This window comes from Aeribacillus sp. FSL M8-0235, from assembly GCF_038000355.1.
GTDB classification, from domain to species: domain Bacteria; phylum Bacillota; class Bacilli; order Bacillales; family Aeribacillaceae; genus Aeribacillus; species Aeribacillus composti.
Genome location: NZ_JBBOBW010000001.1, coordinates 558015 through 615685, shown reverse-complemented (window position 1 = coordinate 615685; position 57671 = coordinate 558015). Strand labels below are relative to the sequence as shown.

Below are 57671 nucleotides of genomic sequence, written 5' to 3'. Positions count from 1 at the left end.
GGAACAGAGCCTAGTAGCTGAACATGATCTTCTAATTGTAATTGTTGCACTTTTGCTGAAATATTTTCCATTTGCTCCCCTGTACCAGCATAAACTAATAACGTTTCTGGAAATATTTCTAATACATTAGGGAGTGCGAGTGTTGGATAAATGACCCCGTTTTTCTCCGTCAATCTTCGTGGTACAAATAAGATCTTCCTGTTTTCTGGAAGGCCCAAACGTTTTCGAACTTCTTGTTTATGATATAATTGCGGCTTAAATTCATTTGTATTGATAAAATTTTTTATAACGGTCGCTTTTTTATTTGTTTTATCAAAAATATATTGTTGAATTCTTGTGTCAACTGCTATTAAATGGTCCGCTTTTTCATATGCCTCCTTTTCAATCAGCTGAATATATTGATCTTCTTTACTATCCTTCAAAATTGCTCCCCTGCTGATCGCTTCATATGAAAAATATCCATGTACGGTTGCAACTGTCGGCATGTTGCTTTCAACAGCTGCAAGAGCAGCGTACACATCATGGCAATGGATGACGTCATAACGCTTTTTTGTTTTTTTCAATATCGATTTCAACATTTTTTTCCGTTGGCCATCATTGATCACCTGTCCTTTTCCTTTTTGAATCTTATTGAGCAAATATCCTGGTGCTTGGGCATAAATTTTTTTCAAAATGGGATTCATACTAGAAAATGACAATATATCGACGTTATGCCCAAGCTCTTCTAAACCATTTTTTAAAGTGAGAACATGTGTAGATAAGCCGCCCTCATGCGGAATTTCAAAAATGGTTGTCATTAAAATATTCATAACTCATCCCCTACATTTTTTGATTGAATGGAATATTTCCGGTGCTTGTTTAACAAGAAACCCAAAACAATATAAAAATAAAGCGTAAATGTTTTATCTTCCAAAATATTATAGAATGCCGCCGCTGCCGCTCCAGCTATTAAAAACGCCAGCACTATCCATTTTTCAATTTTTTCGCAATGACTGCGAATAATCGTAATGATTAACACAACAAAAAAAAGAAAGAAAAACAAAGCGCCTATTACACCTGTCTGAACTAATATTTGAATATATTGATTATCCGAATAGATGGGATTATGAATTCCATATTCCTTTAAAATAGGTGAACCAAACGCCCATGAGGCTGAATCGCCGTAAGTTCCAAAGCCGGTTCCAATCAGCGGATGTTCTTTAAAAATTTCTATTCCCTTTTTAATAATAAAAATTCTGCCACCTTCTGTGCTTTTTGAAATGGTATCATCTGAAAACATGTCGAAATAACGATTCTCTTTATGTATCTTTTTCTGAGATTGCTCTGCCAGCTGCTTGTCATTAAAATAATTTTCTATATATTCAGCAGTATAAGCAGTCGGCAAAAATATGATAAACAATGCAGCCGCAATCACAATGGTTTGTGATTTCACTAATTTCCACTGACGTGTTGCAGCAATAAAAACAAGATAAGCAATTGCGAATGAAAGAATCGTACCTCTTGAATAGGTCAATAATACAACGCCAAAAATTAGCGTTGCGATCACATATAAAAGTGGTTTAAAACGATCAAACTTTTTGATTAAATAAAAAACCGAAAAAAATGAAATCATTAAATACGTCGCTAAAATGTTCGGATTTCCGGCAAGTCCATAAATGCGAATTCGGTTTGTTTCTGCCAAATCCATTTGAACCCACGCTTCTGGAAGAAGCAATGTGCGTAATGATAGCTTTTCAATTAAGCCATGAACAGATAAAACAGTTGCTAAACAGACAGTCACAAGAAGAAATTGTGCAATGTCTTTTTCAGTAATTTTCAATTCACTAACAATGATCATACATAAAAAAGTAAGTACGAATGCCCTGATTTGAAAAATAATGGAAGTTATCTCCACTCCTGTTATGAATGCTGAAACAACACCAATTAAACAAAAGAGAAGAAAAAAGACTGAAAATAAAAAAGTGCGTCCAAACCATTCTTTATGTATGATAACTTTTTGTATGACAATAAGGAAAAATAACACACAAATGATTCCGTCCCCTAAATATTTCAATCCCGGGTTCATTTCAATTAAAAATGGGCGAATAGGAAAATAGATGATCAAAACAAAAATGGCAGATTTCCAATTTACCGAAATTAATGCAATAATGAGCAAGGAAATGAAATAGCCAATATATTGATTAGAGGTAAATAAAGCGGCTACCAATAATATTAGCGAAATCATGAACGACGAGTTCCTTAACCGTTCCATCATTATCACCCAATCATCATCTTTTCTAATTTATTATGTTTTAATACCAGTAATCATAACAAACCATTTTTAAGAAATTATTGATTTTTGCAAACAGAGTATTAAAATATCGTAAAGATTTCACCATTATTATTTCATTAGCAGCTTTTTAAAACGGTTATATCCGTCTCGATAGAAAAAATATATGCCAATTGCATAGACAATAGCTGCAACTATAGAAATGACCAGCAGCTGAAATAATGAATAAACATTTTGTAAAAATGCCGCTCTTCTTATCAAAATAATAACGGCAGCCATCATTACACATGGAACTACAATCCTTACTAAAAGCTGCAAAAGTTTTTTTTGCTCGCTAACGTGAAATTGGCGATAAACGTAAATGACTGTCAAAACAAGATAGTATAATGAAACAATGGAGCTCGATAAAGCTAAACCAATATATCCAAGTTTTATTGCAAAAAAATAATTTAAAATAACATTGAGCACTATTGTACTTACACTAACTATAAACAGAAATACTGTCTTTTCTTTTACATAGATCGCTTTAGAAACTACCGATTGTGTACCCTGTAACAAAATTAATGGTGCATAATAAATTAAGGCGGCAAACGTTTTTTTCGTATCCGCACTGGTAAATTCTCCTCTTTCATATACAAATGAAATGGCTAAATCCCCCAACAACATTACACCGATTGTTACAGGCAATAATAATAGCACGGATGATTCAACGCCAAGAAATACGGTTCTCTCAAAGCTTCGATCGTCCTCTACCTTTTCAGACAAAATCGTAAATATAATGGCCGCAATCGTTGTGCTGAAAATAGTGAAGGGAATGCTTACAATTAATGAAGCATTGTTTAAATATGTGACAGCTCCGCTAATTGTACTTGTAGCAAACATTTTGTCAACGAACATATTAATTTGACCGACTACCGAATTGGCGACTGAAGGGAGAAATAATACAATGATGCTTTTTCGAAATTGCCTCTCTATATTAAAAGTAAATGCCCAATGATAGCCATTTTTTTTTAAATAAAAAAATTGAATGAACACACCCAAAAGGGTACCGATAATAAACCCGTAAATTAAGCTGTAAATTTCTAATACTTCCGATAATGTCAATGCAAATATTGCAGCAAACAACGTTGGCAGCAATTTTGATACATGAGCAGGAATAAAACTTCTTTTGCTTTGCAAATACGTATCCAAAATTCCGCTTAATACAATTAAACTTATAAAAGGCAGGAAAATCGCGGTTATTTTTACAGCTACATGTTCTGTTACTGCATTCATAGCTGGAAATAAAGTTTTCAAAATGATTGGATAGAAAGGAAATACAACAATCGATAAGCATAAAAAAAGGAAAACTGTATAATTTAATACAGCATTTGCATTTTGATCTGCTAATTGGCTATTTTTGTTCTTCTCTTTTATATATATTGGTAAAAAGGCATGATTAAATCCGCTAGAAATCATTGCTACGACTAATGTTATGAAAGAAAAAGCAATTAAATAGCCATCCGTATATTCATTTGCTCCAAACTCCTTGGCCATGATACTTTCTCTTAAAAAACCGGAGAGCTTCAAAACAATAGCCAAGATCGTTGACCAAATCGCCGCTTTTTTGAGTGTTGACATCATGACACCTTCTTTACCATAAACATTTACAAAAAGTTTTCTTTCATGAGATAAATATTCCTTTTTGCTTCCTGCTGCAAATCTTGAATACTTTTTGTTAATTTCATTTTAACGTTTTGTTTCTCCATCAATATTGCCCGGAAGTTTTCCAGTAAGCGCTGCTTTTCAAGATTTTCCATTGAAAAAGAATAACACCACAATCCGGTTCTTTCCAGAAAGTTTTTTACCTTCGGATCATAACTTATTCCAATATGCGGTGTCCCCATTTTGGCGGCAAAGATAAGGAAATGAAGCCGCATACCAATCGCAATTTTGGCATGCCTAAAAAAATATAAATATTGATGCGGTTTAAAGTCAGTGTTCAAAATATAGCACTTATCACGGTTCTTCATTAAACCCATCACTTTTTCAGACTGTATCCTGTCATGTTCTCCCTCCATTGGAACAAAGACGGGCGTGAATTGATCCTTTTCAATTAATTCATCAAGCGCGTCCGCTAAAACTTGAAATGCCTGATGATGACGAAACCATGGACGAACTGAGACAGCAATAATTTTTTCTTTACCTGTTAACGGTAAACTTTTATAACAGGCATCATCCTGCTTTATTTTAAAAGCAAACACAATATCCGCCGTTACGACTGTTTTCGGCTTATTTATCCCCAATTTTATAAGCAAATCCTTTGAAAACTCATCCCTTACTGTTATAAAGTCTGCCATATTTGCAAATATTTTCATTAAAATTTTTGCCCATCGGGTTTCAATCGGCCCGATACCTTGGGAAAAAAACATTACCTTCGTTCCACACAGCTTCGCTAAAAACACAATTAATAAATAATATGGCAATGGTCCAAATAAAAATTTTGTCGAATATGTATCCTGCAAAAGCCCTCCGCCTCCACTTAACAATAGATCAGCCTCGCGAAGTGCCTGAATCTTTTTTAGAAAATCACGACGCCAGCCTCTATATATACTTTTTACTTGATGCTTCCGTGAGGTCTCTTCAGGGGACAGTGAAAAAACAGTTATATTAATCGGATCAATTTCCGCCCTTAAATTATCGATCATTGATTCCAATATAGCTTCATCTCCCGTATTCCCCGCACCGAAAAACCCTGATATCACGACTTTCACTTCATAAACCTCCCCCAAGAATGAATAGAGATGCCGATATGATATTATTATTTTACAATGAAGAACGCTCAAAATATGGGGTTTTAACATTTTTTACATGAACTTAATGTAAACGCAAATTTATTATGATTCATTATTGCCTTTCAAAAGAAATGGTAATCCTTTTTATAAATAAATGTTTAAATGTTCAATTGTTGTATTTTAAGCGTTATTTGTGATTTTCTTAAATGACTTGATTAAATCCAATAGTTTTTTTCGCAAGTTTTATAAGAACCTTTTCATTTCCTCAAACGATGAGACTACCTTCTAAATCCAGTTAAAAAAAGGTGATTTTTCACTTCATTTGCGGTGCACCACTCTGTCACGCTGCTTTTTATGTTTCTTCCAACTTTATCTTCCATTCATTATAATGTAGGTTAAAAGATGTTTAGATTTGGCGCTTACTATCATCGATCCCGAAAAATAGAAATTATATAATAAAAAATCCCCTTATTAGGAGAATTACTACCTAATAAGGGAATGATTTAATAAAGAATTAAATTGTTCTATAGATTGTTTTGTATATTTTTCAAAATTGAACGAATTGAAATTATAAGGGTTCAATAAAAACTTACGCATTCCTTGATAAAGCCCTTCCGTACTATTTTCTACAATAATAGCCTCATTATTTTGTAAATATTTTACTGTTCCTTCTAAATCTACTGTAATGACAGCCGTTCCAACGGCGAGAGATTCAAATACTACCAGACCTAATGCTTCATAATAAGAAGATAATACAAAGGCATCACATAATTTTAGTAAGGCGTACGGATTGCTCATTCTTCCAAGAATATAAATAGACGATTTTGCTGAACTGTTTCTTACTTGCCGAACGGTTTTATTCTTTAATGGACCATGAGGAGCAATAATAATTAATCTTGTATTTGGATTTTCTTTATTAACTTTTTCAAAAGCTTCAATTAGCCGTTCATGCCCTTTTTCATACGCAAAACGCCCAATGTTAATGAAGAATTTAATATTTTCGTCAAATAATTCATTTAGCAATCGAGATTTACTTTTGCCAATAGTTTTTTCTATTATGATTTCATTTGCTAAATTTATTTTTTCCTCGATTCTTTTTGCAATATTAACATGGTTTTCTTTCATTAGTTGATCCAAATCATCCCGTATGTTTAGATTATTATATTCTTGAAATCTTTCATGGCTCTGTAAAAAAAGATTAATATTTTTATTCAAATGTTGGAAATTCATTTTTTCTGTCGGAACATAAGCATACGTAATAGAAGTTGGAAAGATCGTTGCAAAAATATTTTCTTTTGCAAGTTCACGCACGCGTTTTTCACCAAAAAAGTTATTTACTGTGAAAATCTTTCCTTTTGTAAAGGGCAAATTATTTTCCAAATCATCCTTTAATGATCCATTTACAATAGCGATCTTATCCGCTTTCTTGTACGCTCCGAAAATAATTTTTTTACTATAACTTTTCTTTGCTTCATACTCCTTAAACATATCGGTGTGGACAAAAATAATTTTGTTGATATTTTCATCTAAGTGCGAAAGTAATTCCGCAAATTTCCGATCAAAGCCAGTATAATGAATGTAATCATCTATTTTTAAATCACCAAAAAAACGCCTCTGCTCAGGCAAAAACATGTTTTTGACAAAATGTTGTACAACTGGCCCTTTAAACCACTCATATTTAAAATAAAATTTATAAAATATACGCTCAATAAAAGTACCATTTAGTCCGCCTGGGATTGGATAGTACAAAACTCCCTCTGGTAGATCCCGCACTTTATAAAAATGTTCTTTTTTTAGTCGTTTACGTTCAAAAAATAAGATGTAGTTTCTTTGAGAAGTATCAATATTATTTAACATGTTTAACAAGGCAGACGTTATTCCATTATCCCATAAACCACCACAAAAAATAGCTGTTGTTTTTTTGCCGTTATAGATATCCGTTTCTGTAATACAATCGTAAGTTGTATCATTAAACAAATAATCACATAAAATTTTAGTACCTTCAATATTGTCAAATGGGCAAAATTTTTCTTGCATTTCTTTGTATGAAAAAGTTTTATTATCTCTTAAAGCAATTAATAATTCGTCAACTGTTTTTGCTTGAACAAATGGATAATCGTCAATATCTTCATATACACCACGTGTACTAAAATAATCTTCTTTATCATATGTGTAAAGCACAATTTTTCGCCCTGTAACAAGAAAATCATACATTACTGATGAATAATCAGTAATCAAAACATCAACTGCAGTTAAAAATTGGTAGACTTCATATTTTTCAGGCATTGAATATATATTTTCAAATTCAGAAAGATCAATATTCGCTTGAAAAGGATGTAATTTCACAAAAAATATTTCATTTTTTTGGAGTTTTCCGGAAATTTCTTCTAAATCAGAGAGGATTTTGCTGTGGTCATGATTAACACGCCCGACACTTCCTCTCCAAGTGGGCATATAGAAATATATTTTTTCGTTCGTTACTCCTAGTTCAGAACGAATTTTTTGGCGTATTTTTTCATCAAACATTACAGAGTTTCTAGGAGAGGGACCAACAACCATTTTCCCCTGATACACACCAGAAATATTGAAAGCATGTTCAATAATATTTCTTGTATATTCATTATTCACTATAATTTTATCTGTCATATAAAAGTTTTTTTGCACATTGCCAACTTCAGTAACATTTTCTAAATCCTTCCCAAGTTTTTTTAATGGGGTGCCATGCCATATATTAATATAAATTTGTCCTTCTTTCTTATTGAAAAAAGGATAAAAAGTAGTATCATTGAACAGATATTTGGCACTTGCAAGCAACCTGCAATATTCCTTAGAAAGGTGCTTAACAACCTTTGCACGTTTTATATTTTGATCGTTCAAAAATTTTTGTATTGACTCAATATTTTTTGCCGCAACAAATAAATTTAAATGATTATAATTTTTTTCCAGTTCTTGCAAAATGTAAAACATATGACCAGAAATATTTGCCCCATGAGTAGACTCAATTAGAACACAGTTTTGTTGAATTTTTAACTTTTTATAATATTTTTGGTAATAATATAAATATTTGTTTCTATTAAAATTTTTAATTTTCTTTTTTAATTTTTCAGTAATCATTTTTTACTACCTTTCTGCCTAGTTGTTAGCAAGGAAAGTTTCAGATAGACTTACCTAGATTATTATAATTGTTAACTATTTAAAAGTAAATGGTTCATGTCTGTTCATTAAAAGATATATTTATAACGGGTTAATTGAGAATAAAAAAGGGAAAACCTACAGAATCAACATAAATTCTGTAGGTTGAGCCATTTACCTTTTTATGAAAGATTCATGTACCCAAACTATTTTTCCATTTAACCTTCCACGGTACCATGTGTTTTTCCCAACGGTTTCGGTCAAATGTACTTCGAAAACCTTCCCCTTATATTGGGAAAGATTTTCATAAACTACATCTTTCTTTCCTCCCCAAGCCTTGCTATAGGCGCTACCGGTTCCTTTGATCGTAAACAATTTTGCTTGTTTGTCTACTGCTTTGTGGGTATTTACGGACATATTTTTTGCATGTACCCATCCGACTACACCATTTATACTGCTTGGTTCTAAACTAATTAAATAATACAAATCACCATTAAAGGTCGCTTGTTTTTTAATATAGTATACTCGGTTGGTATACTCTACGCCTGATGTAATGGCTGTCAATGGATCACCTAATGTTTTGTAAATTTTCACTTGCCGTGTCCGAATATGCCCCAACTTGCTTGTGGTTCTTGTATCAGCTAGGTTGACCGAGTGAATCCATACTTTTTTATTATCTAAAAGACCTCTGTACCAAGTATTGTTACCAACTTTTTCTGTAAGGTCAACTTTGAATTCTTTTCCCTTATAATCTGATAAGTCTGTATAAACAATATTTTTCTTTCCTCCCCAAGCTTTATTATAAGCACTACCATTCCCTATGATTGTAAACAATTTTGCTTGTTTGTCTACCGTTTTGTGGGTATTTATGGAAACATCTTCTGCTTTTGCCCATCCGACTACACCATTGGTGCTGCTCGGTTTTAGACTAAGCAAATAGTACACTTGGCCATTCACCGCTGCTTGTTTTTTTATATAGTACACCTGATTGGTATACTCTGCACCAGATGTAAAAGCTGTCGATGGGTCTCCTAATGTTTTGTAAATTTTCACTTGTCGTGTCCGTATATGTCCTAGCTTGCTGGTAGCTGTTTCTTGAGCTTTTGCCACATAGCTTGAATGGATAAATACTGTTTTTCCATTTAATGTCCCGCGGTACCAAACATTTTTTCCTACATTTTCCGTCAAGTGAACGCGGAAGACCTGATTTTTATATTGGGATAGATTTTCATAAACTAAATCTTTCTTTCCACCCCATGCTTTCCGATAAGCACTGCCAGTTCCTTTTAGATAATAGGTTTTTGCCTGTTTATCCACTGTTTTGTGGCTGTTCACTGCCATGTCTTTGGCTTTTACCCAGCCAACTACTCCTGATGTGCTGCTTGGGTTTAAACTTAGCAAATAAAATAAATCTCCATTATAGGTCGCTTGCTTTTTAATATAGTATACTCGGTTGGTATACTCTGCTCCTGATGTAATGGCTGTCGACGGATCCCCTAATGTTTTGTAAATTTTCACTTGTCGTGTCCGTATATGCCCTAGCTTGCTTGTTGCATATTGTTTAGATAAATAGTTTGATTGAATCCATACTTGTCTACCGTTTAAACTTCCTCTGTGCCAAATCGTGTTGCCAACTTTTTCTGTTAAATTGACTGCAAATATTTTCCCAGCATATCCAGATAAATTATTATATACAGCATTTTTTCTGCCGCCCCAAGCTTTATTATAAGCTTTACCTAAACCTGTAACTACAAACTCTTGTTTTTTCTTATTGATGCCTATATGTTCTTGAACACTTAGATCTTGTGCCTTGACCCATCCCACTAATCCTTCTCGATTACTTGGTTTTAAACTCAATAAGTAATATTTTATTCCATTTAAGCTACTTTCTTGTTTAATATAGTAAACTTGATTTGTATATTTTTCTCCAGCAACCTTATAATATGCTGAATTTAGAGGATTGGGATAGATACGGACATTTCGTGAGCGAATATGTCCTAGTTTGCTAGTATATTGTTTTTTCTTTGCAGTTAAAGCATTATACTTTTGTTTAACAAGTGTTACAAATTGATTCCAACTGTATCCCCACTTTTGAAAGTATCCATGGGGATCAACATGCGTCGTACCGCCTAAATGGATGCTAACGGCTCTGTGCGACCATAATGTTCCTCGACCGGCCGTTTCAGCGCTCGTAACACCTAAATTGTATCTATATAAGACATTTGCAATATAGCTAGCATAGTTATTAATAGATCTGGCGAACTGATCAAAGGTCTTAACTCTTACCAGTTCAACATGGACAAAGCGAGGATTCGCATATTTGCCTGCACCCCAAGCTTTTAAATCAGTTGGGTGAATTTCAATAATTCTTGAATGGTCAACAAATGCATGAACAAAAGCATTATTATAGTGTTTTACCATATAATTAATTTCATTTGTTATCGATGAATTATCATTTGCTGTTTCATGAGCCACTACGCCTTCTACTCGACCATAGCCATAACGATAATTCATTTTAGGAAATATCATGATATGATTATATTCTGTTCTAGCTACAGGTAATTTTTTCGAATTAATGTAACGATTGACGTCTGGATAGCTTTTAGCTTCTGCATAAGATGGAGTTATAAAACTAAAAATAATTACAATAAAAATTGAAAAGAATGCTATAACAAAATTCTTCATATTACCTCCTACTTCCCAAACTTTTACTCTATATTATTTTATCGGCCAATTTTCCCAAAAATAAAGAATCGAGTAGGAGGGGGTGACTAACCCCCGACCTCTCACACCACCGTACGTACCGTTCGGTATACGGCGGTTCAATTAAGTATGACGTAGTGCTTGATATCTTTCGAATAGACTTCTTAACCCTCGACGCTTCCAATAGGAGTTGTCGAGGGTTTTGTGTAGAATGGGACTGCAGGCAATCCGCCAATATTTCTTGCGTGTATTGCCCCATTCGAATGCTTTATGGCTTGGAACCCCTAATCCTCTGAGTTTCCGAATTCTTGTTTTCGGGGTTTTCCATTCTTTCCACAAACACATTCGAAGCCTTCGTCTAATCCATTCATCAAATTCTTTGAACTTACTTGGTGTTTCTGCCAAGGCAAAATATCCGCACCATCCCATTAAATACTTGTTCAGTTTCTCAATCCTTTTCTCCATTGGATACGGTTTCGACCTTGATGTAATTTCACGGATCTTGTTCTTCAAACGTTTCACACTTTCGTTCGCAATTCGTACCTTTGGAGTCTTATTGAGTGTGAAGCTGAAACCGAGAAACTTCCGTTTCCAAGGACGGTCTACCGCCGATTTCTCTTTATTTACCTTGAGCTTTAACTCCTTCTCGATAAAGTTCGTAATGGAATTCATGACACGAATTCCTGCTTTCTTTGTTTTCACATAGATGTTACAGTCATCCGCATACCGAACAAACTTATGTCCACGTTTCTCAAGCTCCTTATCCAATTCATGAAGCATGACGTTTGATAAAAGTGGACTAAGCGGGCCGCCTTGAGGCGTTCCCATGTCCGTTTCCATTACCACTCCATTGATCATCACGCCTGATTGAAGATACCGGCGAATTACCTTCAGTAGAATTTGATCTTTGATCGTTTTCGCCAAGATCCCCATCAGTTTGTCGTGATTCACCTTGTCAAAGAATTTCTCTAGGTCTATATCGACTACCCAACGATATCCTTCTTTGATATAACCCTTTGCTTCCCTAACCGCATCATGTCCCCTTCTGCCTGGGCGAAAACCATAGCTATGGTTCGAGAAGGTCGGATCAAAAATTTTCGTCAACACTTGGGCAATCGCTTGTTGGATGAAACGATCCGTCACGGTAGGGATCCCTAGAAGCCTTACTCCACCGTTCGGTTTCGGGATTTCGACTCGACGGACGGGTAAGGGCTTGTAGGTTCCTTCTCTCAACGACTGTCGAATGGAGTCCCAATTTTCGTAGAGGTGTTTTCGTAGGTCTTTTACGGACATGCCATCTACTCCGTGACTTCCTTTATTCTGTTCGACTCGTTTCAGTGCCGCCAGGAGATTTTCCCGTGACAAAATCATTTCCATCAACATTGATATCCTCTCCACGTGAACGAATTCTTCTATTTGTGCCATCTTCTGCTCCACCCTCTTGAAGTCCCCCGTGGGATTCACCACTTCCTCCTTCAAGTAAGTCCTATCGGATTGTCTGCTTCCACACAGAAGATGAACGCCTAGCGATTCGTTCTCCTTAATTGTTCAGTCCTTCCTCTTCCATCTCGAGCTTGAAAGAGTACTATGACTTCTGCTGACTTCTGACTGTTCAGCTATCTATCACTAGATAGGTTACCAAGGTTACTTGGCGTGCCAGCCAGACCTCCCCGGGTAAGAGTGTAATCTTTCCTTCCATCCATCTGCTTCATTTACTCTGTATCACCTTCGGCAGAAAGGGCTTTGTTTTGTTGTGCAAACTCACCCAGTGATACCTAGCCTCATATGAAGTTCGTGTTCCGAGAGACCCAAAGTTTGCCGCTCGCTTCCTTCAGATTCCGCGTCGCCACGGACACCCTTGCGTTAAGCTAACTGCTACTTCTGCCTTCGCAGCTCGGGACTTTCACCCTATAGATTACACCCATGCCGGGCGCACACTAAAAAAGCTATTCAAAAGGAAATACTTTTGAATAGCTTTTTTTATCACTTATTTTTTATACTCCGGTATTTCAAGAACCAATGTATATGAATCAAGTAATTTATACATATTATACATATTAGCTGTTTGTTTATATGCCCAACCGATATCTGTTGCATACTGTTTTCCGTATCTTTTGTTTGCGGCAGCATAATCAGGATCCCAGCGCATTTTATATAAAGTGTCTCTTCCATCGTAAATATAATCCTCAGCTATAAACTTAGCACCTTCAACAATAGCTTTTTCAGGTGTAAACCATCCTTCATCATATGCTCTTTTAACACCGCATTCTACTGCGCAATTATCATAAGCACCTATTCCATACATATTATACACAGTTTTTCCGTTGTATTTTATACCATTTGCAAGAGCAGATGTCCCATTTCCTGTCTCCAGCAGTGCATGGGAGATTAAATAAATTTCATTTATTCCGTATTTTTGGCCAGCTTCTATAAAAGAACTTGCTTTGCCTTTTAAAATCCCTTTATTATATAAAATTTTATTATTAATCTCTGCCGCATTAAGATTAGCACTAGCAGACAGTTTCAAAAACTGCAACAATCCCCGAAGATCGTTTGTGAAATTGTTTGGATCCAAATAATATTTTACATCAGCTTTGCTGGCAAGTCCCCATCTAGTGTTTTTCACATGGTACCAAATCTTACCGTCATTATCCTCACTTTTAGCGCTACCATAAATAGGAAGATCTACATTTCTTACTTTCTCGTATTCAGGATAACTCGTACTTGGACCTCTTCTAATTCTCCAATTTGCATCTGCTTTAACATGTCCATACTTTTGGCCGTTTTTTGTATAAATTTTTTCAAAGGCATCTTCTCTAATCCACAGTTTATAAGTTTTACCGTACTTATCTGTTACTGGATTGGCCTTCATTTGAATATTAACCATCTCATCGAGGGTAATATTGTAATTTTTATACAACGTTGTATTTAAAAAAGAACTATGGATCCAAACGGTTTTTCCATCTAGCGTTCCTCTATACCAAGTATTATTGCCTACCTTTTCAGTCAAATGAACTCTAAAAAGATTTGTTTCATACTGAGATAAATCTTCATAGACTAAATTTTTCTTTCCGCCCCAGGCTTTATTATAGGCACTGCCGGTTCCTTTAATGTAAAACACTTTTGATTTTTTATCGACTGTTTTGTGCGTACGCACTGACATATCCTCTTCTTTAACCCATCCAACTAACCCTGATGTACTGCTTGGTTGAAGGCTGAGCAAATAATAGAGTTGGCCATTCACCGCTGCTTGTTTTTTTATATAGTACACTTGATTGGTATACTCCGCACCAGATGTAAAAGCTGTCGATGGGTCTCCTAATGTTTTGTAAATTTTCACTTGTCGTGTCCGAATATGTCCTAGCTTGCTGGTAGCTGTTACTTGGGCTTTTGCCACATAGCTTGAATGGATAAATACTGTTTTTCCATTTAATGTCCCGCGGTACCAAACATTTTTTCCTACATTTTCCGTCAAGTGAACGCGGAAGACCTGATTTTTATATTGGGATAGATTTTCATAAACTAAATCTTTCTTTCCACCCCATGCTTTCCGATAAGCACTGCCGGTTCCTTTTAGATAATAGGTTTTTGCTTGTTTATCCACTGTTTTGTGGCTGTTCACTGCCATGTCTTTGGCTTTTACCCAGCCAACTACTCCTGATGTGCTGCTTGGGTTTAAACTTAACAAATAAAATAAATCTCCATTATAGGTCGCTTGCTTTTTAATATAGTATACTCGGTTGGTATATTCCGCACCTGATGTAAAAGCTGTCGATGGGTCTCCTAATGTTTTGTAAATTTTTACTTCTCGTGTCCGTATATGCCCTAGCTTGCTTGTTGCACTCTCTTTTACCGATTCCAAACTCACATAGCTTGAATGTATAAATACCTTTTCCCCATTTAGCCATCCTCTATACCATACATTGTTGCCAACTGTTTCAGTTAGGTCTACTTGAAACTTCTGATTTTTAAATTGTGAAAGATCCTCATAAACTAAATCTTTCTTTCCACCCCAAGCCTTGCTATAAGCACTGCCTGTTCCTTTGATATAAAGCAATTTGCTTCTGCTGTCTATTGTCTTATGATCATGGGATGATATATCACTTGCTTTTGCCCAACCAACAACACCAATGGTACTACTAGCTCTTAAACTTAGCAAATAAAATTGTTCTCCATTAACAGAGGCTTGTTTTTTTATGTAGTAAACCCGATTTGTATACTCTTCCCCAGCTTCAAATGATTGAGTAAAATCATTTAAATTCTTATAAATTTTTACTGATCTTGTTTTTATGTGTCCTAGTTTGCTAGTTGCAGTTTCATTTACAACATTTGAATCTGCAGTTTGACTAATAGAAAAGGAACCCATTTTAATAGATGATTTGTTTTCTACTGTCTCTTTCACTGTCTCATCTTTTTCTTGCTGCTCTTCATTTTCCTCATTTTTCACAGCATGACTATCAATGTTATTAGATTTTTCAACAATATTTTCGTCAATATTATTTGTTTGTTCTGATCTTATGTTTTGTTGACTTTCATCTAGAATACTTTCATTATTTGAAGCTGATTCGTTTTCAGAATTTATATCCTGATCTGGAGATTTTAAATCCTGTTCCCCTTCATTAATCGCTTCCTGTTCCATGGAATTTACATCTTGCTCACTTTCATTATTAATGGAAGCATTATTTTGATTTGCTAAGCTTTGATCCGCAAAAACTGCCGAAGAAAAGCTAGACAAAATCAATAAAACAATACATGAAATTGATAACTTTCTCATTGTTTCCTCCCTTCCATCAAAATAACAACATTGCGCTAAAAGTCTTTATTATTATAACATAATATCTTATGATTTAAATTGAATTTTTACTAAATATAATAATTAAAGTAAAACATAACCATACATGTTATTTCTTTTACAGAAAAATATGTGTGTCGTTGAGAATTATGCCTTCTTCTAAAATAAAACAAAACATATTGACAAGGCATATATATGCCGTTGCAACTCTCTATAAATTTACTAAAATCGGAATGTATTCAATTGTTCACTTTATTCTCTTAAATATACAATTGCAATTTTTCAGAAACGAAATTAGTGTGAATGCTAGAGAATAAAGGTGTTAAACTGTAATGTAATATTTTGAACTGATAAAAAAACGGGAAGTGTTTATAAATCATCACTCCCCGTTTTTAAATTAATTTGCACATTTTTGATGTTTTTTATATGCTTCATTTTTGTAATGTTCTCTTTCTTCGTTAGACATTTTCTTCCATTTATTTATGAAATCTTCGTATTTAGGGATAACCTCGTTCACCTCGCCAAAGTCTTTTACCATTCCGAATTCAAGCCACAAAATCTTATCACAGAACTGTTTCATTTGTCCGATCGAATGGCTGACAAAAATCATCGTTTTCCCTTGTTTTTTAAATTCTTTCATTTTTTCAAAACTTTTTTCAGCAAACGCCTTGTCTCCGACAGATAACGCTTCATCTATAATTAATATGTCCGGATTTATATTTACAGAGATAGCAAAACCCAAACGTGACTTCATTCCACTTGAATAAGATTTTACCGGTTGATCAATAAATTTCCCTAGCTCAGAAAATTCGATTATATCCGGTTCCATTCGCTTGATCTCTTCTTTGCTAAATCCAAGCATTAAACACTTTAGTTCAATATTATCTCTTCCTGTTAACTCACCTTTTAAACCAGCTGACACAGCAATCAAAGCAGCATCGCCATTGACTTGAACAATACCGGATGTTTCAGGAACAATGCCTGCAATGATATTTGATAAAGTCGATTTTCCCGAACCATTTATTCCTAGAAACCCAACAACATCCCCTTTTTCAACTTCAAAACTTACATTTCTCAAAGCATAAAAGTCCTCACCATAGGATTTAGGCGTAATTAGGTCTAAAATTCTTTCTTTCATTCCGTTATATAATTTATATTTTTTTGTTACGTTTTTAACTATTATTGCCTTCTCCATCATACCACAAGCCTTTATAAGTAATCGATAAAATGTCTTCTAAATTTCATGTGTAGCATTGAACCAAATAAGAACAATACTATGACCAGTCCCCAAAAATAAAGTGTATATTGCCAATTCGTTATGAAATACCACTCAGTTCCAAAGAAAGCAGAACGATATCCTTCAATTAAATAGTATAAAGGATTTAATTTCAAAATTGTTATGATTGTAGCATTATCTAAAACAGCTGAAATTGGCCATAAAACTGGCGACAAATAGAGAAACATTCGTAATGTCGCATTTAAGAACATATGAACGTCCCGAATGATAGTTGACAATGTAGACATAATTAAAGATACAGCAAATAATAAACAAATAGTAGCAAACATAAAATAAATGAGCTGTAAATAATAAACATTTATAAAGTATCCCATGAATTGGAGCAATATTAAAACTATTATTAACATGAATAAATGGACATAGAATTGAGAAAATATAACAAAACTAGGGATTGCACTCATCGGAAAGTTCATTTTAGATAACATGGCTAATCGAGTGTAAATCGATTTTGAACCTTGTATTGTCGATTGATAAAAGAAGGTCCAAAGAATAAATCCACCCATTAACCATGCAATAAAAGGAACATCCATCCCAGGTATTACTTGAATATCAGCTCTTTTTTGGATGCTACCAAATACAAACCAATAAATTAATATTTGAATTAATGGATTAATGACTTCCCATGCCATTCCTAAGTAATTATTTTTGTTTTTGCTTTTTAATTCATATAACGAAAGTCTTCTAATTAAATAAAAATGATTTATTTGCTCTTTTATAACGGTTATAGCAGATTTCATGAAGAAATTCCTTTCAATAGCTATAAGTATTCAACTTTTTTGACTACTGTTAGAATTATACTCAATATAAAGCTGAAAAACAATCAAGGCTAATAACCCTCACCTTGATACTATTTTAATTTTACTACTTTCTATTCATTATCAAAAAATGATCGGCCTTTTTATTTTATAGTAGTTAATCCCTTCACAAGGTTTTAAATCATTAAAAAAACACACTTTCCACAACCCTTTTGGAAGCTTCACCGTCTTCCAAATAACAAAATTTATTATAGAACATTTCAAATGAATGCGAAACTTCAAAATTATTGCGTTCAAAATAAGAAATTTGTTGCAGTACCTCATCTGTAGTATATGCCAACGGTCCAGGTGCTTCTTTTTCAATATCAAAATAGAAACCGCGAAGTTTATCCCGATAACTATCGATATCATATACAAAAAAGATGATCGGCCGTTTTAAATTAGCATAATCGAAAAATACGGATGAATAATCAGTGATGAGGAGATCTGAAATTAAATACAAATCACGAATATCTTCATAATCGGATACATCATATGCAAATCCCTCAAAATTACTTAAATCAAGGTTTTCTGCAATTAAATAATGCATTCTTAACAGAATGACATAATCATCCTTTAATTGCTCCTTCAGTTTTCCTAAATCAAGAGCTAAATCAAATTTATATTTTCCAACTTGGTAAAACTGATCGTCGCGCCATGTAGGAGCGTAGAGAATCACTTTTTTCTTTACTGGAATATCCAGTTTTTTCTTTAATTGATCAATTATTTGCTTTGTGTTATGTGTATACAAAAAATCATTCCTTGGATATCCTGTTTCTAAAATTGTTTTTTCAAATTTAAAAGCCCGTGCAAATATTTCGGTTGAATATTGATTAGGTGAAATTAAGTAATCCCATCGTTTTGCTGCATTGGTGAAATTTCGCTTATATTTTTCAGTATTCGTTCCTGGCATATGGACTTCCTCCATATCATTTGCCAGCTTTTTCAACGGTGTGCCATGCCAAGTTTGTAAGTATATCGTATGCTTGGGCTTCGGAATCCAAAGCGGAAGCCGGGTGTTGAAAACCCAATATTCCGCCCTAGCCATTGCAATCAACCATTTTAGAGAAAAACGTTTAAGATAAGGCACTTTTTTTTCTACAAAAACATCTGTATACCCTTTCTGTACACTCCAAACCATTTTGAATTCCGGATGATGCTTCTGCAAATACTCATAGATCGCCCTGGGATTGCAGCTATATTGTTTTCCTAAGTAGCTTTCAAAAACAATGAGATTTTTTTTTACGGGAAGTTGGGAAAGGATCATAAAGATCAATTTGTACAGCTTTACCACCAATGACTTAACCTTGAATTTCTTTACCAATCCCATGAATTTTTGATTCATAACTTACACCCTTATACATAAAATAATCCGATTGAAACAGTTCCCTAACTAACCTTTCACTAGATTTTCCGTCCGAATATTGATTCCATTTTTTCGAAAATTCAACAATGCTTTCAATATTATAGTCACCTTTCTTAATATGCTGAATAATTTCATCCGTGTTATAGACTATCGGCCCCGGAACTTCTTTTTGATAATTTTCTATAATCCCCCTTGTATGGCTATATTGATCAAAATCATAAACAAAGAACAGCATAGGCCGTTGAAGTAATGAAAACTCAAAAGGCACCGAAGAATAATCAGTAATTAATATATCTGTAATAATTAGCAATTCATTGATATTGTCATATTCAGACAAATCATAGACAAAACCGTTATAGGTTGATTCTAAATTTTTTGCCTGCTTGCGAACTGCAGGATGCAATTTTATGATGATAATATATTCATCGCATAAAGCATCGTACATTTTTTTGAAATCTAACTGAATCCGAAAATTTTCTATTAAGTTATCTCGATATGTCGGAGCATATAAGATTACTTTTTTATTTTTCATTATCGGAAAACGAGAAAACCAATGGTCTCGAATCTTTTTTTTGCTTTTTAAGTCAAAAAAAAGGTCGGTACGCGGAACCCCTGTTTTTAAAATCCGATCAGAGGTGAGATTAAACGACTCCATAAATATTTTGGCCATCTCATTCGAACCGACAACAACTTTATGAAATTTTTCATACACTTTTAAAAATCTTTTTTGAGCCCTTTTTGATCGCTTTTTAATAGATAAATCTTTTAAACCGAACTGTTTTAAGGCTCCTACAGCATGCCATAGTTGGATGCATTGAACTTCTTTTTTAAACGAAACAGCCGATAGGAAACCGTAGTAGTTGTCAATAAATATATATTTTGAAGTAGCGAGATGGTAAATCGATTGAATCATGTCTATGACATTCGCCGTTTCAAAAGATAAAACAGGTTCATCGACTTCTTTTAAAAAATCAGTTTTTTGTTTTGCTAAAAAGATTACTTCTATATTCACATTTTGTTTCCGTAAAGCCCTATAAACATATAAAGAATTATCGCCAAACGAAACAACAAATGCCGCTTTATCTTTCAGTGGGAAAAGGCTAAAAATTTGAAAAAATGTTTTAAAAATAATCAAGTAAAGCCATATAGCTAATTCCCTAACCATTTTTTATCATTAAGTCCTTTTTAATTTTTGTTGTCGAAATGCCAATTGTTCTTGGTAAATATATTACTTGGCAGTAATCTTTCAAAAAATCAAAATGTCCTTCCCAGTCATCGCCCATTACAAAAATATCCACATCATGTTCTTGGATGTCACGAACTTTTTGATCCCAAGATTCTTCAGGAATAACTTCATCGACATATCGAATTGACTCAAGGATTAATTTTCTATTTTCATATGAATGATAAGATTTTTTCATTTTTTGCTCATTAAACTCATCTGTTGAAAGACCGACAATTAAATAATCCCCAAGTTCTTTCGCTCTTTTTAATAGATTGATATGACCCCAATGCAGCAAATCAAATGTTCCATAAGTAATAACTTTCTTCACCCTTATCCCTCCTAATTTTAAGGAAAGTATCCAAAGAACCATTCATATTTATATAATTCTGTTATATTATCATAATAAACAAAAAAATCCACAAAGGATTTACATTTAATTTACATTATTATAACTTTTTAATACAACATTTATCAAATTTAATTTTTACATTACAAATGAACTGTCAAATCAAAATAAAAGGCCTTTCATTTTTTGCACATCATCCATTATAAGCCTTAACAAATTTAATTTCAAACTAATATTTTAACATAGACGAGATGCTATCCATTGAAAAAAGTCTTCCTGCAGGAATTTACCCTTTTTGAAAAATTTGTTGTTATATAATTTCAAATGAATTCGGCTTTATATCTTCAAAACCAAAATAATACAGAATCCCCTTTACAATTCGTTCTGATGCCTTGCCGTCTCCGTAAGGATTGGATGCTTGCGACATTTTCTGGTATACCTTTTCGTCTGTAAGCAGTTGTTTAGCTAATTGATATATTTGTTCTTCATCAGTACCGGCAAGCTTCAAGGTTCCTGCTTCAATTCCTTCTGGTCGTTCAGTTGTATCGCGGAGAACTAAAACAGGTACGCCTAAAGACGGAGCCTCTTCCTGCACGCCGCCGGAGTCTGTCAGGATAATATGGGAACGGGCGGCAAAATTGTGAAAGTCCAAAACTCCCAGTGGTTCAATTAAATGAATCCTGCTGTCATTTCCGAGAATTTCAACTGCTACCTCGCGAACAGCCGGATTAAGGTGAACAGGGTAAACAACCTGGATATCAGCAAATTCTTTTACTAATCTTTTAATGGCCCGGAACATACTTCTCATCGGATGCCCTAAATTTTCGCGTCGGTGTGCAGTAAGCAGTATCATTCGGTCATTTCCAATTTTATCAAAAATTTCGTGGTGATAATCATCTGTTACTGTTGTTTTTAAAGCATCTATTGCCGTATTGCCTGTTATAAAAATCGAATCTTTCGGCTTATTCTCTTTTATTAAATTTTCAAATGCTTTCTTAGTGGGAGCGAAATGCAAATCCGCCAAAATTCCTGTTAATTGGCGGTTCATTTCCTCTGGAAATGGAGAAAATTTATTATTAGTGCGAAGCCCCGCCTCCACATGGCCAACGGCAATCTGGTTATAAAACGCAGCTAAACTAGCAATAAATGTTGTCGTGGTATCTCCATGAACAAGAACAATGTCAGGCTTTACTTTTTTCATTATGCCATCTAAGCCTTCTAATCCTCTTGTCGTAATATCAACTAACGTTTGCCGATCCCTCATAATATTCAAATCATAATCCGGAACGATACCGAAAACATCCAATACTTGATCAAGCATTTGGCGATGTTGTGCCGTAACGGTTACAAATGACTCGATTTTGTCTGTATGTTTTTTGAGTTCCAGCACTAACGGAGACATTTTTATTGCTTCAGGTCTAGTTCCAAAAATCGTCATTACTTTAATTTTTTTCAAGAACATCACCTTCACAAATTTTTTTCGAACATAATATATCTTAACATTTTTAATAAAACTGATTTGTAAATTTCTTGAGATTCCCCTTATTTTTTACCTAATATTTCCGTTTTCTAATCGAATATTCCAAAAAGTCCTCCTTTAGTTCATCTCGGCTTAGAATAAAGGATACAATTGCCTCAGGGTAACCAAGTTAGTCGGTGATGCTCTAGCAGAATAGCGAACATCTCGCTGCCGATAAATGTTTTGATTCATAAATTTGATTCATAAAGTCGACCCTTTCGACTCATTGGCGAAGCTTAGGATCTGTCGCACAATTTGGAGCAAATCCTATATTTTTCTATACAAATTTAAAAACGTTCTCCAACCTCTCGTTTTTCTCTGCATATGCCGATAAGAATTCAAAGGCAGCCAGCTTCCTATGGAATGCTTGTCAACAATCGCAATTCGCAGTATTTCTTTTGACTATGTCTTAGTTGCCGCAAAAAAAAATGTGCCTAAATCGACAGTAGACAGGGATGAAGCTTTTTTTATTTAGCACAATCCTCACTATTGTTTCATATATTATGAACCGACAGCTAGCAACACTATGGAAACAACAATTAAAAAATGACAGCGTTTTGCCTTGACGTTGATCTTTGTCTAAGCTACCATTCTCAACAAAAAAATCGACAAAATCACTATTTCCCGGAAAATGTTATATTATATACTTCCTTCCGAAAAAATTTATCATTAATCCGCAGCGACAAAATATTTAATTAAATAATCCGCCCATACTTGATTCCCTTTTTCGCTCGGTTTGGATCGGTCTTCTGTAACGTATTGCTTCAATTGTTCGTCTTCCTTATCCGGCCAATTTTCCCAATGGTTTAAATATGTAAAATGGTTTTCTTCGGCATATTGTTTGAGCGCATCTACTTCCTTAGGATAAAATTTTGCACCAAAGAGCGGGTGTGCAGGCTGCAGCATAATCGATACGCCAGGATTTGCTTCTTGAATTTTCCGCAAGATGTCCGTAATGTTGCTTAGAGTATTGTCAATGCCGACAACGCCGTTATCATTCAAAATAAACGGTTCGAAAAGCAGAATGTCAGGCTTTTTGTCTGCAATTTTTTTATATAATTTTTTATTCAATACACTATGGGTTGTCTCCTCAGCATCGGAAACAATCGAGATGTTAAAGAGCTCATCTCCATATGCAGAAAGAAGCTCCTTTTTCAGTTTTTCCGGCCACCCATTTTGATCGGAAGGAACTGATTCAGATCCCCAAATTACAAAGTTCAATTGTTTCTCTTCTTTTAATGCTGTTTTGATTTTTTTCTGAACATCCTCCGGTAAATTTTTGGCGTAGTCCTCTCGCGTATCATTTTGTTTACTATTGTCTTCCTTTATATTTTCTGCAGACGATTCCACAGAAGCAGTTGTCGGTTTTGAAATTTTTTGTTTCCAGTAAAAATGACCGACAATAATTGATGCTATACATAAAATGACAACATTACTAACAATAATCCTTTTTTTCACAGATAATCCTCCAAACGACAAATTTCTCACTTTATTATAGCGGAAAATGACCTGTCGTTCCATGCTGTCAATTCATTTTTTCAAGCGGTGTTGACAAGTGTATACGAAAATATTTTCCTCACAAATATATTGTCTTAATAGAATTGGAAACTTATAATCAGATTAGATAAATTTAGTAATGAGGGATGAAATTATGAGATCAGATAGACAGAGAAAAAAGAGAAAGAAATGGCTCTGGATTTTGTTATCAGTCATTGGAGTTTTCATTATTGCCACGGGATCCTATGCCTTTTACATTTGGAACAAAGCACAATCGACCATTGCCAACATTCAAGAAAACATCGGGCGGGATAAATCAGACAAACGCGATCAGCAAGTCAACTTTAAAAATCGCGATCCTATTTCCATATTGCTGATGGGTGTTGATGAAAGAAAAGGAGACCGAGGACGGTCTGATTCGCTCATTTTGATGACAGTCAATCCAAAAGAACAGTCAATGGAAATGGTCAGCATTCCCCGCGATACAAGAACAGAAATTGTCGGAAAAGGCATTCAAGACAAAATTAACCACGCCTACGCTTTCGGCGGAACAGAAATGGCTATTAAAACGGTTGAAAATTTCTTAGATGTGCCGGTTGATTATTTTGTCAAAGTGAATATGGAAAGCTTTCGCGATATTGTCGATGCAGTCGGCGGTGTGACGGTTGAAAATGATTTAGATTTCACTTACGAGGGCTACCATTTTGAAAAAGGAACCATTCACTTGGATGGCAAAAAAGCTCTTGCGTATTCAAGAATGCGATATGATGATCCAAGGGGCGATTTCGGCCGCCAGGAAAGACAGCGGCAAATTATTGAGGCGGTTATTGAAAAGGGAGCAAGCATTACATCCATTACAAAATTTGGAGAAATGTTTAAAGTCATTGAAAACAATGTAAAAACAAATCTTACATTTGATGAAATGTGGGCAATTCAAGAAAATTACAAAGATGCCCGAAAAAATGTCATTCAGCATCAAATAAAAGGGAGCGGAAAAAAAATTAACGGCATTTACTACTATATTGTGCCTGAAGATGAACGTCTTTCCCTTTCCAACGAGCTGAAAAAACATTTGGAATTAAAGAAGGAAACCGCTGAAAAATAAAAAATAGTGCGGCAGTTCACCATTCGACCGCATTTTTATAAGAACTGCCGCCATTCCCTATAATAAAAAATCCCCGCAAGCCTAGAATCATTCAGCAGCATTATGATTTTCGTTTACAATCATAACAAGATGGCTTCTCATATAAAATAAAGGAATGGTATTCCTTCCCCTCATTGATCCTTCTCTTATATGTATCATTGATATGAGACGCACTTTTCATTTTGTTGTAAATGATACTCATATGCTTCTCCACTACTACTTTCTCATGATTGATTAAAACGATTGTTGAATGCTTTCCTTTTGAAACGACATGTCGAATAGCCGAATGCGCAATCCATTGGCAGTCTAAATGCTCCATTGATTTAGTAGGGAAAAAACAAAGATCGAGGACAGGAATGCATACAGGAAGCATACGCTGGTGCGGCAGAATTTTCTTAGCTGCGTCTATGATGCCTTTAAGAGACACACCGTAATAGCTGCAGCTCTCTGCCAAAATGTCTTTCGGCCTCTCTTTCACAAGATACTTTTCATACTTCTCAATAACAATTGTCCAACATTCTCCATACTTATTAAAATAAGGAAGCAATGCTAGCGTGTCACAAGTTAAAATATAATTTTTGACCTGCTCCACTCTTTCACCCCTTTTTCTTCACTATTTGACAACCCTTGCATGACATTAGACTTTTTTACTAGTTCTTTCGATGTATATTATACACGAATTTCAAGAAAATTTGGTAAATTTCTAAACTTTTTTTGTAAAAAAAGAAAAAAATTCCATGATAAAACCAAAAAATTAGTATAATATTATCATTACGAGGTGAACTTATCGTGAGAAAAAAATCGATGATGGGGCGAATGGCATCAATTTTTTTATTTACATTTTTTCTTTTAAGCGTTTTTTTTATTACGTGGCGCTCGAAGCATGTCGATTCAAACGACTCTTTTGCAAGCATTGAACCTCAAATTCCGACCATCTTTGTCCATGGCTATAAAGGAACAATGCGCTCGTTCCAACATATGCTACATCGTTTTGAATATGATTACCGCTGGGGAACAAAATCAATGGTCATTCGAGTTGATCGCATGGGCATTGTCCATATTTCCGGAACAATCCCACAAAACTTAAAAAATCCTTTTATACAAATTGTTTTTGAGGAAAACCGCACAAGTATTGAGGAAACGGCAAATTCTCTGAAAAAGGCAATGCGCTTATTAAAAGAAAACTATTCGGTAGACGAGCTATACATTGTGGCTCATTCGATGGGAGGACTCGTTTCGACAAAATATGTCGAGGACACGAACAACTTGAAGGATTACCCGATTGTCCGCAAAATGGTGGTCATAGGCAGCCCGTTTCAAGGAATAGAACAGGAATCTTACCATAAGCTAAATACAGGTAAAGCAATCATTGATTTAAAACCAGATTCTCATGCTTTACTAGAAATATTGAACAACCGGGATCAATTTTCTAAAAAAACGAAAGTTCTCAATATCGCAGGGATCAATCCCGAGTATAAAGACAGTGATGGAGTTGTCTCCATCCAGAGCGCTCTCAGCGCTAGAAATATTGTTCCGTTAGAAAATTATCATGAAATCATTGTTAAAGATAAACTTGCCACACACAGCGGTCTTCATGAGCATCCGAAAGTGGACAAGTATATCGGCGAATTTCTATGGGGGTACAATTGAGTTGGGGAAAGTATTTCTTCAACCGAATGACCTTTTTTCAATAAAAACCCCGATTCTTCTCCCTCCTTTAAAAGGAGAAAGAAGAGTCGGGATAAATGTTTTATACATGAGATACAATGAGAACACATTTTCCTTTTATTGCGAAATCGCCTGTTTGGTTCGGCAAAATAAAATGAGCCCCTTTTTTTAGTGTGTATGAACGGCCATCATGAGTAAGCTCCCCGTCTCCCTCAATCACGCTTGCAAGAAGGAACGGATGATTTTGAACAAACTTCCCTTCGCCGTCAATCTCCCATTTGTAAACTGAAAAAAATTCGTTTTTGATAAATGTGGTAATCGTTGCTCCTTCCTTTACTTCCACAGAACGTTCAATCGTGTAATCTTTATGAGGAACAGTCGCCACCTCTATCGCTTGTTTCAAATGCAATTCTCTTTTATTTCCGTTTGCATCTACACGGTCGTAATCATACACTCTGTAAGTCGTATCAGAACTTTGCTGCGTTTCAAGGATGAGCGTTCCTTTGCAGATGGCGTGGATGGTGCCGCTCGGAACATAAAAGAAGTCGCCCGGTTTTATTTTTACTCTTCTCAGCAATTGATCCCATTTTCCGCTTTGAATCATGGATACGAGCTCTTCTTTCGTTTTGGCATGATGACCGTAAATGATTTCCGCATTTTCTGAGCAGTCAATGATATACCAGCACTCCGTTTTTCCTAATTCACCATTTTCGTGCTTTTTTGCATATTCATCATCTGGATGCACTTGCACGGACAAATCGTTGTTTGCATCAAGAATTTTCGTTAAGAGAGGAAATCGATCCCCTTTTATTCCGCCGAACAATTCTCGATGGTTGTCCCATAATTCACCCAATGTTTTTCCTTTAAACTTTCCTTCTGCTACAATGCTTTGACCATGCGGATGGGCAGAAATCGCCCAGCATTCTCCTGTTGTCTCCGTTGGAATTTTGTAATGAAAATGAGTGCGAAGGTTTGTTCCACCCCAAATTCGATCTTTAAAAACAGGCTTTAAAAAAATTGGAGACTGCACCACCTTGTTCCACTCCCTTTCTGCAATAATTTCCCCATTATTTATATTAAGCAGTTCTTGAAATTTTTTCACCTTTTTTCATTTTTTATACAGAGCTCGCTGAAGAGAAACCTTCAATATCAAAACAGAAAAGGATGCCGAATTCTATCAACATCCTTTTCTTTTTGATTTGTTATCAAATTTTCGAATCACTGTTCGTTAGCATATACAGTGCCAGTCGCCTGACTGGAAATCTGCTCTTCTTGAGAAGCTTTTTCCGGATGAAACTCTCCTTCCATTTTTGACACAACAACTGTTGCGACACCGTTTCCAATTAAATTCGTAATCGCACGGGCTTCTGACATAAATCGGTCAACACCGATGAGAAGTGCAATTCCTTCAACCGGAACCATTGGAAATGCAGCCAAAGTAGCGGCTAATGTAATAAATCCGGATCCAGTCACACCAGCAGCGCCCTTTGAAGTCAGCATTAAAATTCCAAGTAGAGTCAGTTCTTGCCAAATGGTTAAATCGATCCCATATGCCTGTGCAATAAAGATAGCCGCCATTGACAAATAAATCGACGTTCCATCAAGATTAAAAGAATACCCAGTCGGAACAACAAGACCAACAACAGACTTAGAACATCCGTACTTCTCAAGCTTTTCCATCAATTTTGGCAATGCGGATTCAGAGGAGGAAGTTCCTAACACAAGCAATATTTCTTCCTTTATATATGCGATAAATTTTAAAATGCTGAACCCGTAAAATTTTGTGATCAGTCCCAACACGATCACGATAAATAAGAACATCGTCATGTAGACAGAGGCCATTAATTTTCCTAAAGACACAAGCGATCCCAGACCGAAATTTCCGATTGTATAGGCCATTGCACCAAAAGCTGCAATCGGTGAAATTTTCATAACCATATTTACGATGCCAAAAAAGATATTTGTCAATTGTTCAAACAAATTCATAACAGGTTTTGCTTTTTCCCCTAGTCTTGCCGCTGCTAATCCGAAAAGGACTGCGAAGAATAAAATCGGCAAGAGTTCTCCGTTTGCGAGCGCTCCCACTGCATTTTCTGGCACAATGCTCATGATAAAGTCTAAAGCACCGTGACTTGTTTCCTCTGCTTGTTTCGTATATTGAGAAATATCGCTTCCTTGCACACTATCGGTGTTAAAACCCTCACCTGGCTTCATAATGTTTACAACAAAGATCCCGATAGCAAGAGCAATCGTCGTAACAATTTCAAAATAGATCAGAGCTTTCCCGCCGATCCTGCCTACTTTTTTCAGATCACCCATCGATCCGATGCCGATGACAACGGTGAAAAATACAATTGGTGCAATCACCATTTTCACTAGTTTAATAAAAATATCTGCCAAAATCTTTAATTTCGCCCCGAACTCAGGGAATAAAAATCCAACTGTAATCCCTAAAATGATACCGATAATAACTTGTACAGTCAGGTTTTTAAAGTTTATTCGCATCTATCTCTCTCCTTTCCCCTTTGATAACGTTTTCAAACGTCCGTACATTTATGTTAATAGAATGTTCAAAAAGTTTTAATATTATGGTTTTATTAATCTTTTTGTTCTTTTTGGTCTCAAAATTAATTTGAATGGCCAAAAATGAGAAAGGATCAGCACCTCCCTAGTCATTCTGGGAAACAGAAACAGAAACTCTTAATAGATTCATTTTTGCTTTTCAACTACTCCCGCTTAAAGTCTAACGAGCTTGTCACTCCAAAGAAACGTAAACGGCTTGTTCTCCTTCCTTAACAGAGCTGGTTAACTACTGCCCAACGACTCTCATGCTTCAATCGTAACTCCAACGATGACCATTTTCATAACCGATTATCCATTTGTAACCCCAAAAAAATCAAAACACAACGGGCGATAAACCATGAGATCGAGTTTCTTAGAATCATTCATTCGTTTCAAATAGTTACTGCCGATAAGCTGAAAGGTTTTATTTCAGCCATTCCTGTAAAGAAAGTTCAGCCGCTGTGATGTCCATGTACTTTATCTTACATCTTTCCACCGAATGCTCGTTGGACTATTTCTTGTGGTGTATCATGCGTAAAAATGGATGAGAGCGGCGAATATAACACCTCTTTTTTTTCTCTCAAATTCCATAACTCAAGTTTGACACCATTTCACTACATGTGGATAACTAAAGGTGATTATACCAATAGTTATCCACTTTTTTTATCGAAAATATAATCATTATGTAGTGTTATGTGGATAACTTTTGTATATCCAATAATATGTAATATATGTTATACTATTAGTGCTATGTATATTCGAATTAATAAGCAAAAAAATAAAAATGGTTCTGTTCGTCAATATCTACAAATATGTCGTACATTTCGTGTAGACAATAAAGTTCGGCAACAAACGCTTTGTAATCTAGGGAGGTTAGAACATTTATTAGAGAATGGCTCTGTCGATAACATAATCGAGGGATTAGCCAAATTTTCAGAGCGTTACTTTGACCGAATTCACGGGCAAGGCTCTTCCTCTTCTGTCTCCGTGCTTTGGACAAAAGAGTTTGGGCCGGTTTATCTGTTCCGAAAGGTATGGGAAAAGTTAGGGCTTGGTCGGCTATTACGTAAAATCATGGATGATTCCGAGGCTGCTTCTCAGTATGACGAAGCCATTTTTGCCATGGTGTTAGGTAAAACTTATAAAAATCAGGTTGCTTAACCATGCCCTTCATCAGCTTTCCGCATTGTAGTGGCTAGAATGGAAGCCGTCAAGGAAAGCGCTTGACCTCTTCCATTCTACCCACTTAGTGGTCTGCAAGCTGACGAAGGAGCTACTCTAGATTGAGTATCAATCTCGCTAACTTATTGCCGGAATTGTGTGAACATCACAGAATATGGTGATGAGACATTTTATTTAGGTGGATGGCCTAAAAATTTACAAGAAATTTTTGGGATGAAACCGATTGAAACAGACAGCCTCTATCCAAAGGACCGGAATTACGTTTTATACCATGATAAAAAGTATGAGTTGAGGGATTATGCCACAGTCCTGGAATTATATACTGCAAAGAGTGAAGGAATTTATTTGCAAGATTTTTATGCCAATACACCCGCAATAACCAGCCATCAATATCAAGCTGGTAAAGCTTATTTCATAGGTGCGAGATTAGAACGACAATTTCAGACTGATTTTTATAATAATTTAATGGAGGAATTGTCGCTAAAACCCGCCTGTCCTGTTCAGCATGGCAAAGGTGTATCTGTCCAAGTAAGGCATGACAATGAAAATGACTATATCTTTGTAATGAATTTTACGGAGGAAGCACAATCCGTTACGTTTCATTCAACGGTCAAGGATATGATAACCGGCAAGGAATTAATAGGTGAAGTGACCTTAGAAAAATATGAGGTAAAAATTGTAGAAAAAACGAGAACGAATTAGCTGTTTTGCACACAATCTCATGAGCGGGAGAAAAACCTCCTGCTTATGAGAGTTTTATAATCTGTTGGCAACAATCAATGTCTTTTTTATATAATAATGAAAGTTTTAAAGTTCAGTTTATTGAAAGCGGTTTCACAAGCTATCGTATTCGGTTAATGACAATCCTTTAGAAACTTGAATAGAGTAATTGGTTTTTTCAGGAGAATAACGGGTTGACCTATAGATATGCCCTATATTTCCAAATCTATAAAACGAACAATCAACCTCATTAACTATAAAATTTTTACGAAAATACGAACTATTTCCTTTACTCTCAACAATTTTGTATTACTATCTTTTTCAATTGGTGATATAATGTTCAAAAAATATTTCCTTTTCAAATTTTTTTTCGAGGCGATGAAGGGATGAAAGTAAAAGATGCATTAAAAATTGGCGAATTAGCTTCAGGAAAGATCGTTGCTGGTGAAAAGGGGATTTTCCGGAAAATAGAAACCGTTGAAGTCATGGAAGTACCGGAAGTATTGAATTGGGCAACTCCCGGTATGTTAGTATTAACAACCTTTTATTCAATAAAAGACGATCCGGATAAACAAATTCAAGTTGTAAAGGATTTGATATCGATTGGGGCGGCTGGTTTAGTTATAAAAGTCGGAAGATTTATTGATACGCTTCCGGAAGAAATGATTGCCATTACCAATCAACATGACTTTCCCATCATCTCTTTGCCTAAAAACATTTCCTATATAAACGTGTTAACACCACTTTATGAATGTTTATATAAAGAGAAGTATTTTGGACAGGGTCGTTCGGAAAATCCTTTGTCAAAATTTGGAGCAATGGAAATCGATTCGGTTCAAGAAGCGCTTGATGTGCTATCAAAGATGTTAAATGGATCCGTTTATATAGAAGATAACGAAGGAAGACTTCTATATTCTGCAAAAAACTTTACATCCGATGGATGGAGAAAGTCAACGGCACTTTTTTCACTGCCAACCTATCAGCGGTATGATGAAATGTTGGAGGAGTGGACAACTAAATTTTCACACACGAAAAATATTTTATTTAGTATAGAAGGATATCGAAAGCAAATGATTATCCCGCTTACTTATAAAAACCGCGTATTTGCCGTTGTCCACATTCACTGTATCAATTCTTTAATCACGGATCCTGTCTTTCAAAATCATTTAGAAGAAGTGGGGAACAAGCTAAAAGATGTATTATTGAAAGAACAGTTGTATAATCAGAGAAAACGTCTAAACGATTATGAACAAATGAATGGGTTTCTGAAGGGTTTTGACCATTTGGATCAGGCAAACGAAAAGAATAATGTCATTATTCACTTTTATTCGGACAGTTTAAACATCCCGTATTCCAATCCGTCTTTGATTGACTATGAAGGTTTAATTCGAAATAAGTTAATGGATTTCATTGAGCAATTGCAAATTCATAAAAGTCAAGTGTTTATCTTTATGAAAAACAGAAAATTTTATGCGCTCCTAACAGGTATTGAAGAGAATTATAGTGAAATGGTCCAACGGTGGAAAAACCAAATAGAGGCGTACAATAAATTGGATCCTTTAAGGGGATTATATGTCTCGATTAGTCCTTATTTTGGAAAAGGAGCCAACCTCGATACGGTCGTGCAATCTGTTACAAAAATCATCGAAGTCGGTTCGAATGTAAAAAAGGGAGAATATGTTTACACATATAATGAAATGGGAATTTATCAGTTTTTACTAAATTTAATTGATGACCCGTTTGCGAAACAATACGCACTGAACTTTTTGGCGCCATTGCTGGAAGATAAAAAGAATGATTTATTAAAAACATTGGAAGTTTATTTACAGGAAAATGGCAATGTTTCAAAGTCGGCAGAAATTCTGTTTATTCATCGGCGTACGATGACCTATCGATTGAAAAAAATTGAACAATTACTAAATATAGATTTAAACAATTCGGAAAATCGTTTTATTTTAATATTTTGCTTAAAAATCATGAAAATAGCTTAAGAGAGGCGAAATAAATGGTTCGTCTCTCTTTTTTGATTCATCACCACATTTTGTGATTTAACCCAAAAAATAAGGAAAACACTCACGAATTCCTGGCAATAATGTTAGCGTCACTTAACATAACAGGAGGTTCTAAAGTGTTTTCCGTATCACTAGATTTGCCAGAATTTGAAGTTGTTAAACAAGTGTTTCTTGAAGATTGCAGTTTGTTACATGTTGAGAAAAATACTACAGAAGAACGCTGTTCTTACTGCGGTTTTTTTTCTAGTCATGCCCATGACTGGCGGACAAGAAAGGTTCGTGACTTGTCCGTATTAGGTAAGCCCCTTTTCTTGTTTGTCAGAGTGTATAGATACCGTTGTCACAACTGTAATGAGGGATTTTCACAAACATTTGAATGTATCCGTCCTAATAAGCATCAGACCAATCGGTACAGAGAATATCTGTACGAAATGTGCATTGGCTCTACTATCCAAGAAGTGAGTCGAAAGGAAAAAATACCTTATACAACCGTTGAAAGAATATTTTATTCCGTTGCTAAAGAAAAAGAGAAGGAGCATTTAGAAACTCTTGAAAGTGTTTTAGAAAACAATGAATTAATCCTTAGCCTTGATGAGATCGCTGTCCGAAAGGGTCACCGATATGAAACAGTTCTTATGGATACCCAATCCGGGAGTGTGCTTGGTATGGAACATCAACGGAGTTATCGTTCAACTCAGATCTTACTTGCCAAGAAGATTCTGTCTGATAAATGCGTTCATACCGTTGTTATGGATATGTGGGATCCCTTCCATAAAGCTGTTAAATCTATATTCCCAGAGGCCTGTATCGTCATTGATAAATATCATGTGGTGCAAAAGGTGACACATGCACTTGACCAAGTTAGAAAGAAAACTCCTGGACTAAAAAAGGGACGGTTTAAACTCTTGAAAGGTTCTGAAAAGTTAACGGCTAATGAAAAACAACAATTAGACGAGATGCTCAAAGAGCATTCAGAATTGTCATATGCCTATTTTCTAAAAGAACTCTTTAGAGAAATATACCAAGTGAATGACTATGATACAGCTGATTCACTCTTAGAAGAATGGATTCAACTCGCATGGAGCAGCCCATTTCCTTCATTTCATCAAGTTGCCAAGACGATAGAAAATTGGAAGGCACAAATTTTACAATATTTTCTTACCCCTTTTACGAATGGCCGGATTGAAGGTACAAACCATAAGAGTAAGAACATCAAAAGACGTGCTTTTGGCTTCAGAAACCTTGAAAGATTTCGGCTACGTGTATTTTTGGAATGTACAGGTAAAACTTATAAAAATCAGGTTGCTTAACCATGCCCTTCATCAGCTTTCCGCATTGTAGTTGGTAGAATGGAATCCGTCAAGGAAAGCACTTGACCGCTTCCATTCTACCCACTTAGTGGTCTGCAAGCTGACGAAGGAGCTACTCTAGATTGAGTATCAATCTCGCTAACTTATTGCCGGAATTGTGTGAACATCACAGAATATGGTGATGAGACGAAATAAAAATATGATTATTTTCATTCATATTCACCTCAAAAAATGATTATAAGTTTTTCCTTGAATAGATTCGGATTGATATAATCATTGAAATTAATCCCATTAAAACAGCTATAGCAAAAGGTATCCAATCCTTTATAGATTGAGGTATTGGTAAGTTAAAATTGATATTAATATCAATAGATTGATACCATTCAATAATAGTTGGCAGTATAAATGGAGTTAAAAAGACCGTAATAAAAAAGATATATTTTGTTTTTTCATACCCAAATTTAGTTTGAACAGGAATTAATAAACCGAAAAAAATAGAAATAATAAGAAGAGCTACTCCTACACTATAAATACTTAACCGTGTTAACCCATATGATGCACCAATTGCTGCAGCAAGATTATATAAAAGAAAGCACGCAATAAAAATGACGAGAATAAATACGTATTTTGCTTTAATAACACCATTTCGAGTATATGGAGTTGTACAAAGAAGGGCTGCCCCTTTATATTTATCCTCTTGAAACGAAATCATATTAAACAAAATATATTCCACAAATAAAACAGTAGTAAGAAAACTTATAAAGCTGCCGTTACTTAATCCTAATTTTGAATTGTTAAATATAGGTGCTACAATTGCAAAAATAAGCATAACCAATAGATACTTTTTTGCTAAAATTAAATCTTTTTTAACGAGATGAAGCAACAATTTTATCTCTCCTTTACATAAGCCAACATTACATCTTCAATGGAGGGTCTTTCTATAATAATATCTTTCATTTGCTCACATACTTGATCTACTTTATTGGTAATTCCTTCGAATCCAAATGGTGTTTGACGTAATCTTAAAAATAATTTAGTCGAGTGTTCATTTATTAAACGATTATCCCCTTTTATCAAAGCGTGTCTTTCTAATAGTTCGTCTTTACTTTCATTGAATACGATTTTGCCATTGTCGATTAAAATAAGCATATCAGCTACTTTCTCTAAATCAGACGTAATATGAGTAGAAAAGAAAACACTTTTCCCCTCTTCCTCCATGAAATCTAAAAGTATTTCCATTAACTCATTACGAATTAATGGATCAAGCCCACTTGTTGGTTCATCCATTATTAATAAATCCGCATGGTGAGATAGAGCTAAAGTAATAGCAAATTTCATACGCATACCTTTCGATAAAGTGGCAATTTTCTGGTTTAATTTTAAATTGAAACGATTTATGTAGTTTAAGAAAACAGATTCATCCCAATTCGTATATGCTGGGGCAATAATACTCTTCATTTCTTTCAATGTCATCTCTTCATAAAAATAGCCTTCGTCTAAAACTACACCAATGCGATTTTTTATTTCGCATTCATTTTTTTCCATATCTTTACCAAAAAATTTAATGCTACCGTCATCTTTGGGATAAAGTCCAAGAATGGTTTTAATTGTTGTTGTTTTCCCAGAACCATTTACACCGATGAATCCTGTTATGCAGCCTTCCTTTAGTGAAAAAGTTAATTGTTCTAAGCTGAAACTACCTAACTCTTTTTTTAAGTTATTTACCTCTAAAACGGCTTTCATCATTCATCATCCTCTTCAAAAATGATATCCATCATTGAGTAAAGTTCTTCTTTATTTATTCCAAGAGTTCTAGCCATTTGCCACACTTCTGAGAGCTTTTTTTCCACCAGATGCCTTTTAGATTCCAATAACATTTCCATGTTTTCAGACGCTACAAATGACCCCTTTCCTACAATAGTTATAATAAAGCCTTCTTTCTCTAACTCTTCATATACTCTTTTCGTTGTAAGAACACTAACATGCAAATCATTTGCTAGTGAACGAATGGAAGGTAGTTTTTCTCCTTCTTTTAATTCTTGACGGAGAATGGCACCCTTAATTTGATCTTTTATTTGTTGGTATAAAGGTTGTTCGGAACTGTTTTTAAGTATTATTTTCATAGAAAAACCTCTTTTAACTGTATATGTATTACATATACACCATATACATAATATACAATATTTACAATTAAATTTTAATTAAAAATTTTTGAAATATCAAGGTATTTACAAATTTACGTTTCATGCAGTCGGACAAAATTTTGTTGCAGGAGTTATATCAGTTGGAACAATTGCCGGCATTACAACAGTTATATTTGTTTATCTTTACGCAACAGTACGCGTTCTGTTCTCTATTCGTGAGTTTTATCGGAGCGAACCTTACGCGTTTTTTACTTTTTTGGGGTTAGGGGTAGTTCTTGCTGCAGGAAGTGATTTTTGATTTGATGGCTTTTCTGCAAAGAATGGATTTAAACTTCTCCCTCTCCTTTTCTTTCCTATCAAAAATATAACAATAGTGATAGAACAAAAAATCCCGCTCCCTTTGGTAAAAATAATAGGAGCGGGATAGATATCAGTGTTAAAAAATAGTTGTTTAATTTTTAAAGGAAATACCTCAATGATACGAAAAACAATAAAAAGTCCTTGGAAATTAAAACCATAAGCACGCAATCGAGTAGGAGGGAGCGATTAACTCCCGTCCTCTCACACCACCGTACGTACGGTTCCGTATACGGCGGTTCAATTAAGATAATTGACGCAAGTCTTTATAACTTCCGTGAATAGCTGTTCTCTTTATGCCAGTGGTCACTCCACCCTCCAAGAGATCTCCCACGGGATTCACCGCTTCCTCCCTCAAGTGAGGTACTACGTTTTCTGTGTTCATCATGACTCACTGAATGCCAAGGGCTATTCTCTCTTAATTGTTCGGTCCTTCTTAGTTGTTCTAGACCAACTAATACTATGACCTCTGCTGACTTCTGACTGTTCAGCTATCTATCACTAGATAGGTTACCAAGGTTACTTGGCGTGCCAGCCAGACCTCCCCGGGTAAGAGTGTAATCTTTCCTTCCATCCATCTGCTTCATTTACTCTGTATCACCTTCGGCAGAAAGGGCTTTGTTTTGTCTTGCAAACTCACCCAGTGATACCTAGCCTCATATGAAGTTCGTGTTCCTCAGACCGGAAGTTTGCCGCTCGCTTCCTTCAGATTCCGCGTCACCACGGACACCCTTGCGTTAAGCTAACTGCTACTTCTGCCTTCGCAGCTCGGGACTTTCACCCTATAGATTACACCCATGCCGGGCGCACAAACAAAGCTCCCCTATCAAAAGATAGGAGAGGATATATTTAGTAATGAAACAAAGAAATTAACGATATATCTTGAAATTAGATGAAAATATTCCTTCATTATGCATTATGTGGTTCTACTTTAAAAATATTTTTATAAAACTCTTTCATTTCCGTAAAAATAGTAGGTTGAGCGATTCATTTCTAGAATCTCCAATACTTTTGTAATCGGATATCCTTTCTCGCTCCACTGCTCGGCTACTTCCAATTTTTCAGTAAGTGAGGGTTCTTCTTTTTTATCAAATCACGCAAAATCGCGATTTCTAAATCTTTTTCCCCTAATAGCTTCTTGAGCTGTTCATTTTCTTCCTCCAGCCTTTTGATTTCAGCTGAAGAGGAATGGGTAACTGTTTCTTGTCCTAGCTGTCCTTCTTCGTATGCCTTCACCCATCTTTGCACGAGATTCGGGCTAAGCTCGTATCTTCTAGCTACCAATGCTTTATTTCCAACTTCTAATGCTTCTTTCACTACTTGTAGCTTAAATTCCTTCGAATGTTTTCTTCGTTTCATGTACATCAAAAGTCCCCTTCATTGGTCACTTCGATTATAAAAAACACCTTATCGAGTGTCCAAATTCATTAGGGGGCTAATGAGAATGTAACTTTAGATGTTTTTGGTGATATTATTGACATTTTCTATCACGATTTCGCTATTTGGATATTTCTTACAATTGCTTTTTCGTTTTTTATTTTTAAAACATTTCCTTGTCATTGAATAACCATAGCCTAGATCCCCTTATACAATAATATCCATTCCTTATCTATAGATTTACGTATCTTCTTATCTCTCTCAATTTTTTCTTTTATATAAGAAATAACGATTGGAACCATGCGAAGAATTTGTGACCAATTAAGTGCAAGGGGATTCATATGGTAAATCAACCCTGTTTTTATAAAATTTCCAGATAAAGCAATAGAGTGACCCAGCATTAACAAAGATGCTAGCTTTGCTTTTGGAAAGTGGGTTTCTGGATCATCAGAAAACATTTTTGAAGCGTACCAGTATAAACGGATAATAATATCAACTGATGCTGGTACAATGCCCGTAGTTAAAAAATGACGAAAATCATATCCATGCTTGTACATATAGCGAGCAACATCGGTCCAACTAACCTTTTCACCAGAAGGACCAAGTACAAATGGAGATTTAGCTTTAATAAGCTGAACAAGTGTGAAAAACGGCGGTTGAATCCCTGCCTTTGTAAAAATATCAGAAAGTAAATGAAGAAATACTTTAATGATTGCGATGAAAAAATTACTTTCCGGTGAGTATCCATTATTTTTAGCAACAATAAGATTTCCATACTTATCTACAAATGTCCCGGTTCCTTTCATAACATCAATAACTCCAAAAATAAAACCAAGAATGGGATCGTGCCCAAAACTCATAAGTCGATGAAAATGTGGATTTAAACCGGCAACTTCTTGATCAAGAGAAACGTCAGTTGAAGCATCAAAGACCACTTTCGCTTTCTTTTCCAAATCCTCAAAAAATGATTTGTGAATTTCTGAAGATTTCTCCTTAATCCACTTTGTGATTGGAGAACCTTCTTGCATATTACCTAAAAAGTTAGTATCAGTTGGAATTTTCACTAAAAAAATATCAAGAAGGGTTGCAACAAGCCCAGCAATCAAAACAATAAGGTAGTCAGATTTTGTCCATTCGATATTTCCGAAATTTTTTAAGTAATCATCTTGACTCTGTTTTAATTCATTTTGGCTGATAATTTGTAATAAAGGATCTCGTTTTAAATCGATGCCGGCATCACTCAACCGTTGATCAGCCAGTTGTAATAAACGATTGAAATCATTATTAAAATCCGTAGATTCAATTTTTCGGTACGTTTTTACAGGGATATGTATACTTTTCACACTAGGTGATGTAGACGTTTCGAATTTATTGAAATCGACACCTAATGCTTCTAGGCGTTGTCTTATACTAGATAATTCATCTTGAATTATATTTGCTTCTATATTAATTCGTTGTTCACGAGATAAATAATCTTGCAAATCGACTTCAACTTCGGAAAATAACCGTCTCAAATCAAGAAGTTCAAGTCTCTGGTATGCTACAATACGCTCATATTTGTTAAATTTCAAATTGCTCTTTCCTTTCTTCTAAAGAATTAAGTGCAGCTTTAAATATCTCAAGCTCACGTTTCAATTTTTCAAGCAGTTCTTCATTCCGATTGGATTGACTCATGTATTGTTCCAATTTATTTGCAAGTTCATTAATATCTTCTATAAGTATATTTATTGCTTTTTGATGTGTTTTTAATATGTCTTGGATTAGCTTTTCACGTTTGTTCCGTAACTCACGTTCGTTCTTGCCAAGTATCCAACGAACTCCTTTGTAAGCCATGACTCCTAAAATGACAACTGTCCCAATTCCAGTAATCATTGAACTGAGACCTAACAATCCACCAAATCCAAGCGCCGCTAAGCCTGAAGTAATGCCAGCTGCACTTAATCCAACAACGCTTCCAGAAAAATATACAGCTGCAATGGGAACCCCTACTGCTGCGGCTTTTGAAGCTAAATCTTTAGTCCTCTTTTCAAATTCACTTATGGAAATCTCACCTTTAAGAAATTTTTCGTCGTTATCTATAGATTTAATAACAAGTGCTAGAATTTCTTCAGCCTTTTCAGGATAAAACTTTTCAGCTGTAATTATTAGATTGTTATCCAAACGAGGGTTATAATTTGCTGCTTTTATTAAACGTGCTAAATCTTTAATAATTGAAAATTTCATTGCTTCTTGTTCTTCACTATTTAACGTTTGCATCTCACTCATCAAACAATGAAGTACATCAACAAAAGATACGTTTGAATCATTGCTCAGAAAAGCACGAAGGTCATGCCGTGATTCAGAACTCAGTCCAATTTGGGACATAAATAAATATAAATCAGAAAGTTGCTTTGGATGTAATTCTCCCTGTTCTTTTATGAAGGCTATTAACACGCGCGTGTATACTTTTTTCGTTTTTTCATCTAGCACTTCTAGAGTTTTTATTTTTTCTTTTGTCACTGTGTTGCCCTCCTAGCGAATAATTATAATCATAGTTAAAGAATTGAGTAGAAAATACAGATGTTTTTTAGATTTATAAACAGGCTTTTGATAATTAAAAATTTGCAGGTATATTTTACTATAATTTTTTAGGATAAAATCTACAAAAAAACGATAAATTTCGACAAAATTACTTTTAAATAACGATGTGTATATTTATTCTTATTTATAGTTCTTCAACATTTTTTCTATCGTTTCTCTCATTTCATTCCGAAATTCTTCAGGTTTTAACACTTCTAAATATTGCGCTTGGCTTAAAAGCCACATTTTAATGCCACGGCCGTAAACTTCTGCTTCAATTGTGACGGATTGTTCATCTTTTGCAATAATCTTTGCAGTCGGTAATCGATCTAAAATAGCTTGTAAGGAAGGTCCCCAAAAACGGAACGTAATTTTCATTAGTTCACCTGCATACATAAACTGGACTCGCTTTCGAAATTCTCCTTCTTCAAATCGATTTTTATAGTCAACTTTAAAACGCTCATCAGTAATACAGTAATCGACAATTCGATCCATTCGATAAATTGTCGGAAAACTAAAATCGTAGTCTATGAGAAACGCTACTAAATAAAAATAATATTCAGAGAAAACGATTCCAACAGGCTTGAGCTTTCTTTTAACAGGAGAATCATTTCCTTCCTTTTGATAATCGATAATTGTCACTCGCTTCGTTCGTACCGCATAACTTAAATCCCAAATCATGTTTATCAGCGATTGATTATGTTGCACCGGGACATAATGAAAGCGCTCGTTGCGAATCACTTCTTGGATAAATCGTCGATTTTCAGGCTGTGATTGCAAAATGAGTTTATCCAATAACTGATCCATTTCTGCTTTTTGAAATGCCCTGCTTTCCAGTAATACTTTTGCTAAAACGAGTATTTCTTCATTCGTTAACCAAATGTTTTCATTTCGTCTTAATACGTAGCCATTTTTCTTCCGATCATATTCTAATACCATTGATGCTTCAAAATTATTGGCGATGTATGTACGCAATTCATCAATATCACGCTGAATTGTTTTTTCATTCACACCAAAACGAACCGCTTCTTCCTTTTTCGAAATCGTATCTCCTTGGCAAAGACGTTCATATAATGACAAAATTCGAAGCGATTTTGATTGTTGCTCGTCCATGAAAATCCTCCATTCCGACAAAAAATTTCAATTTTAGAAACTAAATATATGTTACTATATGGAATTAAACACAAAAAAGATGTAATAAGGTACAATGCATAAAATTAGGGTACAGAAATAATGGAATAAAAATCCTTTAAATAAAAACTTTTACTTCGGAATGGTTTCTGATTAGTCATTTTTTCATCCTCAATTTAGTAATATTGAGTGATAACACTATTACATTATCATCAAGACATGGACAGTATTTGTACTTTAAGAAAAAAAGATTCATCACCACATTTTGTGATTTAACCCAAAAAATAAGGAAAACACTCACGAATTCCTGGCAATAATGTTAGCGTGACTTAACATAACAGGAGGTTCTAAAGTGTTTTCCGTATCACTAGATTTGCCAGAATTTGAAGTTGTTAAACAAGTGTTTCTTGAAGATTGCAGTTTGTTACATGTTGAGAAAAATACTACAGAAGAACGCTGTTCTTACTGCGGTTTTTTTTCTAGTCATGCCCATGACTGGCGGACAAGAAAGGTTCGTGACTTGTCCGTATTAGGTAAGCCCCTTTTCTTGTTTGTCAGAGTGTATAGATACCGTTGTCACAACTGTAATGAGGTATTTTCACAAACATTTGAATCTATCTGTCCTAATAAGCATCAGACCAATCGGTACAGAGAATATCTGTACGAAATGTGCATTGGCTCTACTATCCAAGAAGTGAGTCGAAAGGAAAAAATACCTTATACAACCGTTGAAAGAATATTTTATTCCGTTGCTAAAGAAAAAGAGAAGGAGCATTTAGAAACTCTTGAAAGTGTTTTAGAAAACGATGCATTAATCCTTAGCCTTGATGAGATCGCTGTCCGAAAGGGTCACCGATATGAAACAGTTCTTATGGATACCCAAACCGGGAGTGTGCTTGGTATGGAACATCAACGGAGTTATCATTCAACTCAGATCTTACTTGCCAAGAAGATTCTGTCTAATAAATGTGTTCATACCGTTGTTATGGATATGTGGGATCCCTTCCATAAAGCTGTTAAATCTATATTCCCAGAGGCCTGTATCGTCATTGATAAATATCATGTGGTGCAAAAGGTGACACATGCACTTGACCAAGTTAGAAAGAAAACTCCTGGACTAAAAAAGGGACGGTTTAAACTCTTGAAAGGTTCTGAAAAGTTAACGGCTAATGAAAAACAACAATTAGACGAGATGCTCAAAGAGCATTCAGAATTGTCATATGCCTATTTTCTAAAAGAACTCTTTAGAGAAATATACCAAGTGAATGACTATGATACAGCTGATTCACTCTTAGAAGAATGGATTCAACTCGCATGGAGCAGCCCATTTCCTTCATTTCATCAAGTTGCCAAGACGATAGAAAATTGGAAGGCACAAATTTTACAATATTTTCTTACCCCTTTTACGAATGGCCGGATTGAAGGTACAAACCATAAGAGTAAGAACATCAAAAGACGTGCTTTTGGCTTCAGAAACCTTGAAAGATTTCGGCTACGTGTATTTTTGGAATGTACAGGTAAAACTTATAAAAATCAGGTTGCTTAACCATGCCCTTCATCAGCTTTCCGCATTGTAGTTGGTAGAATGGAAGCCGTCAAGGAAAGCACTTGACCGCTTCCATTCTACCCACTTAGTGGTCTGCAAGCTGACGAAGGAGCTACTCTAGATTGAGTATCAATCTTGCTAACTTATTGCCGGAATTGTGTGAACATCACAGAATATGGTGATGAGACTCTTTTTTTATCAAATAGATCATTTGCGTAAAGATCAACAATGCACAATATGGATAATTCAGAAAGAAAATGATTTCACTCTTTTTGCATTTATAGAAATAGTTGAAAAATTTATAATGGTGAAAAATCCGATAGAGGTGGTTCAATTGTTAGGGATTATTCGTGTTTTAACAACTGATGATGAAAAAATTTTAAATGAACACGGGAAGAAATTGAAAGAATATTTTTCCATAGAATCGGTCACACGCTGTATTCCATCGCAACCTAATGGAATATACGATGATGAATCGGAGAAAAAAGCCATACCCAAAATCGTTGAGTTAGCTAAAGAATTGGCGGAAAAACCGAACATTGATGCCATTACCATTAGTTGTGCTGCAGATCCAGGCTTGGATGAAGCAAGAAATGAAATTGATTTGCCGGTTTTAGGTGCTGGGGGTTGTGGGGCGCATGCTGCAAGTATGGTAGGAAACCGTATTGGCATCATTGGCATTACCGACGCACCTCCAGCACGAATGAAAGAGGAATTGGGAAGGAAATTCCATTCCTACTCCTATCATCCTTCTCTTAGAAAAACAACCGATTTATTCGCTTCCACGGCAAAAGATGAATTATTAGAAGTAGTAAAGGATGTCATCAACTCTGGCGCCGATTGTATCCTGTTTGCTTGTACAGGTTTTTCCACTATTGGACTTAAAGATTATTTAAACGGAAAAATTTCTGTACCTGTTATCGATTTAGTGGAGGCGCAAGGGATTGGTTATCAATTAATTAAAAAGGGGTCATAAAGATGCAAAATAGGACATTCAATTTAACCTTTTTTATTTTTTCTGTTCTTATTTCTATTTTTGGCGCCATTATCGGGATGCAACTAATTACAACGCTCGGTATTACGCCAAATACATCCATTATTGGCGCATTAATCGCCATGTTATTTGCGAGAATTCCAATTAAAATCTTTGAACAATTTAAGTCGTTGGAAAATCAAAATTTAGTTCAGACATCCATTTCAGCTGCCACTTTTGGGGCTGCCAATAGTTTATTAATACCAATTGGACTTCCATTTGTAATGGGCTTGCCGGACCTTATTATCCCAATGTTAATCGGAGCCGGATTGGCGCTTTTAACCGATGCCCTTATCCTTTATAAAGTTTTCGATACGAAACTTTTCGGGGCAAACGAAGTATGGCCTCCAGGTGTTGCCACGGCCGAAGCTTTAAAAGCCGGTGATGAAGGCGGCAAAAAGGCAAAATATCTTGGATTGGGGATTCTTGGCGGATTAGTTGGATCCCACTTCGGCATTTCCATGTCGGCCTTTGGTGTTGCATTCATCGGGAATTTTTGGGCTTTGAGCATGTTCGGTATTGGTTTATTACTTAACGGATACTCGCAACCGTTGTTTGGCTTGAATTTAGGAGACTATTATATCCCACATGGCATGATGATCGGCGCAGGTCTCGTTGCTCTTATTCAGTTTATCATTACTTTTACGAAAACGAGAAAACAAGGTGGAAAAGTTACAGACACAAGCGGATACGAATATACCCGCGGTGCTGACGATATTAAAAAAGGTTTTGGTTTTGGATTCCTGCTTTACTTAGGAATCGCTATTCTAATTGCCGTCATGGGCGGGCTCATTACTGAAATGCCATTTGGTCAATTGATTCTTTTCATTATATTTGCTGCTTTTGCTGCATTAGTGCATGAAATTATAGTCGGGATTGCGGCTATGCACTCCGGTTGGTTCCCGGCATTTGCGGTAACACTTATTTCATTGTTAATCGGCATGATACTCGGCTTCCCGCCAGTTGCATTAGCATTGCTGACCGGTTTTACAGCAGCAACAGGACCTGCTTTTGCAGATTTTGGATATGATTTGAAATCCGGCAACATCATTCGGACTGGCGTTTCCGTTGAACAAGAATTATATGGACGGAAAATACAATTGAAAAGTGCATTTATCGGGTTCATTATCGCAATTGTGATGGTTGCCCTATTTTCCAAGAACTTTTTTGGACAAGGCTTAGTTCCGCCGGTTGATCATGTATATGCATCCACCATTAAGTCTGGATTAAGCGGGAATGTTGGTCTTATGTTGCTCTTATGGGCCATTCCCGGGGTGATTATTCAGCTGATTGGCGGTACGGAAAGACAATTGGGCATTATGCTGGCTACTGGGTTGCTTATTATGAATCCTTTAGCAGGATGGGCTGTTATTGTCGGTTTAATAATTCGCGTTCTTGTTATCAAATTTATAGGATCTGAAGCTGAAAATAAGATGTATACGACCGCAGCTGGATTTATTGCCGGCGATGCATTATATAGTTTCTTCTCATCCGTGTTTAAAGCGAAATAATGAGGTGATAGAATGGCTAGAAAAACATTAACGATGGAAGATGCGAAAAAAGCCGTTTACGGCGGCTGTATTCTCGGCGGGGGAGGCGGAGGCTGGATTCATGACGGTCTCCAAAAAGCCGAGTCTACTTTTTCCATTGGCCAGCCGGAATTAGTTTCAATTGATGAATTACAGGGCGGCGATTATGTAGTCAATGTTTCATTAGTAGGGGCTCCATCTTCTAAGGAAGCTTCTGTTAGTTCCGACCAGTTTGTTGAGACTGTAAACCGGATGCTAAAGGAGTTTCACCATCCTATTAAAGCGCTTATGACAAATGAAAATGGGGCAGCAACAACGATAAATGGCTGGCTGCAGGCAGCGGCAACCGGGCTGCCGGTTATTGATGCGCCAAGCAACGGACGCGCCCATCCAACAGGGGCGATGGGCTCCATGAATTTGTCTGAAGTTGACGGTTATGTTTCGATCCAGTCATTTGCCGGCGGAAAAGGGAAAAGACAAGTGGAAGGTGTCGTAAAATCATCCCTGGAATCAGCCGGTAAAATTGTCAGAAGTATTTCAGTAGAAGCGGGCGGAATGGTTGCCGTTTGCCGAAATCCGGTAACTGTTGATTATGTAAAAGAAAATGCAGCAGTAGGCGGCATTACTCAAGCAATTGAACTCGGCGAAGTCTTTTTGTCAGCACCGGAGGGACCGGAAAGAATTGAAGCCGTTGCGTCCCATTTAAAAGGGCGTGTTATTCATTCCGGAACGGTTAGTTATTGCGAGCTTGAAGAAAAAGGCGGTTTTGATGTAGGGTTTGTAAAAGTTGATGACTTGGAATTAACATTTTGGAATGAGTACATGACAGTCGAAGTCAATGGCCAGAGAAAAGGGACATTTCCTGATTTAATTATGACTTTCAATGCCGAAACAGGAATGCCGGTTGTCAGTGCTGAGGTGAAAGAGGGACTGAAAGTAGCCGTCATTTCCGTTCCAAAAGAGAATTTGAAATTAAGCTCAACCATGTATAACTACAATTTGTTAAAAACCATTGAACCTGTTATTAACAAAAAAATTGTATAAGGAGAGAGTAGGATGTCTTTAAAATATACAATGGAAGTTTTGGAATTACTAGATGATGCTTCAGTTAATGGAGAAGCGGTTGTCCGCTTATTTGAAGGAAAAAAATATGTGGAAGCAAGCTACACAACAGTAACTGGTGAAAATGGGTCAACAGATTTTGTCAAAATATTAATTAAAGGGACAAATGGGAAATCGAGCGGCGGACATGCTCCGACATTGGGTGTTGTCGGAAGACTTGGCGGTTTGGGCGCACGTCCAAATCGGATTGGATTTGTTTCCGACGGTGATGGAGCAGCCGCGGCTGTAACAATAGCTTTAAAACTTGCAATCATGTCCGAAAAAGGGGACCGGTTGCCCGGTGATGTTTATGTAACGACACATATTTGTCCGGATGCGCCTACACGGCCGCATGAACCTGTAGATTTTATGGATTCTCCTGTTGATATATTAACAATGAATCGATATGAAGTAGTCCCGGAAATGGACGCCGTTTTATCGATTGATACAACGAAAGGAAATAAAGTGATAAACCACCGTGGTATTGCGATTTCTCCAACAGTCAAATCAGGATATATTTTAAAATTCAATGATGATTTACTGCGAATTATGGAAATGACAACGGGTGATTTACCAGTCACGTTTGCTGTCACAACGCAAGATATTACGCCATACGGCAATGGCGTCTACCACTTAAATAGCATTCTTCAGCCTGCCGTTGCAACAGATGCACCGGTTGTCGGCGTCGCTATCACTGCCAAAACAGCTGTACCGGGATGCGGTACTGGTGCTAGCCATGAAGTCGATATTGCCCAAGCTGTAAGATTTTGCATTGAAGTGGCAAAAGAATATACTCAAGGCAACTTTGAATTTTATGATAAAGAAGAATATGAACGCTTAGTGAAACTCTATGGTTCCATGAAACATTTGCAAACTTTAGGGGATGAGTAATCATGGCTAAGGTTGGTGTACTAACAATCGGCCAATCCCCTCGCACAGATGCCACTCCTTCCTTTCAAAAAATTTTCGGTGCGGATGTAGAAATCGTGGAAAGAGGCGGATTGGATCGGCTAACGGAAGAAACGATGGATGCCATCAAACCTGAGGGTTCGGACACAGTTTATATTTCCCGACTCCGCAATGGTCAATCAGTCGAGATTGGAAAAAGCAAGCTGCTTCCATTATTACAGGATGAATTGACCAAATTGGAACAAGATGTGGAAGTAGTGATTATGTTATGTACCGGTGATTTTCCAACATTAGTGACAACAAAACCAATCATTTATCCGGATAAAATTTTAGTGCATACAGTTCAAGCCATTATGACGGGCGGCAGTAAATTAGGGTTAGTGGTTCCATTAGAAAAGCAGCGGCATTCATTAGCGAAAAAATGGGAGGGCGTCGGACTGGAATTGGTAACGGCAGCCGCTTCTCCTTATGAAGAAAGCGATATCGCCGGAGCGGCTGCATCCTTAAAAGAACAGGGTGCAGAGTTAATTGTGTTGGATTGTATGGGGTACAATGAAACCCATAAACTTGAAGCGAAAAAAGGGAGCGGTTTGCCGGTGATTCTTCCACGTACACTTGTGGCACGGATTGCTGCAGAATATGTCTTTTAGTTGATCCGGATCTATCCGGATCTCTTTTTAAAGTAAGAAATTACATTTTGAACTTAAATGCTGAAGTGCTTTAGCAGGAGCGAGGTTTCCATCGCCTCCGTACGATTTGGACAACATCGGATCACAAGCCCCATCGTGCCTTTTATCTCCCCGAAAAAGCATTCGCTTTTTCTTTATGCGATGCTGTTTCACCGATGTTGTTCACAGTCCTGCGGCTCTAGGCCTGGAAGCAGATCGCTTAATGGGCGCTTTCGTTTTCCTATAGCATGGAAGGATGTAATCTGAAATGCCAGTATTGGCTTTATTTGTATTAAGCCTCCTTTGGGGATCGACATTTTATTTTACAAAATTGCTTTTACCAGATTTTCATGCGGTTTCTATTGTTTTTTATCGTTGTTTATTTGGCGGTCTGGTTTTGTTGCCATTCGTTCTATTGAAAAAGAAAAAAACAGACTTTAAAAATAAGGGTGCCTTAATTGGAATTACCTTGTTAAGCGCAGGTGTTCCATGGGTATTTATGAGTTTTAGCCAAAAGGGTTTAGATACAACCATTAGTGCGGTTATCAATGCAACAGGTCCGATTTTTGGCGTTTTATTTAGTGTTTTTCTATTAAAACAGAAGGTTCATCGACAAGAACTATTAGGTGTCGCCATTGGCTTTATCGGTATAGTATTATCTTTTGTTTTTGGATTTTCTGGGCAATTTCAGGTTATGAGTGCCATATTTCTGTTAGTAGCAGTCAGTTTTTATACATTGTCTTCGATTTTGACAGGCAAGTTTTTGAGTTCGGTTTCTGTCTACACATTGTCCTTTGTTTCAATGGCTGTCGGCAGTATTTATTCCGGTATTTTTATGCTTTTATTTGATCTTGATAGCTATCAATATTTATTTAGTGGAAATAATTTTTTCTATTTTGTTATGTTAGGCGTATTTAATTCGGGTATCGGGAATCTGTTGTATTTTTATTTAATTAAATCCGGCGGCGCCATTTTTGCCTTATTTATTACCTATTTGATGCCAATTACCACGATTCTGTTAGGTGTTTTTTTATTGGATGAACCACTCGGTTTCGGTACGATCATCGCTTTCATTTTTGTTTTGGCAAGTATATATTTTACGCAAAATAAGGAGTGAAAAGGGTATGAGCAGTTTTCAAGAAACCGTTCATAATTTAATGAAAAATAATTTTTCAGTAGACAAAAATATATCTATCCTTGTTTTAACGGATAATAGTACAGAATCGTTAGGGAGAAAATTTGAAAAGGCTCTAAAAAATGATGGGTGGAAAACGAAAATTCATGTAATGGAAGATCGGAGTAAATCAGGGGAAGAACCTCCGCAGGAAACGGCAGAAAAAATGCTGGAATTTGATCTTGTCTTTTGTTTAACGAAACATTCATTGACCCATACTGCTGCAAGGAAAACGGCCAATCAACATGGAGTTAGTGTCATTACCATGCCGGGAATTACAGAAGATATGTTTTTGAATGGTGCGATGAGTGCAGATTATAGCATAGTTGAAAAAGAAACAAATGAAGTAGCGGAAAAATTAACAAAGGCAAAAATGGTTATTATTAAAACCGGCGACAGCTATGAATTAAAGATTCCTGTTGAAGGCAGAGACGGCATACCAAGTACAGGTGTTTTCCGCGGAAAAGCGGCATCCGGAAATCTTCCTTCAGGTGAGGCGTATATAGCTCCATTAGAAGAACAAGCGGTAGGAAAAATTGAGATTACAGGTTCGATTGCAGGTATAGGTTTAGTCGATGAACCTGTTGTATTAACGATTGAAAAGGGGAGGTTGGTAGATGCCACAGGTGAGACAGGTGCTCAATTGCTGGCGCTGCTCGGGGATGGAAACGGCCGTTTGTTAGGCGAGTTAGGCATCGGAACAAACTATGCAGCAAGAATCACAGGCGTTATTTTGGAAGATGAAAAAGCGTACAATACCGTCCACGTTGCATTCGGTTCCAATCACACCTTTGGCGGAATGGTTAAAGCAGATGTTCATATTGATTGTGTAACGAAAAATCCGACAGTGGAGTTTGTTTTTTAATGGAAGGAAGCAGTATACAATCCAGTAATATTAAACCATGAAATGTTTGCAGCATAAAAAAGCACGGCCATCAGCGGTATACAACCCAGTAATATTAAACCACCATTTCTCATCCTTTAGGATATGAAATGGTTTGAATTTTGCCTGTTGCGTTTAGTTGATTGCAGCTGGAATTTGTATAAGTTAAGCTAAAAAACTTGTTGGAGGCGATTAAGTCCTGAATTTTGTGTGAAAAGGAAGCGGTTTGATTTGCCGGGGGTCTTCGCACCCATTCATACACTCCCCCTTTCCTTTTTTAATGCGGGACATGCGGTAAAGGAATGCGCAGCAAAGGAATGCGGACTATGATGAAACTCGTCCAATCTTCTCCGGATGAGGCGCGGATCATGGCTAGTGCTTGTCTTTTCTTTCGATCGATTCCAATAAAGACGATGCCTTCATTTCCGCCTCCATTTATGTTTAAGGAAAATGAGGAGGGATTCCTCGTCTTCCTGTTTTTCAGAACAATAACCTGTGACCAAATCACCGATTGCTCCCATGGGATTCCCCATCTTCCTGTTTTCCAAAAGACAACAAGGATCTATTTCTAGGGGAAAAGGAGAGCCTGTCTTGTAAACTAGGCTCTCCTTTTTGATGCAGTGTTTGGCGGGGATGCGAAAATTGTCGAAATGTTGGTGGTTGAAAGAGAAGATAAAGTGTATTACAATAGCATTAACAGAACATATGTTCTTGAAATGTATGGTGGTAAAGTTTTAATTAAAACGGCTGCTGGTTGGGATGCACCAAGCAGTGCGTTTTTGGAAGGCGATGCGCTCCTTTTTGTTTGAAAACTCTGTCAATGATTTTGGCTTTTCTTTAGATGAACCTCAACTCCTCTCCACATTCTCCTCGAAAGGATGATCCCTGTTATGTTATGAAGGAATACCTCGATTTAAAACTGGACTTTATGTTTAAACAATTGTTCGGTCATCCGAGCCGAAAGCAGATAACAATCGCTTTTTTGAATGCGGTTTTGCATCGGACAGGCCATGACCGGATTGTTGATGTGCAGTTTGAAAACATGGAGCTGACAAAAGAGATAGAAGAGGGAAAAATGAACCGGTTGGATGTGCTCGTGTGGACCGACCGAGGCGAGCGGATCAACGTGGAAATTCAAATCATTGACCAGCACGATATGCCGGAGCGGATTTTGTATTACTGGGCGAGGCTCTTTTCCCAGTCGCTTTTCAAAGGTCAAGGGTACAGCGAACTTCCGCCCACCATTATGATTGCCATCCTCAACTACCCGCTCTTTCCGCATGAAACGGACCGTTTCCACACCATCTTTCATATCCGCGAAGACAAAGAACAATTTCTTTGGAGCACGCATCTTGAATTTCACGCCATTGATGTATCACAATTTATGGTAAAATGGAAGAAATACAGACGTGAGATCAAACGATCTTCGGAGTGGCCCTGGTTGATGATGCTGTCGGCGGTAGATGCCCGGAAACGAGAGATCGATGAGACGATTCTCAAGGAACTGGAGGTGTTGGCGATGAACGAGCAAGAAATTCGCGAAGCATTGGAAGAGTGGGAGAAGCTAAGCGTCAGTTCGGAAAATCGCTACGCATATGAAATGCGGCTGAAATGGCTGCGGGATCAATTGTCCAACCTTCTGGGCGAACGGCGTGCGGGAATGGAGGAAGGGTTGAAACAAGGGCTAAAGCAAGGATTGGAGCAAGGGATGAGACAAAAAGAGCGTGAACTTATTTGCAAAATGAGGGGAAAAGGAATGAGCGTAACAGAAATTGCGCAAATGCTGGATTTGCCGGAAGAAGAAATCCGTCACCTGTTGAAAGAGTAGTTGGGTATGGTGCCGGTCTCATCCTCACGGGATCGTATTCCCCGAATAGCCGCTGTATGTTATACCAGTCCAAAAGTTCCAAACTGAATTGTTTCATGCTGCCGGCTGGCGTGCAAATGAAACATATAAACGTCCATTCGGAAGAATCAGAGTGGAGAGGGGAAAGTAGGTGATGGGCGTAAAGCTTGTTTTACGAATATATCATCGGTGGAGAAAACGGTAAGAATTTAGAAAAAAACACGTGCCACTAACAAGTGTAGTGGTACGTGTTGTGGGTAAAGTCCAAAACACCAGTATTTTCGGGCTTTTCTTTAGTGTACTCTGTCAAACTTGAGCATAAAAAAAGACTGCCGCCTCGCGGACAGTCCATTTTTCAGCTGAAACGATGGCTAGTTCAGCTTGCTGCATTTCTTATTTCTTTTAATAGCTTTCCATATTTCGCTTCATATTCTTGGTAAAGCGGCACAAATCGTTCCTGCCATTTCTTTCGCTCTTTTTCCGTTAACGTATGAATATGTATATTTGGATTTTGCCTCATTTCTTCAAGCTGTCTTATATTTTGCTGTTTCGATTGTTTCATATTCCAAGCTGTCGTTTCTTCTATTGCTTCCATAATTTGTTTTTGAACGTCTTTAGGTAGCTGATTCCAAAATGTTTCATTGACCATTACGACATATCCTAAATAACCGTGATTGCTAATTGTTACATACGGATGAAATTGATAAAATCTTTTTGAATAAATATTCGAAATTGTGTTTTCTTGTCCGTCAAATGCTTCCTCTTCTAATGATTCATAAACTTGATCAAATGAGAGGGCAATCGGTTCCGCTCCTAACATGTTAAATTGTTTTTTTATGACTTTATTAGGCATGATCCGAAATCTTTGGTCTTTGAAATCATCCGGATTTTTCATAAACATTTGACTATTTACCATTTGTTTGAATCCATTTCCCCAAAAAGCCAGTCCTTTAAATCCTTTCGGTTCTAACATACTGAGCAGCTCTTCGCCAATTTTTCCTGTTAAAACCCTTTCAACATTATCATCGTTTTGAAAAATAAACGGTAAATCTAACACTTCCCATTCCGGAACCAATTCTGCCACGTTTGAATAGGAAGGAGCAATCATTTGCACTTTGCCTTTTCTTAAAGCTTCTATTTCATCTTTATCTGAATATAATGAACCGTTTGGAAACACAATCACTTTTACTCGGCCCTTCGTCTTTTCCTCGACCAAATCTGCAAACCTTTGTGCAGCCAAGCCTTTTGGCGTATCCTCCGCCACTACATGGCTGAAATAGATTTTAATTTGCTCTTTTAGCCCCTCTTGCTCATCATCGTAAACCGGTGGATCATTTTGAGATTGTATAATGATATTATAGGAAAATAACGCAAAGGCTAACCCGGCACATACTATAGCCAAATACCTCACGATTTTTTTCTTCATGATTCATCACACCATTTGTTTTTGATCATTTTAACATAAATTATACCAAGCATGCTCTTTCTCTAAAGTAAAGGAAAGCAAATCTGTGATAAAATAAAGCAAGTATGAACGTTTAGCTAAAAGAGGTTGCCTTATGAAGCGATTACCAATTATATGGAAAATAACAGGTTTAATTTTTATTATTGTCTTTTTATCGCTTTTTTTCGGAGGATTATTTATTGTAAACGAATATTTAAACCAAAAAGAAGAAGAGCTTAAACAGCAATCTATATTAGCTGCGAGGACGGTTGCGGCGCTGCCTGAAGTCAGAAACGGGCTCAATGGAAGCTTGAAAGATCGCCAGCTGATTCCTTCGATGATTGAACGTCTTCAAATCATTAACGGAACAGAATATATTGTTGTGCTCGATATGGATCGTACCCGCCTTTCCCATCCGGTCAAATCTTTAATCGGAACAAAATCGGAAGGAGAAGATGAAGGTCCTGCCTTTGCCGAACACACATATACGTCAAAAGCAAATGGAGAAATCGGCACTGTTATCCGCGCCTTTGTACCTGTCATGAATAAAGAACATAAACAAGTTGGAGTCGTCATCGCAGCCTATAAGCTTCCAAGCTTATATGAGCTGCTTGCAAATTTAAAATCGCAAATTTTTTCGATTTCTTTTCTTGTCTTACTATTAGGCGGTTTGGGGGCCTGGCTCCTGGCAAGACATATAAAAAAGCAGATGTTTCACTTGGAGCCTTTTGAAATAGCTAAAATGCTAGTTGAACGGACTGAAACATTTAATGCTATGCACGAAGGAGTCATTGCCATTGATAAAAATGAACGTATAACTATTTTTAATGACCGTGCCAAACAAATGATGGGCATTGAAGGAGATGTGATCGGAAAGCCGATTCGCGACGTTATTTCCGACACCCGACTCCCGGAAATATTAGTAATTGACCGTCCTATTTATAACAAAGAATTGCAGGTAAGGAATCTAAGCATTTTAAGCAATCGCATCCCGATCAGAGTGAATAACGAAACGGTCGGAGCTGTCGCCATTTTCCAGGATCGAACTGAAATCAAAAAGCTTGCGGAAGAATTAACCGGAGTGAAAGCTTTTGTCCACGCGCTTCGTGTTCAAAATCATGAACATATGAACAAATTGCACACGATAGCAGGTCTCATTCAGCTTGGACATAAAGAAAAAGCGTTAGAATATGTATTCAAAATAACGGAAGAGCAAGAAGAGCTGACAAACTTTTTAACTGAACATATTAAAGATGAAAGCATATCGGGCCTTTTACTCAGCAAAATCAGCCGGGGCAAAGAGCTCGGAATTAAAGTAGTCATTGACAGAAACAGCCATTTGGAGCGATTTCCAAAAAATATCGATCATAACGACCTGGTGATCATCATTGGGAATTTAATTGAAAATGCTTTTGATGCCTTTCAAGAGTCGACTGATCCTGACAAAGAAATATTCGTCAGCATCGATCAAAATAAAGAAATTTGCACGATATTAGTTGAAGATAACGGTCCTGGCATAGACGATTCTGTATTACCGAACATTTTTGAAAAGGGTTTTTCCACAAAAAACAAGCAAAATCATGGAATAGGCTTATATCTGGTCAAACAAATTGTTGACCGAGCAAACGGTCACATTCAGGTTGAGTCGCAAAAAGGTATGGGAACTACATTTATCATCACATTTGATATGTAAAAAACAAAGGGGGCAAAAAATTTGAACAAAAAAATTAGTGTATTGTTGATTGAAGATGATCCCATGGTTCAAGAGGTGAATAAACAATTTATCCAAAAAGTCGACGGCTTTACTGTGATTGGAATCGCAGGGAACGGAAAAGAAGGCATAGAGCTTGTTCGAGAATTGAAACCTGAACTAGTTATTATAGATATTTACATGCCTAATCAGGATGGATTAGAAACGCTTAAGCAAATCCGGTCAGAGGGTCATTCCGTAGATGTCATTGCGATTACCGCTGCGAGAGATATGGAAACTGTTCGCCGTGTCCTGCAAAACGGCGCTTTTGACTACATTATGAAACCGTTTAAATTTGAACGGCTCCAACAATCATTAAAAAACTATTTGCTTTATCATAGCCAGCTGAAGGAAAAAGAAAAATTAACGCAAAAAGATGTAGACACTATGTTGTTAAACAATAAATTCAAGAAAAAGCCAGAGAATCCAGAACTGCCTAAAGGGTTGAACCAAGTAACACTTGATAAGATTATCCGTTTCCTTCAAAATCAAAAAGAACCGATTTCCGCTGAAGAAGTTGCGGAAGGAATCGGTATTGCACGCGTTACTGCACGAAGATATTTAGACTACCTGGCGAAAATCAAAAAAGTCTCAATCCATGTTCAGTACGGCAGCATCGGAAGACCTGTCAATCGATATATGTTTCATTCTGATTAAGCTTGACAAGAGGCGAAAAACAAACGAAAAAATCATTGAGCTGGACCACTTTTCTCATTTTTAAATTGCTAGGACAAATAAATGCTATGTTGGCTTTATCAGGGGAACAGTCATCGCACGTTGAATACTAATGGTGTCAATTTTCTCTTACGGACATTTTCTTTTTTAATCGGGACATAGAAAGGCTTTCGAACCTACATTATGAGTTCTCAATAAACAACGATTATTCTAAAAACGAGTTCAGAATTTTTCGCCGACTTTGCCTTTCAATGCGTTGAATTTTCAACTTTTTCCCTCCTCCCTTGCTTTCCTTCAACCTATTGTCCGCTCTTTATCTGTTCCTTCGCCATTACCATTTTCAACTTTGCTTTTAAATTTTTTACCCCACTTTTTTAGTGGAATAACTGCCTTGTAATGATCCGTTACAAAATGCCCCATGCTAAACAAAGACACGTGATTTTTTTAAGTAAGCGTCGACGTTTTAAATCGGCAAAATATTTCAGCAAAATCAAAAAAACTCCAACTTCAAAACTTAATGATTTGAGAGTTGGAGCATAGTATTTTTATTTAATTTTTCTATAAATCGGCCCATGGGATTGAATTAACAGGGTATTACCAGTTTTCAACAATTGCTGCAGCAGTCTGTTCATCGATAATTAAAACATTTATAAATCCACCGTTTAATGCAGCTTTTATACTTTCAAGTTTGTGTATCCCTTCAACAACAGCAATTACTTGATTAATTTTTTTCAGTTCTGTTAAAGTAACGCCAATTACTTTGTTCGTAAAAGAGTCGATAATAACATTTCCAAAATCATCAAAAAAACGAAATCCGATATCTCCGACTACACCGAGCTTGCGTAAATAATTTAAATCTTCATCACTCAAATAACCTAACTTCCGCAATGTAGATGACCTATGCGGGTTACCAATTCCGATGACTGCTATATCGACATTTCGTCCTTCTTCAAGCACTGCTTCTATATCCTGCATTGCTAATAATCTTTCTTTTAATTCTTCTGTCTCTACAATCGCAGGAGCGTATAAATAAGAGCATGTACAATTTAACTTTTTTGCCAGTTCATATGCCAGTTGATTTGCATGAATTTCAACGTATTTTCTTCCCATACCACCTTCGAGCGGAACTATATGTATATCTTCATTACGTACATATGGAAATTCCTTTACAAGTTCGGCAAGTGTAGTTCCCCAGGAAATTCCGAGACGTTTTACGTTTTTTAAATTTTTAGA

At 36.3% G+C, this 57671-nt stretch carries 43 protein-coding genes and 3 pseudogenes (2 of these 46 cut by a window edge); 18 read left to right on the top strand and 28 right to left on the bottom strand.

What is annotated here, in order from left to right:
* The 15 genes and pseudogenes from NSQ71_RS03100 to NSQ71_RS03030 all read right to left on the bottom strand — a co-directional run.
* Positions 1-809: the 5' portion of a glycosyltransferase family 4 protein gene (locus tag NSQ71_RS03100; RefSeq protein ID WP_340732811.1), read on the bottom strand. It extends 370 nt beyond the left edge of the window; the window shows 809 of its 1179 coding nt (coding positions 1-809); the start codon lies at positions 807-809; its stop codon lies off the left edge, out of view.
* Positions 806-2224, bottom strand: a complete 1419-nt coding sequence (locus NSQ71_RS03095) for an O-antigen ligase family protein (protein WP_340732809.1) — start codon at positions 2222-2224, stop codon at positions 806-808. Before NSQ71_RS03095 ends, NSQ71_RS03100 begins: the two co-directional genes overlap by 4 nt.
* Before the next feature lie 156 nt (positions 2225-2380).
* Positions 2381-3889: a murein biosynthesis integral membrane protein MurJ gene (murJ, locus tag NSQ71_RS03090; protein WP_130158272.1), complete on the bottom strand. Its 1509-nt coding sequence runs from the start codon at positions 3887-3889 to the stop codon at positions 2381-2383.
* Positions 3890-3915: 26 nt separating this feature from the next.
* The gene (gene csaB / locus NSQ71_RS03085) at positions 3916-5022 is read right to left on the bottom strand and encodes a polysaccharide pyruvyl transferase CsaB (RefSeq protein ID WP_340732808.1); all 1107 of its coding nucleotides are present in this window, start codon (positions 5020-5022) and stop codon (positions 3916-3918) included.
* 504 nt (positions 5023-5526) lie between these two features.
* On the bottom strand, positions 5527-8157 hold the full coding sequence (locus NSQ71_RS03080; RefSeq protein ID WP_340732806.1) for a CDP-glycerol glycerophosphotransferase family protein: 2631 nt from the start codon (positions 8155-8157) through the stop codon (positions 5527-5529).
* A gap of 192 nt (positions 8158-8349) precedes the next feature.
* Positions 8350-10860 (bottom strand): GW dipeptide domain-containing protein, encoded by a 2511-nt coding sequence (locus NSQ71_RS03075; RefSeq protein ID WP_340732805.1) that lies wholly within the window; start codon positions 10858-10860, stop codon positions 8350-8352.
* Positions 10861-11001: 141 nt separating this feature from the next.
* Entirely contained in the window at positions 11002-12261 is a 1260-nt protein-coding gene (gene ltrA / locus NSQ71_RS03070) for a group II intron reverse transcriptase/maturase (protein WP_044898667.1), read from the bottom strand.
* Positions 12262-12865: 604 nt separating this feature from the next.
* Positions 12866-15652 (bottom strand): N-acetylglucosaminidase, encoded by a 2787-nt coding sequence (locus NSQ71_RS03065; RefSeq protein ID WP_340732804.1) that lies wholly within the window; start codon positions 15650-15652, stop codon positions 12866-12868.
* Positions 15653-16067: 415 nt separating this feature from the next.
* Positions 16068-16865 carry a teichoic acids export ABC transporter ATP-binding subunit TagH gene (gene tagH, locus NSQ71_RS03060; protein ID WP_066247023.1) on the bottom strand — a complete coding sequence of 266 codons (798 nt, stop codon included), beginning with the start codon at positions 16863-16865 and terminating at the stop codon, positions 16068-16070.
* Positions 16866-16879: 14 nt separating this feature from the next.
* Positions 16880-17704 carry an ABC transporter permease gene (locus tag NSQ71_RS03055; RefSeq protein ID WP_066246891.1) on the bottom strand — a complete coding sequence of 275 codons (825 nt, stop codon included), beginning with the start codon at positions 17702-17704 and terminating at the stop codon, positions 16880-16882.
* A gap of 202 nt (positions 17705-17906) precedes the next feature.
* A pseudogene (locus NSQ71_RS03050) lies at positions 17907-19058 on the bottom strand (CDP-glycerol glycerophosphotransferase family protein); the annotation flags it as partial.
* Positions 19059-19062: 4 nt separating this feature from the next.
* Entirely contained in the window at positions 19063-20292 is a 1230-nt protein-coding gene (locus NSQ71_RS03045; RefSeq protein WP_340732803.1) for a CDP-glycerol glycerophosphotransferase family protein, read from the bottom strand.
* Positions 20285-20680 carry a glycerol-3-phosphate cytidylyltransferase gene (gene tagD / locus NSQ71_RS03040; protein ID WP_066246898.1) on the bottom strand — a complete coding sequence of 132 codons (396 nt, stop codon included), beginning with the start codon at positions 20678-20680 and terminating at the stop codon, positions 20285-20287. Before tagD ends, NSQ71_RS03045 begins: the two co-directional genes overlap by 8 nt.
* Before the next feature lie 328 nt (positions 20681-21008).
* Positions 21009-22160: a non-hydrolyzing UDP-N-acetylglucosamine 2-epimerase gene (gene wecB, locus NSQ71_RS03035; protein WP_340732802.1), complete on the bottom strand. Its 1152-nt coding sequence runs from the start codon at positions 22158-22160 to the stop codon at positions 21009-21011.
* 726 nt (positions 22161-22886) lie between these two features.
* Complete coding sequence (locus tag NSQ71_RS03030) at positions 22887-23675, bottom strand: SGNH/GDSL hydrolase family protein (RefSeq protein WP_340732801.1); 789 nt, start codon at positions 23673-23675, stop codon at positions 22887-22889.
* A gap of 193 nt (positions 23676-23868) precedes the next feature.
* Between NSQ71_RS03030 and tagU the strand changes: the two genes are divergently transcribed.
* Complete coding sequence (gene tagU / locus NSQ71_RS03025; protein WP_144597217.1) at positions 23869-24819, top strand: polyisoprenyl-teichoic acid--peptidoglycan teichoic acid transferase TagU; 951 nt, start codon at positions 23869-23871, stop codon at positions 24817-24819.
* 100 nt (positions 24820-24919) lie between these two features.
* On the opposite strand, the gene NSQ71_RS03020 is transcribed toward tagU, so the two are convergent.
* Positions 24920-25450: a competence protein ComK gene (locus NSQ71_RS03020; protein WP_144597214.1), complete on the bottom strand. Its 531-nt coding sequence runs from the start codon at positions 25448-25450 to the stop codon at positions 24920-24922.
* 197 nt (positions 25451-25647) lie between these two features.
* On the opposite strand from NSQ71_RS03020, the gene NSQ71_RS03015 reads away from it, so the two are divergent.
* Positions 25648-26508 (top strand): alpha/beta hydrolase, encoded by an 861-nt coding sequence (locus tag NSQ71_RS03015; RefSeq protein ID WP_339198678.1) that lies wholly within the window; start codon positions 25648-25650, stop codon positions 26506-26508.
* 100 nt (positions 26509-26608) lie between these two features.
* Here NSQ71_RS03015 and manA read toward each other — a convergent pair whose 3' ends face one another.
* Together manA and NSQ71_RS03005 are read right to left on the bottom strand one after the other, a co-directional pair.
* Positions 26609-27559: a mannose-6-phosphate isomerase, class I gene (gene manA / locus NSQ71_RS03010; protein ID WP_066247027.1), complete on the bottom strand. Its 951-nt coding sequence runs from the start codon at positions 27557-27559 to the stop codon at positions 26609-26611.
* Between the two features lie 185 nt (positions 27560-27744).
* Entirely contained in the window at positions 27745-29031 is a 1287-nt protein-coding gene (locus NSQ71_RS03005) for a dicarboxylate/amino acid:cation symporter (RefSeq protein ID WP_311066839.1), read from the bottom strand.
* 807 nt (positions 29032-29838) lie between these two features.
* On the opposite strand from NSQ71_RS03005, the pseudogene NSQ71_RS03000 reads away from it, so the two are divergent.
* The 4 genes and pseudogenes from NSQ71_RS03000 to NSQ71_RS02985 form a co-directional block, all read left to right on the top strand.
* Positions 29839-30225 (top strand): annotated as a pseudogene (locus tag NSQ71_RS03000) (IS1634 family transposase); the annotation flags it as partial.
* A 153-nt stretch (positions 30226-30378) separates the two neighbouring features.
* Positions 30379-30972, top strand: a pseudogene (locus NSQ71_RS02995) (beta-galactosidase trimerization domain-containing protein); the annotation flags it as partial.
* Between the two features lie 404 nt (positions 30973-31376).
* A complete protein-coding gene (locus NSQ71_RS02990; RefSeq protein WP_340732797.1) occupies positions 31377-32981 on the top strand; it encodes a PucR family transcriptional regulator in 1605 nt (534 codons plus the stop codon).
* Positions 32982-33118: 137 nt separating this feature from the next.
* Entirely contained in the window at positions 33119-34312 is a 1194-nt protein-coding gene (locus NSQ71_RS02985) for an ISL3 family transposase (RefSeq protein WP_340732795.1), read from the top strand.
* 235 nt (positions 34313-34547) lie between these two features.
* Here the strand turns inward: NSQ71_RS02985 and NSQ71_RS02980 are convergent, their stop codons facing one another.
* The 7 genes from NSQ71_RS02980 to NSQ71_RS02945 form a co-directional block, all read right to left on the bottom strand.
* A complete protein-coding gene (locus tag NSQ71_RS02980) occupies positions 34548-35198 on the bottom strand; it encodes an ABC-2 transporter permease (RefSeq protein ID WP_339192839.1) in 651 nt (216 codons plus the stop codon).
* Between the two features lie 2 nt (positions 35199-35200).
* Positions 35201-36055: an ABC transporter ATP-binding protein gene (locus NSQ71_RS02975; RefSeq protein ID WP_066251558.1), complete on the bottom strand. Its 855-nt coding sequence runs from the start codon at positions 36053-36055 to the stop codon at positions 35201-35203.
* Positions 36055-36435, bottom strand: a complete 381-nt coding sequence (locus NSQ71_RS02970) for a GntR family transcriptional regulator (protein ID WP_066251550.1) — start codon at positions 36433-36435, stop codon at positions 36055-36057. Before NSQ71_RS02970 ends, NSQ71_RS02975 begins: the two co-directional genes overlap by 1 nt.
* A 1425-nt stretch (positions 36436-37860) precedes the next feature.
* Positions 37861-38178, bottom strand: coding sequence for a transposase (locus NSQ71_RS02960; protein WP_232515537.1), 318 nt, complete (start codon positions 38176-38178; stop codon positions 37861-37863).
* Between the two features lie 209 nt (positions 38179-38387).
* A complete protein-coding gene (locus NSQ71_RS02955; RefSeq protein WP_094245847.1) occupies positions 38388-39761 on the bottom strand; it encodes a hypothetical protein in 1374 nt (457 codons plus the stop codon).
* Positions 39751-40689: a hypothetical protein gene (locus NSQ71_RS02950; protein WP_094245846.1), complete on the bottom strand. Its 939-nt coding sequence runs from the start codon at positions 40687-40689 to the stop codon at positions 39751-39753. Before NSQ71_RS02950 ends, NSQ71_RS02955 begins: the two co-directional genes overlap by 11 nt.
* Before the next feature lie 201 nt (positions 40690-40890).
* Positions 40891-41862, bottom strand: coding sequence for a helix-turn-helix transcriptional regulator (locus NSQ71_RS02945; RefSeq protein ID WP_340732789.1), 972 nt, complete (start codon positions 41860-41862; stop codon positions 40891-40893).
* A 370-nt stretch (positions 41863-42232) separates the two neighbouring features.
* Between NSQ71_RS02945 and NSQ71_RS02940 the strand changes: the two genes are divergently transcribed.
* The 8 genes from NSQ71_RS02940 (at position 42233) to NSQ71_RS02905 (ending at position 50705) form a co-directional block, all read left to right on the top strand.
* The gene (locus tag NSQ71_RS02940) at positions 42233-43426 is read left to right on the top strand and encodes an ISL3 family transposase (protein WP_340732787.1); all 1194 of its coding nucleotides are present in this window, start codon (positions 42233-42235) and stop codon (positions 43424-43426) included.
* Positions 43427-43760: 334 nt separating this feature from the next.
* Complete coding sequence (locus NSQ71_RS02935) at positions 43761-44402, top strand: aspartate/glutamate racemase family protein (RefSeq protein WP_339194187.1); 642 nt, start codon at positions 43761-43763, stop codon at positions 44400-44402.
* Between the two features lie 2 nt (positions 44403-44404).
* Positions 44405-45970: an OPT/YSL family transporter gene (locus NSQ71_RS02930; RefSeq protein WP_339194185.1), complete on the top strand. Its 1566-nt coding sequence runs from the start codon at positions 44405-44407 to the stop codon at positions 45968-45970.
* Between the two features lie 12 nt (positions 45971-45982).
* Positions 45983-47032, top strand: coding sequence for a DUF917 domain-containing protein (locus NSQ71_RS02925; protein ID WP_339194184.1), 1050 nt, complete (start codon positions 45983-45985; stop codon positions 47030-47032).
* 12 nt (positions 47033-47044) lie between these two features.
* On the top strand, positions 47045-47980 hold the full coding sequence (locus NSQ71_RS02920) for a DUF1177 domain-containing protein (protein ID WP_339194183.1): 936 nt from the start codon (positions 47045-47047) through the stop codon (positions 47978-47980).
* 2 nt (positions 47981-47982) lie between these two features.
* The gene (locus tag NSQ71_RS02915) at positions 47983-48648 is read left to right on the top strand and encodes an AroM family protein (protein WP_339197875.1); all 666 of its coding nucleotides are present in this window, start codon (positions 47983-47985) and stop codon (positions 48646-48648) included.
* A gap of 286 nt (positions 48649-48934) precedes the next feature.
* The gene (locus NSQ71_RS02910) at positions 48935-49783 is read left to right on the top strand and encodes a DMT family transporter (RefSeq protein WP_340732784.1); all 849 of its coding nucleotides are present in this window, start codon (positions 48935-48937) and stop codon (positions 49781-49783) included.
* Positions 49784-49790: 7 nt separating this feature from the next.
* On the top strand, positions 49791-50705 hold the full coding sequence (locus NSQ71_RS02905) for an aminopeptidase (RefSeq protein ID WP_339194180.1): 915 nt from the start codon (positions 49791-49793) through the stop codon (positions 50703-50705).
* Between the two features lie 295 nt (positions 50706-51000).
* Here the strand turns inward: NSQ71_RS02905 and NSQ71_RS02900 are convergent, their stop codons facing one another.
* Complete coding sequence (locus NSQ71_RS02900; RefSeq protein WP_339194178.1) at positions 51001-51231, bottom strand: hypothetical protein; 231 nt, start codon at positions 51229-51231, stop codon at positions 51001-51003.
* 142 nt (positions 51232-51373) lie between these two features.
* Between NSQ71_RS02900 and NSQ71_RS02895 the strand changes: the two genes are divergently transcribed.
* Positions 51374-51532 (top strand): hypothetical protein, encoded by a 159-nt coding sequence (locus tag NSQ71_RS02895; RefSeq protein WP_339194177.1) that lies wholly within the window; start codon positions 51374-51376, stop codon positions 51530-51532.
* 86 nt (positions 51533-51618) lie between these two features.
* Positions 51619-52551 carry an Rpn family recombination-promoting nuclease/putative transposase gene (locus NSQ71_RS02890; protein WP_339194175.1) on the top strand — a complete coding sequence of 311 codons (933 nt, stop codon included), beginning with the start codon at positions 51619-51621 and terminating at the stop codon, positions 52549-52551.
* A 394-nt stretch (positions 52552-52945) separates the two neighbouring features.
* Here the strand turns inward: NSQ71_RS02890 and NSQ71_RS02885 are convergent, their stop codons facing one another.
* Entirely contained in the window at positions 52946-53995 is a 1050-nt protein-coding gene (locus NSQ71_RS02885; protein ID WP_066246907.1) for a DctP family TRAP transporter solute-binding subunit, read from the bottom strand.
* A 133-nt stretch (positions 53996-54128) separates the two neighbouring features.
* Here NSQ71_RS02885 and NSQ71_RS02880 point away from each other — a divergent pair, with 133 nt between their 5' ends.
* Positions 54129-55706 carry an ATP-binding protein gene (locus NSQ71_RS02880; protein WP_063386326.1) on the top strand — a complete coding sequence of 526 codons (1578 nt, stop codon included), beginning with the start codon at positions 54129-54131 and terminating at the stop codon, positions 55704-55706.
* 21 nt (positions 55707-55727) lie between these two features.
* On the top strand, positions 55728-56420 hold the full coding sequence (locus NSQ71_RS02875) for a response regulator (protein ID WP_268753441.1): 693 nt from the start codon (positions 55728-55730) through the stop codon (positions 56418-56420).
* Between the two features lie 612 nt (positions 56421-57032).
* On the opposite strand, the gene NSQ71_RS02870 is transcribed toward NSQ71_RS02875, so the two are convergent.
* Positions 57033-57671, bottom strand: the 3' portion of a protein-coding gene (locus NSQ71_RS02870) for a sugar-binding transcriptional regulator (RefSeq protein WP_066246910.1). The gene runs 309 nt beyond the window's last position; the window shows 639 of its 948 coding nt (coding positions 310-948); its start codon lies off the right edge, out of view — the gene reads right to left on this strand; it ends in the stop codon at positions 57033-57035.

What these genes read in the sequence shown, in the direction of transcription:
- NSQ71_RS03075 (WP_340732805.1), bottom strand. Translation starts at nt 10,860, where the DNA reads ATGAAGAATTTTGTTATAGCATTCTTTTCAATTTTTATTGTAATTATT.
- NSQ71_RS03065 (WP_340732804.1), bottom strand. Translation starts at nt 15,652, where the DNA reads ATGAGAAAGTTATCAATTTCATGTATTGTTTTATTGATTTTGTCTAGC.
- NSQ71_RS02990 (WP_340732797.1), top strand. Translation starts at nt 31,377, where the DNA reads ATGAAAGTAAAAGATGCATTAAAAATTGGCGAATTAGCTTCAGGAAAG.
- murJ (WP_130158272.1), bottom strand. Translation starts at nt 3,889, where the DNA reads ATGTCAACACTCAAAAAAGCGGCGATTTGGTCAACGATCTTGGCTATT.
- NSQ71_RS02960 (WP_232515537.1), bottom strand. Translation starts at nt 38,178, where the DNA reads ATGTACATGAAACGAAGAAAACATTCGAAGGAATTTAAGCTACAAGTA.
- NSQ71_RS02910 (WP_340732784.1), top strand. Translation starts at nt 48,935, where the DNA reads ATGCCAGTATTGGCTTTATTTGTATTAAGCCTCCTTTGGGGATCGACA.
- NSQ71_RS02880 (WP_063386326.1), top strand. Translation starts at nt 54,129, where the DNA reads ATGAAGCGATTACCAATTATATGGAAAATAACAGGTTTAATTTTTATT.
- wecB (WP_340732802.1), bottom strand. Translation starts at nt 22,160, where the DNA reads ATGTTCTTGAAAAAAATTAAAGTAATGACGATTTTTGGAACTAGACCT.
- ltrA (WP_044898667.1), bottom strand. Translation starts at nt 12,261, where the DNA reads ATGTTGATGGAAATGATTTTGTCACGGGAAAATCTCCTGGCGGCACTG.
- NSQ71_RS02925 (WP_339194184.1), top strand. Translation starts at nt 45,983, where the DNA reads ATGGCTAGAAAAACATTAACGATGGAAGATGCGAAAAAAGCCGTTTAC.
- NSQ71_RS02915 (WP_339197875.1), top strand. Translation starts at nt 47,983, where the DNA reads ATGGCTAAGGTTGGTGTACTAACAATCGGCCAATCCCCTCGCACAGAT.
- NSQ71_RS02885 (WP_066246907.1), bottom strand. Translation starts at nt 53,995, where the DNA reads ATGAAGAAAAAAATCGTGAGGTATTTGGCTATAGTATGTGCCGGGTTA.
- NSQ71_RS02890 (WP_339194175.1), top strand. Translation starts at nt 51,619, where the DNA reads ATGAAGGAATACCTCGATTTAAAACTGGACTTTATGTTTAAACAATTG.
- tagH (WP_066247023.1), bottom strand. Translation starts at nt 16,865, where the DNA reads ATGGAGAAGGCAATAATAGTTAAAAACGTAACAAAAAAATATAAATTA.
- NSQ71_RS03005 (WP_311066839.1), bottom strand. Translation starts at nt 29,031, where the DNA reads ATGCGAATAAACTTTAAAAACCTGACTGTACAAGTTATTATCGGTATC.
- NSQ71_RS03080 (WP_340732806.1), bottom strand. Translation starts at nt 8,157, where the DNA reads ATGATTACTGAAAAATTAAAAAAGAAAATTAAAAATTTTAATAGAAAC.
- NSQ71_RS02975 (WP_066251558.1), bottom strand. Translation starts at nt 36,055, where the DNA reads ATGAAAGCCGTTTTAGAGGTAAATAACTTAAAAAAAGAGTTAGGTAGT.
- NSQ71_RS02920 (WP_339194183.1), top strand. Translation starts at nt 47,045, where the DNA reads ATGTCTTTAAAATATACAATGGAAGTTTTGGAATTACTAGATGATGCT.
- tagU (WP_144597217.1), top strand. Translation starts at nt 23,869, where the DNA reads ATGAGATCAGATAGACAGAGAAAAAAGAGAAAGAAATGGCTCTGGATT.
- NSQ71_RS03045 (WP_340732803.1), bottom strand. Translation starts at nt 20,292, where the DNA reads ATGGTTAGGGAATTAGCTATATGGCTTTACTTGATTATTTTTAAAACA.
- NSQ71_RS03055 (WP_066246891.1), bottom strand. Translation starts at nt 17,704, where the DNA reads ATGAAATCTGCTATAACCGTTATAAAAGAGCAAATAAATCATTTTTAT.
- NSQ71_RS02930 (WP_339194185.1), top strand. Translation starts at nt 44,405, where the DNA reads ATGCAAAATAGGACATTCAATTTAACCTTTTTTATTTTTTCTGTTCTT.
- NSQ71_RS02945 (WP_340732789.1), bottom strand. Translation starts at nt 41,862, where the DNA reads ATGGACGAGCAACAATCAAAATCGCTTCGAATTTTGTCATTATATGAA.
- NSQ71_RS02905 (WP_339194180.1), top strand. Translation starts at nt 49,791, where the DNA reads ATGAGCAGTTTTCAAGAAACCGTTCATAATTTAATGAAAAATAATTTT.
- NSQ71_RS02970 (WP_066251550.1), bottom strand. Translation starts at nt 36,435, where the DNA reads ATGAAAATAATACTTAAAAACAGTTCCGAACAACCTTTATACCAACAA.
- NSQ71_RS03095 (WP_340732809.1), bottom strand. Translation starts at nt 2,224, where the DNA reads ATGATTTCGCTAATATTATTGGTAGCCGCTTTATTTACCTCTAATCAA.
- NSQ71_RS02895 (WP_339194177.1), top strand. Translation starts at nt 51,374, where the DNA reads ATGTTGGTGGTTGAAAGAGAAGATAAAGTGTATTACAATAGCATTAAC.